Raw genomic sequence first — 43,169 nt, forward strand, 5'->3', positions numbered from 1 at the left:
GGCAATGGGTATTCCGCCGTTACGTTACAATTGTTACAAATAACAATTATCAAAAACTGAAGTTCAAGGCGTAGAAATTAAGAATTATAGTAGAACAAAATTGGTTTGCGAAAAAATCTTAATGTATTGTCATCCTGTATTGTCATCCTGTTTTCTATGACCTGTGCAAGCATTTCATGTTTTTTAATATCCACAGTCATGCGGCATGTGTTTTTGTTTTGCCGCATGGCTGTTGTGTTTGATATTCGTTTACATATGCCCAATCGAAGGCTTTCCTGTTCCGTATGACCGCAAACAGCCTGTGAATGATCTTATTCCGTATGTTGTTGACGATGAACCCGTGCGGCTTCCCTTCTTTCCGCTTTTTCTGCGCATACTCCCGAGTCTGTGGGTTATGCGTGATAAGTGAGTTTGCCCCTTGTGTGAGCAGGGAGTTCACATATCTGTTTGAAGCCTTGCTCACCCTTGGCTTGCGGTGCACGCTTGTTCCGGAGTCGTGTTCGTGCGGCACGCAACCTGTGTGGTTGGCGTATTGCCGTGCCGTGCTGAAACGGCTAAAGTTCCTCGTATCAAGAATAATGGCAGAAGCCGTAACCCATGAGATGCCGGGTACGGTAAGAGCCAGCGAGGCGTTTTCCATGAATTCCGGCTCGTGCATAAGTTGTTCGCGTATTTTCTTTTCAAGCGTACGTATGGCTTCTTTTATACTCTCCATGACCTTGCGCAAAGCTTTTACCGCCGGCAAGGAGTCTTTCGACAGGCTTCCGGAAAAGTTCTTTAGTGCAATCTCACAGTCTTTCAGCTTCCTCCTTGTCAGATGAAGTTCGCGGAGCTTTTTCAGCCCTTCACTGCTTGCCGAAAACCGCCCGGCCTTATCCTGGTGCCTGTAAGCGTATTCGGCTATCATACGGGCATCCAGCGTGTCAGTCTTGCTACGGCGTATCCCGCTGCTCAGTTTAAGTTGGAGCGGGTTCTCTAGCCAGACAAAGTACTTGCGGGCCGTTAGGCATTCCGCCACCTCTATACTGTATATACCGGTATTCTCGCCGCAGAACAGTAAGTCACAAGAACGGAGGCCATTCCGCAAACTACGGAGCCTCCCGGTCATTTCTCCGCAACCTTGCCGGCTGTTTTCCACTTCGCCTTCAATCAGGACAGACATGTCTTGCGCATCCATGCAACAAAAATTCATTTTCTCCTTGCTGAAATCAATTCCGATAATTAACTTTGCCATATCTTTTAATTTTTAATGGGGTCAGCTACAACAGCCGTGAGCCATCTCCCTTAACAATCTAAAGGATAAAGTTTTCTATGTGGCTTTTTGACTGTTAACTGCGAGGTCCAAAACAGGGTATGGAGTATATCCAGAGCGTGTATGGTTTACCTTGCAGTTGGCTGGCCTGTTTCTTTCACACAACAAAAGTAAACATTCCAGCTGTATTTCCTTTCACTGCGCAAATCTAAGGGAACGAACGTGAAGGATCTCGTAGACATCCACGTGGGTGCATCCGAGATGCTTCACTTCGTTACCAGTATGACAAATGTTTTTCGCATTTTATTTCTGATTGACTATAAGAAGATAAAAGAATGTTGAATTTTATTTTGAGACATCCTCTTTTTACGAACTATGGATGCTTTCGGGCGGGCTACCCTCATCCAAATATTGGTTATGCGGAATTCTTATCTTGATAGTCACTATTTTTCTCCATATAGCCATTCAAAAAGCAAAGATAAGACAAAACGTCCTTTTCTTTATTTGTGCAAGCATGTATAGATTTGTATATTTGAACAAATCAAAAAGAAATGCTTATGAAAAAACTTTATTCTGTATTTTTAATGGCCTTACCTTTTATGGTAGGTGCGTGTAGCAACAATGAAGGCGAAGAAGACCCAAATTTACCGCAAGTAGAAAACAAAGTCCATTTCAATGCAAACATCAGCCCTTTAGCAAGAGCAACTGACACACACTTCGATGCAGGTGATGCGATCAGTGTATTCGGTGTTCTGTCGAATGGAAACGATGAAAAAGGAGTAATTGTTTCTTTAGGGAACTATGCCGACAATGTGCAATACGTCTATGATGGAGCCCAATTCACATCGACAAACGGCATTGAGCAACCTCAAGGAGGAGCAAAAGTATATTATCATGCAGTATATCCTTATTCGAGCAATGTCCGAAACCAGTTTACATTTACGGTACAGACAGACCAACAAGGAGCAGGATATACACAAAGCGATCTGCTGACGGCAAGTACAGAAGCGACAGATGCAGCGGAAGTGTCTCTCAAATTCAGCCACCGGTTATCTAAGCTCATCATACGCCTGCAGGGCGACAACTGGCCGTCGGGGACTCCCACGTTCGAAGTACATAGCCCTCAAACTTCAGTAGACGTAGACTTGAATGCCTTAGCTTTCACAACAAACGGGAACAGACAAAATGTACGTTGTGCTGATGACGGTACATTGGCATTCAAAGCAATCCTCCCTCCGCAAACTTTCGAGGCAGGAAGCGATATCGGCATCCTTTATTTTGGAAGCAATGGTACCTCCGTCAACTTGGCACAAGACGTGACACTAACATCTGGAAAACAAGTGGAATTGATTTTGAGCAGAAACGAAAGCGGGCAAATCGTGACGTTCACAGGCGACATCAACCCTTGGGAAGACGGCACAGAGACAGAAGAGCCTGACAATCCAGGCACAAGTGGTGAAAGTAACGTGGAATCTTGTCGGCTGGTATATGGAAACAATACGGTAGAATATACTTACGCTTATTTTTGTAACTTAGGAGAAGGAAATTATTCCATTGAGTTTTGCGATTACGATTTGTACGCAAACATCATGACACCACCCACTCAATACATCAACTGGTTGGTAATAAGCTTTCATGCAGAAACGGGTTTGGTTTCACCGCTGGAAGGCTCATGGAAATATAGTACAGATAGACCCGGCTGGGACGGAATGGAAGGGTATTTTGTGAACCTATCTATCGAAGACTGGGAAGATACACCAGAGTACCGCAACTTTAACACTACACCATATTTCAATGACCAATATCAACCAGACAATATGAGCATCCGCAAATCAGGAAATAACTGCATCATCGAAATACCTCGTTTAGTTCTTTTTGACGGAGGAGATATATCTGGAATTTCCCCGATGTATGGAGAGTTCTATTTTGAGGGAACGCTTAAATATTTGAGCATGGAATAATCGGTAATCTTCTATTGTAAATAGAGGCAATGGGTATTCCGCCGTTACGTTACAATTGTTACAAATAACAATTATCAAAAACTGAAGTTCAAGGCGTAGAAAATGAAGAATGAAGAATTCCATGCGGGCGAAGCGATTCTTCATTCTTCATTCAAAAAAGATTCTTCATTCTCAAAGTCTGTTCTTGTAAATCTCCGCCATCAGCTTCTGGTACCGGTTCTCCAGCTCGATGTATGCCTGAAGGTTGCGGTAGATGTTGTCTGCCTCGGTATAAAATTCGATGATGGAGAGCTGACCCGCCTTTACGGCTTCGTTGAGCAAAGCCAGGGTGCGGTGCATCAGGACGACATCGTACGCCTGCATCGCCTCGCGCAACTGCTGCATTTCGTTGAAACGGGCATGCACGTCTGCCGCCGCTTGCAGGCGGGCATTGTCCAGCGCCAGGCGGGTACTCTCCACTTGCAAGCGGGCTATTTTCCCTTTTTTCCGGTTGGAAAACAAGGGCAGGCTTCCACCTATCAGGAAACCGTTGCTTTTCTCGTCAAGCGACGTGTTGCGCCTGTAGCCGACCTCTATTTTGGGCAACCAGCTCTGGCGGTTCACCTTCAGCTCCTTCTCGGCGGCACGCGCATCGGCATCTGCCGCCAATAAACCGGCATCGGTAGCCATCACCTCATCGTAAAAGGCATTGCGGTCTTTCAGTTCCTCCACGTGGGGATAGGTGTCTGCTGTAAATTCCAAGGGCATGTTTCCGTTCATTGCCAGCAACTGCTGGAGTGCGGTGCGGTGGGCGGCATTGTTTTGCGCCACTTCGGTCTGCACGCTCATCCGTTCCATTTTGATTTTGTTCACTTCGAGGATGCCCGCATCGCCTTCCTCCAGGCGTTTCTCGAAGAGGGCAAGCAGCTCGCCGGCATTCTTCGCCCGCTCCTCCAGCAAGGCGTGTTGCTGGTTGAGCATTATCAGGTCGAGGCAAAGGTTCTTGGCACTGAGCAGGATATCGCGGCGTGCCGCCTGTTGCCTGCGGTCGAGAGCCGCCTGCTTCCACTTGCCCGACTGGCGGCGTGCACCGTAAAGCGTAGGGAAATCGAAGCCTTGTGTCACGACCAGTTCGGAACTGGACATGCCGGTGATGCCCCGGGTGTAGAACGGGCTGTATTCCACCGAAGGGTCTTCGAGGTTGTTTTCTGCCTGCACTTCGAGTTTCGAGGCGAGCGTGCTTTGCCGTTGTGCCTGAAGCTCCTTGTTGTTCTGCTCCACCTGCCGGAGCACTTCGTCTATGGTTTGTGCCTGCATCGGCGTTATCGCAAGGCAGGCTATGGCTAATGTAATGTATTTCATTTGATTTATTTCTTATGGATTGATGTTTTTGAAACGCAGATTCACGCAGATTTCCACAAATTATTTTTATTGACTATTGGATTATTTACAATTTACTATTTTGCCCTAAATCGTACTTTGTCAATCGAAAAATTGTAAATAAAATAATCTGCGTCAATCTGTGTGAATCTGCGTTTCAACCTTTCATTTTTCATTCTTCATTTCTTTCCGGTGCATCAGTTCGTACACGATGGGGACGATGAAGGCATTGAGGAAGGTCGATGTGAGCAAGCCCCCCAAGATGACTTTCGCCATCGGACTCTGTATCTCGTTGCCCGGCAAATCGCCGCGCAAGGCAAGCGGAATCAATGCCAATGCCGATGACAAGGCGGTCATCAGAATCGGATTCAAGCGGTCCAGCGAGCCGTGGACAATGCACTCGCGCAAGCCCATGCCCTGCTCTTCGCGCAACAAGTTGTAATGGCTGATAAGCAACATACCGTTGCGGGTGGCAATGCCGAAGAGCGAGATGAACCCGATGATGGCCGGGATACTCAGCTCGCCCGTGGTGCAAAGCAGCACGAACACGCCTCCTATCAATGCCAGCGGCAGGTTGAGCAGGATAATGGCACTCTGCACCCCGTTCTTGAACTGGACATAGAGCAGCAGGAATATCACCACAATGCTCATCAACGAAGCAAGCAATAAGGTGCGGCTGGCGGCTTGCTCGCTTTCGAACTGCCCGCCATACTCGATATGATACCCTTCGGGCAGGCGGATTTCATCGTCTACCCGCTTGCGGATATCGTCTACCACACTGCGCAGGTCGCGCCCGCTGGTATTGGCGGAGATGACAATTTTACGTTTCACGTTCTCCCGGTTGATGGTGTTGGGTCCCATTGACGACACCACATCCGCCACATAGCTCAAGGGCACTTTCCGTCCTTCGGCATCGTCTATTATCAGGTCACGGATGCGCTCGATAGAGCCACGGTTGTCTTCGCTGGCACGCACCACAAGATTGAATGCCTTGCCGTTATCGTACACTTGCGACACGGTCTCGCCCGCCATATTCACCGTGACAAACTCATTGAACTGTGCCAGCGAGATGCCGTACTTCGCCAACATTTCACGCCGGGGGACGATTTTCAGCTCCGGACGCTCAATCTGTTGCTCCACGTTCAGGTCGGCAATGCCCTCTACGTCTTTCACGGCATCCTTAATCTGATTTCCCAAAGCGAACATACGGTTCAGGTCATCCCCGAAGAGCTTGATGGCGATGCTCGCCTGCGTGCCGCTCAGCATGGCATCGATGCGGTGGCTGATGGGCTGGCCTATCTCGATATTGGCTCCGGTAATGACCGAAAGCTTGCGGCGTACCTCGTCGAGCAATTCCCGGTGCGAGCGGTCTTTCAGTTCGAAGGGAGCTTCCAGCTCGGAGACATTTACGCCCAGCGCATGCTCGTCCAGCTCGGCACGCCCCGTCTTGCGTGCCACGGTCTGTATTTCGGGAATGGAAAGCAGGATTTCCTCTGCCTGCCGCCCTATCTTGTCGGACTCTTCAAGCGAAATGCCCGGCAAGGAACTGACATTGATGGTGAACGAACCTTCGTTGAACGAGGGCAGAAAGCTGTGTCCCAAGGTAAAGAACAAGCCCAGTGCCACCACAAAAAGAGCCACGGTACCCGTCAGTACGCTCCGCTTGTGAGCCAATGCCCACTCCAGTGCCCGTGCGTAATACGTACGGAGCCACACGGCAAGGAAAGCTTCGCGAGGCAATCCTTCCTTCTTTCCGCCTCCCAGCAAATAACTGCAAAGTACCGGCGTAAGGGTAAGTGCCACCACCGTAGAAGCAAACAAGGCTACGATGAAAGCGATGCCCAACGGCACCAGCATCCGCCCCTCCATGCCACTCAGGAAGAACAGGGGCACGAAGCTCACAATGATAATCAACGTAGAGTTGAGGATGGGCATACGAACCTCGCGCGAGGCGTTGAACACCACTTCCCGCACCGGGCGGCGTTCGCCTGCCGGGAGCATCCGGTTCTGGCGCAAATGCTTCCATACATTCTCCACGTCTACGATGGCATCGTCTACCAGCGAACCGATGGCTATCGCCATACCGCCCAGACTCATGGTGTTGATGCTCAGCCCCATGTAATGCAACACCAAAACAGCTACCACCAAAGACAAGGGAAGCGTAACGAGCGAAATCACCGTGGTGCGCACATTGGCAAGGAAAAGGAAGAGCACGATAACTACGAATATCGCCCCTTCGTAGAGCGAATGCTGCACGTTGCTGATGGAACTTTCGATAAAGCGCGACTGGCGGAACGTATCGGTGGATACACGCACATCGGGCGGAAGGTTCTTCTGCAGGTCTTTCAGGGCGGCTTCCAGCTTTTCGGTCAGTTCGATGGTGCCCGTATTGGGTTGCTTGGTCACGGTAATCAGTACGGCAGGTTTCCCTTTCTCCGATGCCAGTCCCAGCTTGGGCTGCTGGGCACCGATGCGCACATCCGCCACATCTTCCAGCACAATGGGAACGCCTCCTGCGGTCTTAATCACCGCACGTGCCATTTCCTGTACATCTTCGGTAGACACCACTCCGCGCACAATATACTCGTTGCCATATTCATAAATGACGCCTCCGTTGGTATTCTGGTTCATCCCGCGGGTCACTTCCATCACCTCGCCCAGCGTAACGCCGTAATGTTTCATCCGCTCGGGATGAAGCAGAATCTGGTATTCTTTGATATCGCCTCCCAATACCGCCACCTGTGCCACGCCTCCGGTAGAGAGCAGGCGCGGGCGGATGGTCCAGTCGGCAAGCGTACGCAGGTCGAGCATCGAAGTGCTGTCGGCGGTAAGCCCTACAATCAGCAGTTCACCCAGAATGGACGACTGGGGACCCAGTGTAGGATTGCCCACATTCTCAGGCAGGCTCTCGCCCACCGTAGCAAGTTTTTCGGATACAATCTGGCGGGCAAGGTAGATATCGGTATCCCAGTCGAACTCTACCCATACCACCGAGAAACCGGTGGTAGAAGAAGAGCGCACCCGGCGTACACCCGTAGCACCGTTCACCGCGGTCTCGATGGGGAAGGTGACGAGTTGTTCCACTTCTTCCGCCGCCATTCCCCCGGCTTCGGTCATCACCACCACCGTGGGCGCGTTCAAGTCGGGGAACACATCCACCTCGGTATGGAAAGCGGTGTAGGTTCCCCCTATGAGCAGAAGCACCGATGCCACTAATACCAGCAAGCGGTTCTGCAATGAAAAATGAATGATTTTGTTCAGCATAAAAAAATTTGTTATGTTTTTAGCCTCACCACAGATTACACAGATTCACTATTAATTATTAATTGTTAATTAAAATCTGTGTAATCTGTGGTAGTAAAAATAAAATCAATGATTGTGCGTATGTGCGGGGATGGCATTGCTTGCCGAAGCCAGTTTCACATGAATGGCACCTTCAGTCACCAGCCGGTCGCCTTCTTTCAGCCCCGAAAGGATTTCTACATGCGTGCCGTCGTCCAGCCCCGTCTTTACCTCCTGTTTCCGATAGCACTCGTCATCCATCTGCACGTAAACGAACTTTACGCCCTGTTCTTCGGTAAGTGCCGAAAGAGGGACACTAATCACCCCTTCACGCCCGTCCGACAATAGCCAGACTTCGACAAAGGCTCCGGGAAGCATCTCGCCACGGTTGTCAAACTCGAACGTGACGGGGATATAATAAGAAGTGTCGCCGGTGGACTTGCCATACGAAAGCAGACGTCCGCCCAGCGAATCGAGCCGATAGACACGCTCATCATACGAAGTGCGGAAATTGGCGGAAGACACCTTGCGCAATGCCGGATAATAACGCTCCGATACATCGGCACGCAACCTCAACCGGCGTGTCTGGGTAATCGTCAGCAAGGGCTGGCCTACGGTCACATAATCCCCCTCTTTCACCAGGCAAGACTTCACATAGCCCGAAATGGGTGCCTGCACCGATACGCCCTTTCCGTCATGGCTGGGCGAAAGAGCTTCGTAAGCAACACGGGCATTTTCATAAGCTTCTTTCAGCACATTAAAGTCTTTTCTCGAAACTATCTGGCTATCTACCAGTTTAGAGGCACGTTCGTATTCGTCCTTGGCGGTTTCGTAAGCGATGCGTGCACGGTTGACGGCATCCCCGTCCTGAATACGACTTCCCGACACGTTCAGCACGGCATTTCCGGCTGCTATACGCATGCCTTCCGTAAGCGGGCGCACAAACGAGACGACTCCCGCCGTACTTGCCACTACCGCCGCCTCATCGCCCTGCACGGCAAGTATCTGTCCGCTGGCAGGGATAACTTGGCGGAACGTGCCTGCCTTTACGGTTTCTACTTTCACTCCTGCCGCCTTCGCTTTCTCCGGAGCCAATACAATCTCTCCCGAAGCTCCGTGTGCGGCTTCTTCCTGATGTGTTTCTTCCTCGTGTCCGTGGGCGTGCTTCTCTCCTCCCCCACACGAAGCCAGTGCCAGCAAGGCAAAGGCTCCCATCCATAAACTTTTTGTTCTGTTCATATCTGTTTCTGATTTTATCCGTTTGTTTTTACGCGGCAAAGATACCGCATCCCTAAGGCAACTAAGTTGCATTTGTTCTAGTATAATAAAATCAGCAAACAGGGGGAGCACGCAAGCCCGTATTGCAGGCTACATCCTGCGTGTGCAGGTTCTCGATGTACATCCCGTCGGAAAGCAAAGCCGCTTCGGGCATGTACACCAAGTGCAACAAGTAAGCAAATGTATAAAGAAAGGAATAAAATGTATAGTCGGGAGCCACTGTATCCTGATGATGTCCGGTCGTGGCACACTGGAAATGCGTAACACATCCCACCGTACATGTATGGCGGTCACCATCGCCTTCGTGGTGCATGCCAGCCGTATTACAATCCTCACCCGCACAAGTAGCCAGGTCGGCATGCAAGCAAAAAAGCTCCGAATGGTGATGATGAGGGAAAACGGAAGCTATCTGCATCACCATGCAGACTAACAAAAACCAATGTGTTATGTATTTCCGTTTCCTTTTCATCTTCTTTTTCACCACAGATAATATACAACTGGAAAATATTTTTCTTGTATTTCTTCTCTGCCCCGATTATGATTATTTATTTTGTGTACCCTGTGGTGAGACCGTAACCAGCACTTTGTCAATGCGTGCACCGTCCATATCCACAATTTCAAGATGGAAGCCGTTCCATTGCAACGTTTCGCCACTGGTAGGAATATGTTGCAACTGCTGGAGAATCAATCCGCCCAGCGTATGATATTCGGCATTCTCAAACAAGTCCTGACGGTCGAAATAACACAAAAAGTCATACAATGCACATTGTCCGTCAACCAGCCATCCATCACCTGATACACGTTTTATAATATCCGGTTCCTCACCCGGAGCATCCATCGTCCCTACCAGACCTTCCAGAATATCGCGCAAGGTAATGATACCTGTGCACACACCGAACTCGTCACACACCAGCGCACGGCTGATTTTCCGTGCTTTCATCTGCTCAAGTGCCTTGTATACATTCATACTTTCGTGGAAAAAAACAGCCTCGTGAATAAGCGCTTCCAACTTAAAATCAGGCTCGTAAAGGTGCAATACCAAGTCCTTCAGGTTTACTATGCCTTTCACGTGATCCAGGTCGCCTTCGGCTATCGGATAAAATTCGTACAGCTTCTGGCTCAGCAACTTCTTCACCTCATCGGCTCCCATATCAGTATCCAACCATACGATATCACTCTTGTGCGTCATAATCGAACTTACTTTCAGGTCGCCCAACAAGAACACACGTTGCATGATATCCTGTTCCACCGGCTGCACCTCACCATCTTCAGTTCCCTCCTGAATGATGGATTTTATCTCTTCCTCGGTCACCTTGTTGTCTGCTTCCTTAATACCCGACAGGTTAAATATCAGTTCCGTACTTTTCGAAAGAAGCCATACAAAAGGCAATGCCAGCGTAGAAAGCAAATTCATCGGACGCGAAACAGTCTTTGCAGCCTGTTCGGCAATGCTTAACCCAATGCGCTTAGGAACCAGCTCACCAAAAATAATGGTCAGATACGTGACAATCACTACAATGATTCCCTGCGCCAAAGTAGCAGAATAGTTCACAGGTATACCCCACGAAACCAAAATATCCGAAAAATCGCTCGCTATTTTATTACCCGAATAAATACCAGTAAGAATACCGATGAGGGTGATGCCGATTTGTACCGTCGAAAGGAAACGGTCGGGGTCGTTTGCCAGCTTGAGCGCTACACCGGCAGCCTTGCTTCCCTTTTTCGCATCTGTAGAAAGCCGAGTTTTTCGGGCTGATATTAATGCCACCTCGGACATGGAAAAAATACCGTTAAGTACTATCAACCCGACAATTATAAGAATTTCGTCCATAAAAATATAAAAGTGTTTCCGGGCGGCAAATATAGTGGAATGTTCAATGATAGAGAAAGAGAAACCAAAGTATTAAATAGTTTTAACAAAAGCACCAACAAATACAAACTCCTATCCTGAAAACTACTTTGAATTTACCGTGTGCTGATTTAGAATGAGCTTTTGAAGCGTTTTAGCTGGTGTGGTGAAGAAAATAGCGGATTATCTGACGAAAAGCAGAAGCGAAGATGACCCAAAATTAGCCCACAAAAAACACATTCATAAAACCAATATCCCCAAAAGTAGGTAAAAACAAACGCAAATTACAAAGGCGGAATACCTACTTTTGGGGATTGCAGCACAAAAGCAGACTCCGTACCTTTGCAGCGTAATTAGAATCATTAAAAATAACAATAAAAAAAATGACAAAACACTGCGTCCTCACATTAATTTGCTTATTAATGTGTTCTCTCACTGTTTCGGCACAAAAACGAGCCATGCTGTCGGGAAAAATCATTTCGGCAGAAGATAAAAGCATCATCGACTTCGCCACCGTTTATCTGAAAGGCACCAGTTATGGATGTACCACCAACGAACGGGGCATCTATCATCTGAAAGCTCCCGCAGGTACCTATACATTGGTAGTTTCCGCCATCGGATTTGAGACATTCGAAGAACAAATCACCTTGAAAAATGAAGAGCGTACCCGGCAGACCATCGTGCTAAAGACTGCTACACACCAACTGGATGAAGTGGTAGTAGTATCCAACGGGGTGAGCCGTGTGCAGAAATCGGCATTCAACGCCGTAGCACTGGACACACGGGAGCTACACAACTCCACCAAAAGCCTGAGCGATGCCCTGACCCAACTGCCCGGACTGAAACTGCGCGAATCGGGAGGCGTAGGCTCAGACATGCAACTGATGCTGGACGGTTTCTCAGGCAAGCATGTAAAAATATTCATCGACGGAGTGCCTCAGGAGGGTGCTGGTACAGCATTCGACATCAACAACATACCGGTAAACTTTGCCGAACGTATTGAAGTATATAAAGGTGTGGTCCCCGTAGGCTTCGGTACCGATGCTTTGGGAGGAGTCATCAATATTGTGACCAACAAGCGTCGCCGTAGCTGGCATCTGGACGCTTCGTACTCGTATGGATCATTCAATACGCACAAATCATACATCAACTTCGGACAAACCTTCCGCAACGGACTGATGTATGAAATAAACGCTTTCCAAAACTTCTCGGACAACGATTATTACATCGACAACTATATTACCGAATTCGGCGATGATGGCATAACAGAAAATACCGACCGCAATAAAATCTATCACGTACGCCGCTTCAACGACCAGTTTCATAACGAAGCCATCATCGGGAAAGTGGGTCTTGTAGACAAAAAATGGGCAGACCGCCTGATGCTGGGTTTCACCTTCTCTAATTTCTACAAAGAAATACAGACAGGTGTATACCAGTATATCGTCTTTGGTGAGAAACACCGCAAGGGACACTCGTTCGTTCTTTCACTGGAATACAGCAAACGCAATCTCTTCACCAAAGGACTGGATGTGATGCTGACCGCCAACTATAATCATAACATTACAAATAACATCGACACCGCCACATATAAATACAACTGGCTGGGAGACCGCAAGTTCACCGGAAGTCATGGCGAACAGTCGTATCAAGACAACGAATCAAAGAATACCAACTGGAACGGAACCTTTACCGCCAACTACCGCATCGGAACGGCACATACATTTACGTTGAATCACGTCTTGAGCACCTTCCGGCGCACCACCCGTTCGTATGTAGACGGGAGTTCGAAGATTTCCGACTTCAGCATACCTAAAATCACACGCAAGAATATCACGGGCCTCTCATACCGCCTGATGCCTACAGAAAAATGGAACTTTTCAGCTTTCGGGAAATATTACAACCAGTATAACCAAGGTCCGGTATCGCAAAGCGAAGACGGTGTAGGCAATTACATCGACATGCACAGGCATACCAGCGCATTCGGATACGGAGCCGCCGGCACATACTTCATCATCAAAGGGCTCCAGGCAAAGCTTTCGTATGAAAAAGCATACCGTCTGCCTACCACCGATGAGCTATTCGGCGATGAAGACCTGGAAGCCGGTAAAACCGATCTGCGTCCCGAAAAAAGTGACAACGTGAACTTCAACCTCAGCTATAACCGCCAGTTCGGCAAGCACGGCATCTATGTGGAAGGTACGCTGATTTACCGCGACACAAAAGATTATATCCAACGCGGACTGAGCACCGTAAGTGGAATGAGTTACGGCATCTACGAAAATCACGGACGGGTGAAGACGAAAGGTTTCAACATATCGGCACGTTACAATTACTCCCGCTGGTTCTCATTGGGAGGCACATACAACAACATCAACGTACGTGATGATGAACGTTACACTGCGGAAAATACCCAGCAGCAAAGTGCCACGTACGGCCAACGTATGCCGAACCTCCCATATGTTTTTGCCAACTTCGATGCCACCTTCACATGGCACGACCTTTTCGCCGAAGGCAATGTACTTACCATATCGTACGACGGATACTACCAACACGAATTCCCTTTATATTGGGAACGCTTTGGCGACCCTTCTACCAAGAGTCGAGTACCCGAACAGCTCTCACATAACCTGAGCATCGGCTATTCGATAAAAAACGGACGGTACAACCTCTCACTGGAATGCCGGAACCTGACGGACGAAAAACTTTACGATAACTTCAGCCTCCAAAAAGCCGGCCGTGCCTTTTACGGCAAATTCCGCGTATACTTCGGAGGATAATGACTGGAACAGAAATTATTAAACTTAAATACAAACAAGGATGAAGAAAAAACATTTCTCATGGGCACTGATGGCTGCCCTCTCTTTCGGCTGTATCTGTACTACAGCTTGCAGTGATGACGAAACCGTACAAACCGAAGAACCGGATCCTACACCCGACCCTAATCCCGATACCCCTACAGACGAAACCCTCAGCCGTTTCGTAATTGTGGCAGAAGCAGGTCAAGGCTCCAACACAGCAACTTACCTCGTAACGTCCGAATCGCTGGACGAAGGTCAAGTGACGGCTTTGGGCAATGGATACGAGACCGAAACAGCCTCCAACTGGATATTCTATCGCGAAAACTACCTGTTCAGCTTCCAATACAACGATGGAAATAACGGAACCGGTTTCTCCTTTAAGCTGAACGATGCCGGCAATGTAGTGGAAGACCGCCAGTACACATTCAACCGTACGACAACATATGGCACGTGGGGAGACAATGTAATAACCGCCTCTACCAATGCCGGCACCGCCGAACAAGACAACGAAGGCAATTATGCCTATTATCTGCAATTCAATTACCTGAGCGTACTGGACGGAAGTACCGTTACCGGAAGCCGTATTGCCGAAAACTTCCTGGGTAATGGTGAACGGGTAAGTTTTGCTGGCTTTGTAGAAGCAAACAACCGCCTTTACACATCAGTAGTTCCCATGGGGATGAGCCACTATGGCGTAAATACCTATCCCGAATATATCGTAGACCCATCGTATGTGGCAAATGGAAGCGGAGGAAGCGGTTCGGGACAATATACCGCTGGAATGATTCCCACAACCCAGTATCCGGACAGTGCTTTCGTCGCCATTTATAGTGGAGACGATTTCAACGAGACTCCTGTCATTGCCCGTACCGGTAAAATCGGTTTTGCCAGCGGACGTATGCGCTCTCAATACTACCAGACAATTTGGGCAGCAGACAATGGCGACCTCTATGTATTCTCACCGGGTTACGGACGTACTACCACCACACCGGTAACCAATAACGACGGTACCCAGTTCAACCGCGTGCAAGGTCAGCTGCCTTCGGGAGTAGTGCGTATCAAAGCAGGCGAAACCGTATTCGATGATAACTATTACGTAAATCTGGAAATGCTGGGAAACAAAAACCCAATGTTCCGTTGCTGGCACATCACAGACGATTATTTCCTGCTTCAAATGTATAGCGAAGGAGCCGAAAATATGAGTGGAACCAGTGCTCCACGCAATGAATTGGCTGTATTCAAAGGTGAAGAAGGCACACTGACCGTAGTAACCGGCTTACCCGATGCCAATACACTTTCCAGCATCGGCACCCCGTGTAGCGACAATGGATACGCCTATATCCCCATCGTAACGACCAGTTCCGAAAACAGCCAGACCATTTACCGCATCGACCCCACTACAGGCGTGGCTACAACCGGCCTGCAAGTAAATGATGTCATATCTGTATCGGCATTAGGAAAACTCTCAAAATAACGGAATAAACCTTTTCACCACAGAGGAGACACAGAGTAACACAAAAAAAATGAAAAGCTCTGTGCGCCTCTGTGATTAAGATAAGTGATACGACTGACTTACTTATGTGAAACGCCCGAGTCACTTATGTGAAACGCCCGAGTCACTTATGTGAAACGCCCAAGTCACTTATGTGAAACGGCCAACGCACTTATGTTCATCAAAACGCATGCTTGAACCAACTCTCTATTCTATTATGATGACATCTACAATAGGCACATTGTAATTCATCCCTGTAGCGATCTAAACATCTGTACACAATGAGAAAACTTTTTGCAAAACTCCACCTTTGGCTCTCGCTCCCTTTAGGCATCATCATCAGTATCATTTGTTTATCGGGAGCAGCCTTGGTATTCGAACGGGATATTACCCAGGCACTTCAACGTTCGCTTTATACCGTTGTTCCTCCTTCAGAAGATGCCCAGCCTCTCTCTCCTTCCCAACTGGCAACGCACATCCAAGCACAAGTGTCCGACTCGCTCCACCTTTCTTCACTTCTGCTTTCAGCCAATCCGCACGAAACAGCTTTTGCCTCATTCCGCGAAACAGGCCGGAAACAGCTTAGTGTCAATCCCTATACAGGGGAAGTACTGGGCTGGACCCAATCGTATCCCTTCTTCCAGACCATGCGTAAACTACACCGTTGGCTGCTGGACCCACCTGCCTCGAAAGGCGAAAAGTCAGTAGGAAAAATCATTGTAGGAATCACCACACTAGTGATGGTATTTATCCTGATAAGCGGACTCATCATCTGGATACCTCGCACACGCAAGGCACTGAAAAACCGCCTCAGCGTGTCGTGCACCAAAGGTTGGCGCCGTTTCTGGTACGATAGTCATGTGGCAATAGGATTTTATAGCACTCTTTTCCTGCTTGTAATGGCACTCACCGGACTCACGTGGTCTTTCGGCTGGTACCGCACGGCTGCTTATTCGCTCTTCGGCGAAACGCCCTCTTCCACACAAGTACGTCACACAGACAAAGGCAAAGACAGGTCCCGCAAAGACGAAGTGAAAATCACTTGGAAAGATGCAAACGCCTCCGCCCCACAAAGCCTGAAAGGATGGTTTTATGCCTTCCATACCGGAAGCTGGGGAGGAATAACCACCAAAATACTTTATTTTCTTGCCGCGCTCTTTGGAGGTATCCTCCCTTTAAGCGGATATTATTTATGGTGGAAACGGACACGCCGGCGAGAAAAATCCCAAATCCGCAGAGATTAACATCGCAGACCGAATCATATTTCCAAGATGTATCCGGTATCTCATTTTTTTATCTTATCTTTGTCGCCGGAACAACAACACACATCGTATGAAGCGAATCATTTTAACTTCCCCCGACAAGATATACGGCAACATCACGTTGCCTTCCTCGAAAAGCATCTGCAACCGTGCACTCATTATCAACGCACTGGCACAAGCTTTCTCGAAACCGGAAAACCTTTCTGATTGCGATGACACACGCGTGATGATACATGCCCTGCAAGAAATGCCTCCGGTTATCGATATCGGGGCTGCAGGCACTGCCATGCGCTTCCTGACCGCTTTCCTGTCTGTACATCCGGGTACACACATACTGACCGGAACCCAACGTATGCAGCAACGACCCATCGGCTTACTGGTCAATGCCTTACGTACACTGGGAGCAGACGTGGAATATAGCGGGAACGAAGGCTATCCACCTTTGCGCATTACGGGACGCCAACTGATAAACCATGATGTTACGCTACCGGGCAACGTCAGTTCGCAATACATTTCTGCCCTACTGATGATTGGTCCTGCCCTGAAAAACGGACTCACACTCAACCTGACAGGAGAAATCATTTCCCGTCCGTATATTGACCTTACCCTGCACTTGATGAAAAGTTTCGGTGCAAAAGCCGGATGGGCAAATGAAAAACAACTCTATGTCGAACCTCATCCTTACGAAGCACCCTCATCGTATTACGTGGAAAGCGACTGGAGCGCTGCATCATATTGGTATGAAATCTGTGCCCTCGCGCCCGAAGCACAAATAGAACTTCCGGGGCTGTTCCGGCAAAGCCCGCAAGGAGATGCATACGTAGCACACCTTTTCTCGTCGCTGGGTGTCAAGACACAATACCTTGACCACAAAGTAGTGCTACAAAAAGAAGGCAAACCGGTATCGCAGATGACATACAATTTCATCAACCAGCCTGACTTGGCACAGACGTTTGTGGTGACCTGCGCTTTACTGAATATCCCTTTCCGGTTCAGTGGACTGCAAAGCTTGAAAATCAAAGAAACCGACCGTATAGCCGCCCTGATGAAAGAAATGAAGAAACTGGGCTATGTGCTGACCGAAACTGACGGCTGTATCTTGGAATGGAACGGAGAACGGTGCCCTTCCGACACATCCCCCTGCATCGATACATACGAAGACCACCGGATGGCAATGGCTTTTGCTCCTGCCTGCATTCCACTAGGGAAATTATCCATCAACAACCCGCAGGTAGTGAGTAAATCATATCCTCACTTCTGGGACGACCTGCAGGCGACTGGATTCACCATCAACGGGAAAAACTGACTATGGGAATACTCCTTATTATATTGGCAGGCGTCATCCTGTTTGGACTGGTAGCCGGATATTTCTATAACCGGAATCTACACCGGAAAATTGCACGAGGAGAACTGAAAGAAGCCCCACCTGTGGTTACGGTGGATAGCGAATGCTGCGGACAACACGCCGTATGTGAAAAAGAAAGCCTCCTGGCCGCCGTAAGCAGACAAATAGAATATTACGATGACGAAGAGCTGGACCGCTTCAAAGGACGTCCGGCAGACCAATACACGGCAGACGAAACGGACGAGTTTCGCGATATTCTTTACTCAATGCAGGAAGAAGATGTAGCGGGATGGAGCCGTAGCTTGCAATTAAGGGGTATCAATCTACCCGACGAACTGAAAGATGAATTGTTTCTCATTGTGGGAGAAAGAAGAAACAATGCAATAAACAACTAAAATCAAGTACCGGGTTCTTTTGTTTTTGAGTTGGTAAGTTTATAAGCTACAGGTATGCTTCGGCCTAAAGACTCAAAGACTTACGGACGAACAAACTCATTTGCTTATGATGGATTTACTACAATACACTTTTTTCCAACATGCCTTGTTGGGAAGCCTGTTTGCCAGCATTGCCTGCGGTATCATCGGCACCTACATTGTCACACGCCGGCTGGTATTCATCAGCGGAGGTATCACTCACGCTTCGTTCGGAGGCATCGGCATCGGACTTTACACCGGTATCCCGCCCATACTTGCCGCCGCCATTTTCTCAGTACTCTCTGCATTCGGAGTAGAATGGCTCAGCAAGCGAAGCGATATGCGCGAAGATTCTGCCATTGCCGTATTCTGGACATTCGGAATGGCTATCGGCATCATTTTCAGCTTCCTTGCCCCAGGATTCACGCCCGATCTTTCATCGTTTCTTTTCGGGAACATCCTGACCATCACACAAGGAGATATCCTTTTGCTAGGCATACTAAGCAGTGTGCTTACCCTATTTTTCGCCCTTTTCCTGCGCCCCATCGTAGCCATTGCGTTCGATCCTGAATTTGCCCGTTCACAGCGGATGCCCGTCACATGCTTCGAATACATTCTGATGATGTTCATTGCCCTTACCATCGTATCTTGCTTGCGCATGGTGGGCATCGTGCTGGCAATCTCACTCCTCACCTTACCCCAAATGACCGCTAACCTGTTCACATACAGATTCAAGCACATCATTTGGCTTTCCATCGGCATCGGATATATCAGTTGCCTGGGAGGGCTAATCCTCTCCTACCACTATCAGATACCATCGGGAGCATCCATCATTTTTGTGTCCATCTTATTCTATGCACTCGCAAAGTTGAGCCGTATGAGATACAAGCTACGAAAAAATCATTAACTTTGCAAAAAGTTTATCCAACAAGTATATGAAAATAACGATTACAGACCTCGAGCATATCCATGAAGCGGCAAAAGCTTTCATCGCCGCTATGGGTGACAACACTGTGTTTGCTTTCTACGGCAAAATGGGAGCCGGAAAGACCACATTTATCAAAGCTGTTTGCGAAGAACTGGGCGTGACTGATGTCATCAACTCACCCACATTCGCCATCGTAAACGAATACCGTTCGGACACCACAGGCGAACTGATTTACCACTTCGACTTCTACCGTATCAAAAAGCTGGAAGAAGTATACGATATGGGTTATGAAGACTATTTCTACAGCGGTGCCTTGTGTTTCATCGAATGGCCTGAACTGATAGACGACTTGCTCCCGGGTGATGCCGTGAAAGTCCGAATCGACGAATTGGAAGACGGAAGCCGAACGGTCAGCATCGACGCCGAAGCATAATATCGACATCACAATGGCCGTACATTATATCATACAAGCCTTGTTTGTGCTGGTGGGTATGCTCGCCCTGCTGGCAGCATTGTTCAACTGGGATTGGTTCTTCACCGCACACAATACCCGTTTCATCGTGGCCAATGCCGGAAGGAAGCGGGCACGCTTGTTTTATGCCGCTATCGGCCTGTTAATGATAGCTACGGGAATATTTTTCTTTCTGTCAATAAAAGGATGCATCTGATTACAATCACACAAATGCCCTGATTAGAAGATAATCCTCTCCGTCATTGAAGATAATCTGCATAATTTAGAAGCTGTTTTGAATTTATCGTGCGATGATTTGGGATGAGTTTTTGAGGCATTTTTGCTTCTGTGATGAGGAAGATAGCGGGCTATCTGACGAAGAACAGGAGCGAAAAGGACCAAAAAATCGCCCAAAGCACACACGGAAACGGATACATCAAGTCAAGAAAAACTTTTTGGAGAAATTCAAAACAGCTTCTTAGATACATTTGCCCCGATTCTCTTACGGTTTTATTTCCTTATTTCCTTTTTTTTATTTACATTTGCTCTATACATTAACAATAATTCAAACAGAAGCGTTATGAACGAGCATTTTGTAATCAATCTTGGTCGACAATTAGGGAGCGGCGGAAAAGAAATCGGAGAAAAACTGGCAAAAGACCTTGGCATCGCCTTTTACGACAAAGAACTGATAAACCTCGCATCAAAAGAAAGCGGATTATGTAAAGAGTTTTTCGAGAAAGCCGACGAAAAGGCTTCGCAAAGCCTGTTAGGAGGACTGTTCGGAACACGGTTCCCCTTCATTACCGAAGGAGCTTATCCTTATAATTCGTACTTGAGCAATGACTCTCTGTTCAAAATCCAAAGCGATGTCATCCGCCACCTTGCTGAAAAACAATCATGCCTCTTTGTAGGACGATGTGCCGACTATGTATTGCGTGACCATCCGCGATGTGCCAACGTCTTTGTATCAGCCTCCCCCCAAGCACGCATCGAGCGCCTGACCAAACGACTGAACATCAGCGAAGAAAAAGCAGAAGAAATTATGGAAAAAGCCGACAAAAAACGCTCTTCCTACTATAATTATTATAGCTACAACACATGGGGAGCCGCCGCGACATACCACCTTTGCATCGACTCGTCAGTACTGGGAATCGACGGAACAGTCGATTTCATCAGGCAATTCGTCAAGCTGAAACTGCAACTCCCATAAATAACAATGACCACCATCGGACTCTTATCAGACACACACGGCTATTGGGACGGACGTTACCTGAAATATTTCGAACCGTGTGACGAAATATGGCATGCAGGAGACATCGGTTCCCTGGAAATCATACAAAAACTGGAAGCTTTCCGTCCGTTACGTGCCGTGTATGGCAACATCGACGGACAAGACATCCGTCTGCGCTTCCCCGAAATCAACCGGTTTACCATAGATGAAACAGATGTACTCATCAAGCACATCGGAGGATATCCCGGGAAATATGACCCGTCGGTACGGAATATCTTATCAACCCATCCTCCCCGGTTGTTCATCAGCGGCCACTCGCACATCCTGAAAGTGAAATATGATTCCAAGCTGGGACTGCTGCACATCAATCCGGGTGCTGCCGGCAAGTATGGCTTCCATACAGTACGCACTTTGGTACGCTTCCGTATCGATAAAGGTAATTTTTCTGACCTGGAAGTAATAGAATTAAACGAATAATGCTTGCTTGATTGAAAAATCTTTCCGAAATTTGCACCGCTTAAACAAAGTAACATTATGAAAACCTATTTAGTTACAGGAGCAGCCGGATTTATCGGTGCTAATTATATAAAATACATTCTTGCTAAACATGAAGATATACGGGTAGTCGTATTGGATGCTCTGACATACGCCGGCAACTTAGGCACTATTGCCAAAGATATAGACGACGATCGTTGCTATTTCATCAAAGGAAATATCTGCGACCGCAATCTTGCCGACCAGTTGTTTTCTGAATACAAATTTGACTATATCATCAATTTTGCAGCAGAGAGCCACGTGGACCGAAGCATCGAAAACCCACAACTTTTTCTACAGACCAACATTTTAGGAACACAAAACCTACTGGATGCAGCCCGCTGTGCATGGGTGACCGGTAAAGACGAACAAGGCTATCCGACGTGGAGGCGCGATGTACGTTTCCATCAGGTGTCCACCGATGAAGTATATGGTTCATTGGGAGATGAAGGCTTCTTTACCGAAGATACCCCATTATGTCCGCACAGCCCGTATAGTGCATCAAAAGCCAGTGCAGACTTCATCGTCCTTGCCTATCGTGACACTTACAAAATGCCTGTAACCATTACACGATGCTCGAACAACTACGGTCCTTACCAATTTCCAGAAAAACTGATTCCATTGGTAATAAAGAACATACTCGAAGGCAAGAGACTGCCGGTATATGGAAAAGGTACGAATGTACGTGACTGGCTGTATGTAGAAGACCATTGCAAAGCCATTGACCTCGTAGTATGTCACGGGAAAAACGGAGAAATATACAACGTAGGAGGACACAATGAAAAACAAAACATCGAAATTGTCCGATTAATCATTGGCACTATTTACCAGATAATGGAAAAAGAACCCGACTACCGGAAGATGCTGAAGAAAAAAGAAACGAACGAAAACGGACAAATCAAAATTGATTGGATAAACGAATCACTGATTACTTTTGTCAAAGACCGTCTGGGTCATGACCAACGTTACGCCATCGATCCATCAAAAATAACTCATGACTTGGGGTGGGTGCCCGAAACCAAATTTGAAGACGGCATTGTCAAAACCGTGAAATGGTATCTGGACAATCAGGAATGGGTAAAAAACGTAACAAGCGGAGATTACCAGAACTATTACGAAAATATGTACAAAAATAAATAGAATTTTCAAACCGGGGGATTCTACAAATAAATGTCCGCCATTAGCCAATCCGTCTGAGTTGAAAACGCAGTAGTACTGCATCTGCCGATGAAGATATATTCGTAAGCCGATGAAGTATATATTCAACCGCGAATGCAGTATATATGCATTTTTTAAGGATATGCATTGGCTGTTGGCGGACATTTATCCATTTTCTGCAAATTGACTGTATTAAAAAGCTGTTTTGAATTTCTCCAAAAAGTTTTTCTTGGCTTGATGTATCCGTTTTCGTGCGTGCTTTGGGCGATTTTTTGGTCCTTTCCGCTCCTGTTCTTCGTCAGATAGCCCGCTATCTTCCTCATCACAAAAGCGAAAATGCCTCAAAAACTCATCCCAAATCATCGCACGATAAATTCAAAACAGCTTCTAAGGATGAAGAATGAGTGATGTTTCACCTCATTCTTCATCCTTAATTCTTCATTTTTCATTCATCAAGTATGCCTTGAATGAAGCGAAGTCTTTCGGCATCGGGATGCTTTGCTTCGTACCGCGCATAAACGCCTGAAGCTTTTCGGGGATATCCACTTTGGTTCCGATAATGGCTTCCACCGTCTGCAAGAACTTTGCCGGATGGGCTGTTTCGAGGAACACTCCCGTTTCGCCCGGCTTCAAGCCTTCCGCCAGCGCACGATAACCGCACGCCCCGTGAGGGTCGAGCAGGTATCCGGTTTCCTCGTAAGCCTTCTGCACGGTTTCGCGAATCTGCTCATCGGTATAAGTCTCGCCACTGATTTCGCCGGAAATAGCCTCGTGGCTTCCTCCGTATAAGTCGAGGATACGGGCGAAGTTGCTGGGGTCGCCCACATCCATGGCATTGGCAATGGTCGCTACCGAAGGACGTGGCGTATAGACACCCGTCTTCAAGTATTGATAGAAAATATCATTGCGGTTATTGGCGGCGATAAAGCGTTTTACCGGAAGCCCCATCCGCTTGCCGAAAAGCCCTGCCGTAATGTTTCCGAAGTTCCCGCTGGGCACGCAGATGACCAGATTGTCCGCCTTGCCCTGCTTCTTCATCTGGGCATAAGCGTAAAAATAATAGAAAGCCTGAGGCAAGAAGCGCGCCACATTGATGGAATTGGCAGAGGTCAGCTGCATGTGCGCCTTCAGCTCTTCGTCCATAAACGCGTTTTTCACCAGTGCCTGGCAATCGTCGAACGTGCCGTCCACCTCAATGGCGGTGATGTTCTGCCCCAGCGTAGTGAACTGCTTTTCCTGTATCTCGCTCACCTTCCCTTTCGGGTAAAGCACATACACACGAATGCCTTCCACACCCAGGAAACCGTTTGCCACAGCACTTCCCGTATCGCCCGACGTAGCTACCAGTACATTGACCTGCTTCTTTCCTTCCTTGCGGATGAAATAGCCCAAGAGACGTGCCATAAAGCGTCCGCCCACGTCCTTGAACGCCAGCGTAGGCCCGTGGAAGAGTTCCAGCGAATAGATATTGTCTTTCACCTTCATCACCGGCGCATCAAAGCTCAAGGTGTCATATACAATCTGCTTCAAGACATCCGCCGGCACATCTTCTCCGAAGAAAGCGTCCGCCACGCGGTAAGCGATTTCCTGAAACGAAAGGTTTTCTATCTCATCGTAAAACGATGCGGGCAAAGGCTTGATTTCACGGGGCATGTAAAGCCCTTTGTCACCTGCCAGTCCGCGCACTACGGCTTCTTCCAGTGTAGCGTCGGAAGCCTGCTTATTGGTACTGTAATATTTCATAATCTGTGGTGAAAGTTTCAGCTATTCATAAATAAATTCATAAACTCGTCTTTTTCCAACATGCCGTATCCGCCTTCCCGGCACGACACCTCATCGTATGCCTGCACCGCATCCGGCTCAATGCCCGGATAATAAATCAAGAAAGGTATCGGCTCGGCGGTATGCGTACGCAATTCGCACGGGGTCGGATGGTCGGGAAGCACGGCTATCGCCACCGGTTCGTCCCAGTCTTTTACCGCTTCCCAAATGGGTTTAACGGCACGCTGGTCCAGATATTCGATGGTCTTCAACTTCAAGTCCACATCGCCCTCATGTCCTGCCTCATCGCTTGCTTCGATGTGCAGGTAAACGAAATCATCGGTCTTCAGGGCATCGATGGCGGCTTGTGCCTTGCCTTCGTAATTGGTGGTATAAAGCCCCGTGGCACCCTCTACATCGATGCACCGGAGTCCGGCATAGCGTCCGATGCCCCGGATGAGGTCGACCGCCGTAATCACCGAGCCCTTGCGGATGGAGGGGTATTTATTCGCCAACGGCTCCATCTTCGGGCGATAGCCCGGACTCCAGGGCCAGATGCTGTTCGCCGGGTCTTTGCCCTCGCTCATCCGTTTCAGGTTAAGCGGATGCGAAGCCAGCAAGTCTTGCGAAGCCATAATCAGCCCATTCAGCAAATCGGCGGTTTCTTGCGCTTCGGGAACCAACGCCTTCACCAGATTCGGACGGAAGGGCTGCAACGGGATATCGTGCGGAGGCACGCAAGCCACATGTTTGTTTCCGCCTTTCACCACCAGCAAATGCCGGTATTGCACGCCGGTATAGAAATGGATACGGTCGGAGCCTAAGCGTTCTTCCAAGGCACGAATCAGCTCGTCGGCTTCTTCGGTGGTGATGTGCCCTGCCGAATGGTTCTTCAGGATATCCCCCTCTATGCATACCAGGTTGCAGCGCATCGCCATGTCATCCGGCTCCAAATCGACTCCGATGCTGGCGGCTTCCAACACCCCGCGTCCCTCGTACACCGTAGGCAGGTCGTACCCCATTACCGACATGTTCGCCACCTCGCTTCCCGGATGAAACCCGTCGGCTACGGTCTTCAGCATTCCGGTGCGTCCCATGCGTGCCAGCATATCCATGCAGGGCGTATGGGCATATTGCAATAAAGTCTTGTTTCCCAGAGAGGGGACAGCCCAATCCGCCATCCCGTCTCCTAATATAATCAGATGTTTCATTTCGTTTTCTTTTTAGTTGACCGGGTAACTAGGTACTAGTTGACTAGGTACTAGGTTTTAGGTACTTTAAGAATCGGACTATTCAAAACCTAGTCCCTAGTACCTAGTCACCTGGTACCTAAACTTAAATATTCGCAATGCTCATAATATCCGCAAACACTCCGGCGGCGGTCACGCTCGCACCGGCTCCATAGCCTTGGATAAGCATCGGATATTCGTTATAGCGCTCGGTGGTAAGCAAGATGATATTATTGCTTCCCGCCAGTTCGTAGAACGGATGATGGCGGTCTACCTCTACCAGTTCTACCACTCCCTTTCCGCCTTCGAAGCGTGCCACGAACCGCCAGCGCTTGCCTTCACGCTCCAACACCTTGCGGCGTGCCTCGAAATCGGCATCCAGCGAAGGTATCTTGCGCCAGAAGTCATCCAGCGACCCTTCGAAAAAGCTGTCGGGAATGAACAAGTGTTTCTCCACATCTTCCTGATTCAGGCAATATCCCGCCTCACGTGCCAGGATGACCAGCTTGCGCACCACATCGGTCCCGCTCAGGTCGATGCGTGGGTCGGGTTCGGAATACCCCTGCTCCTTCGCGTTCCGGATGGTCTGGCTCAAAGGCACGTCGGCACTGATTTCATTGAAAATGTAATTCAGCGTACCGCTCAATACAGCTTCGATTTTCAATATCTTGTCTCCGCTATTAATCAGGTCATTGATGGTATTGATGACCGGAAGTCCTGCTCCTACATTGGTCTCGAACAAAAACTTCACACCCCGATGGCGGGCTATCCGCTTCAACTCGGCATAAATCTCATAATCCGAAGAAGCCGCAATCTTGTTTGCCGCCACCACCGAGATGTTATGTCCCAAGAAGTCTTTATACAAGGAAGCGATTTCTTCACTTGCGGTACAATCCACGAAGACCGAGTTGAAGATGTTCATCCCGATAATCTCGTCGTGCAGCACTTGCGTGGACGAAGGCATGCCTTTCTCTTCCAGTTCCTCACGATAATTCGTCAGGTCGATTCCCGCACGGGTGAACATTGCTTTGTGTCCGTTGGCGATTCCCACCACTTTCAGGTTCAGCCCCCGCTCCTGTTTCAAGCGTTCCTGCTGGCTGTGTATCTGGTCTATCAGGCTATGCCCCACCGTACCGATGCCGCAAATGAAAAGGTTCAGCACTTGATATTCGGAAAGAAAAAACGAATCGTGGATGACATTCAAGGTCTTGCGGAGCGAACCGCCTTCTACCACAAACGAGATATTGGTTTCCGACGCACCTTGCGCACAGGCTATCACGTTAATGCCGTTCCGCCCCAGCGTACCGAAGAGCTTTCCGGCAATGCCCGGCGTATGCTTCATGTTTTCACCCACAATAGCTACCGTAGCAAGCCCTCCCTCGGCTTTCATCGGGCTGATTTCGCCCATTTCGATTTCCTTGGCGAACTCTTCATCGAGCACCTTGCAGGCAAGTGCCGCATCTTCATTGCGCACGCCGATAGAAGTAGAGTTTTCCGAAGAAGCCTGCGATACGAGAAACACACTGATACCGTTCTCCGCCAGGGTCTTGAAAATGCGGTAGTTCACGCCGATAACGCCTACCATACCCAGTCCGGTCATCGTAATGAGGCACGTGTCGTTGATAGAAGAAATGCCCTTGATGGCTTTCGAAGAATGGTCTGCCTCCTGCTTCACGATAGTGCCCGGAGCGTCGGGATTGAATGTATTCTTTATTAATATAGGTATATTCTTATGGCACACCGGATAGATAGTAGGCGGATAAACCACCTTCGCGCCGAAGTTGCAAAGCTCCATCGCCTCCACATAGCTCAGTTCGGTGATGGGGTAAGCGGTGCTGATGACCCTCGGGTCGGCGGTCATAAACCCGTCCACATCCGTCCATATCTCCAGCACATCGGCATCCAGCGCCGCGGCGATGATAGAAGCGGTATAATCAGAACCGCCCCTGCCCAGATTGGTCACTTCGCCCGTATCCTTATCCGACGAGATAAAGCCCGGCACCAACGATACGCGCGGAATCTCACGGAAGGTCTCGCGCACCAGACGGTTGGTCAGTTCCGAGTCGAGGATATGCTTGTTGTGCTTCTTTTCCGTCTTGATGAACAGACGGGAGTCGAACCATTGTGCCCCGTCGATGAGCGTAGCCACGATGATGGAAGACAAACGCTCGCCATAGCTTACGATGGTCGACGAGGTCTTGGGCGAAAGGTCGCGTATCAGGTAAATGCCTTGAAAGATATCCTTCAATTCGCTCAGCAGCTCATTCACACAATCGAGAAGCAACTCCCGTTTCTCGCCCGCAGGAATCACCGTATAAACCATTTCGATGTGGCGGTTCACGATTTCCTTCATCTCTTTCTCGTATCCCGAATCGCCCGATGCCGCCATGTTCGAAGTCTTTATCAACTTGTCGGTGATGCCTCCCAACGCCGAAACCACTACGATTACCTTATCATCTATCGCCTCAACTATTTTCTTTACATTCAACATGCTGTTGACGGAACCTACCGACGTTCCGCCGAATTTCAATACTTTCATACGATTGTTCGATAAAACTAATTGATGGCACACGATGAACCCTTAAAAAAATCCGTTTCATCTGTGTGCGATGAATTATAAACACTTATTATTGAATCATAAAAATGAAGAAATGCCTGCGTCCACAGGCGTGTATCACGTAGAAACACCATTATACAACCGCTCAACCCCGAGGGGTCATCCCAGTGGCAGATGTATAGAGGGACATACGCCCCGTGGCACACATCAGAATGATATGTAGATTGTTCCGGTTCATGTATAATTGTTTTATCGTTCGCAAATATAGTAACATTTTTCCATAAACAAACATATTCGGCGTTTTTTTTGGAATAATCCGTCAAAGTTCATGCCCGCGAAGCCGAAAACAAGCGTCAAAGGACGGATGATTGCACACTTTCCAGCGAAAATCTTCACAAACTATTGCAAGAGAATAAAAAATCCCCTATTTTTGTTCACATAAACTTATCGACAAAATATTTAAAGCAACAAGAATATGGCAGATTCTAAAACTATCCTCAGCGGCGCTGAAGAGAAAATGGATATGGCAATCATGTATCTGGAAGACGCATTGGCACATATCCGCGCCGGAAAAGCCGATGTACGTCTGCTTGACGGCATCCGTGTAGATTCATATGGAAGCATGGTTCCTATTAATAATGTAGCGGCGGTCACTACCCCCGATGCACGGAGCATCGCCATCAAACCGTGGGACAAGAGCATGTTCCGCATCATCGAAAAAGCGATTATCGACTCCGACCTGGGTATCATGCCCGAAAACAACGGCGAAATCATCCGCATCGGCATCCCTCCACTGACAGAAGAGCGCCGTAAACAACTCGCCAAGCAATGCAAGGCAGAAGGTGAAACGGCAAAAGTAAGCGTACGAAATGCACGCCGCGATGCCATCGACTCCTTGAAGAAAGCTGTAAAAGACGGTATGCCCGAAGACGAGCAGAAGAATTCGGAAGCCAAGCTCCAGAAATCGCATGACAAGTACATCAAGCAAATAGATGACATGCTGGCGGCTAAAGACAAAGAAATCATGACTGTATAATTTTATAGCTGACTAGGTTACAAGGTACTAGTTGACTAGGTTGTAGATACTAGTTGACCAGGTTACTTGATACGACTTGAGTATCTAAGACCTAGTGCCTGGTACCTGGTCAACTAGTCAACTAAATAAAACATTGGAAAAAGGATTAGTCATCAAGAACACCGGAAGCTGGTATGTGGTAAAGACCGAAGACGGAAGGCAGATTGAATGCAAGATAAAAGGGAACTTCCGCCTGAAGGGAATACGCAGCACCAATCCCATTGCGGTAGGCGACCGTGTACAAATCGCCTTGAACCCCGAAGGGACCGCCTTCATCACCGAAATAGAAGACCGCAAGAACTACATCATCCGCCGGGCTTCGAACCTCTCCAAGCAATCGCATATCATTGCAGCCAACCTCGACTTGTGTATGCTGGTAGTGACCGTCAATTATCCCGAAACATCCACCATCTTCATCGACCGCTTCCTTGCCTCTGCCGAAGCCTATCGGGTACCGGTAGCACTGGTATTCAACAAGACCGACCTCTATTCGGAAGACGAATTGCGCTATTTGGAAGGGCTTATTCACCTTTACACCCATATCGGATATCCTTGCTTCCGCATTTCTGCCCTTAATAATGAAGGCATCAATGAAATAAAGGAAGAACTGAAAGGGAAAATCACCCTCTTTTCAGGGCATTCGGGCGTAGGGAAATCAACGCTTATCAATGCCATCCTGCCCGAAGCACACCTGAAAACCGGAGAAATATCCACAGCCCATAACAAAGGCATGCACACCACGACTTTTTCTGAAATGTTCCCCGTAGAAGGCGAAGGATATATCATCGACACACCGGGCATCAAAGGATTCGGCACCTTCGACATGAAAGACGAAGAAGTGAGCCATTACTTCAAAGAGATTTTCGAATTCTCCGCGCATTGCAAGTACGGAAACTGCACCCACCGGCACGAACCGGGCTGCGCCGTACGCGAAGCCGTAGAGAACCATTACATCAGTGAGTCACGTTATGCCTCTTACCTGAATATACTGGAAGACCGTGAAGAAGGCAAATACCGCTCTGCATATTAATTTCTATAAACCCTTATGAAAACACGACCAAACAAGATGACCAACTTCCGCTGGACCATCTGCTTTATGCTTTTTATGGCAACCACCATCAACTACATGGACCGGCAAGTTCTTTCGCTCACATGGAAAGACTTTATCGCACCCGAATTCCATTGGACTGACACCGACTACGGATTCATAGCCGGCGTGTTCGCCATCGTCTATGCCCTTGGAATGCTTTTTGCCGGACGGGTCATCGACTGGATGGGCACACGCAAAGGATATCTTTGGACAATCGGAATCTGGTCATTAGGTGCCTGCCTCCATGCCTTTTGCGGCATCGCTACCGAATGGTGGGTAGGCGTAGATAATGTAGAAGCCCTGAAACAAGCCGAAACCGGTTCGGCATTGGCACTAAGCATCGCCACAGTGAGCGTTTATTTCTTCATTGCCGCACGATGTATTTTAGCCATCGGCGAAGCAGGCAATTTTCCTGTGGCCACCAAGGTCGCCGCCGAGTATTTTCCGAAGAAAGACCGTGCTTTCCCAACCAGTATCTACAATAGTGGAGCTGCAATCGGTGCACTTGTCGCTCCGGTCAGCATCCCTACCCTGGCAAGCTATTTCCGCGATTTAGGTGTAGGAAACGGTTGGGAAATGGCATTCGTCATCATCGGTGCGTTAGGCTTCGTATGGATGGGATTCTGGGTGTTCCTCTACAAACGCCCACGCGAAAGCCGTTGGGTGAACGAAGCCGAACTGGCATACATCGAACAAAATGAAGAAGAAGAAGAAGAGCCACAAGCCTCCTCAGAGGGAGAAAACCTACCCAAGATGTCTTTCCTGCAATGCATCCGCTACAAACAGGCATGGGCATTCGCCGTAGGCAAATTCCTGACCGACGGCATCTGGTGGTTCTTCCTGTTCTGGACTCCCGCTTATTTGAGCGATGTCTACCACCTGCCCTCCAACGCCCCGATGGCACAATTGCTCATCTTCGTCCTCTATGCCATCACAATGCTATCCATCATCGGAGGCTGGCTCCCCACTTACTTCGTAGAGAAAAAAGGAATGAACCCCTATAAGGGACGTATGCGCGCCATGCTTATCTTTGCCTTTTTCCCAATCATCACCTTGCTAGCCCAACCGCTGGGAGCCTATTCATATTGGTACCCGATAATTATTATAGGTATAGCCGGAGCAGCCCACCAGGCATGGTCCTCCAATATTTATTGTACCGTGAGCGACATGTTCCCGCAAAACGCCATCGCCACTATCATCGGCTTCGGAGGCATGGCGGGAGGCATCGGCTCCTCGCTCATCAATATGGGTTCGGGAGTCCTGTTCGATTATGCCGCCAACACCCAGCTCGCCTTTATGGGCTTTACGGGAAAGCCGGCAGGATATTTCATCATCTTCTGCATCTGCTCGGTGGCGTACCTCATCGGATGGATTATCATGAAAGCACTCGTTCCTGAATACAAGCCCATCAAACCATAAAAAACTGTTTTAAATTTATCGGTCTAAATCTGCACACGATAAATTCAAAACTGTTTCTAAAAATGTAAAATAAATAGCATGCATTTCCATGCTCCGATACAAACATTGACAACGGGTTATGCAAATATAAGTATTTTTTCATACCTTTGCCGATATTACAACCATATAAACTATCAACTACAATGAAAAGACTACTTGCATTAAGCTGCCTGCTCGTGGCGTTCGTATGTGCATTCGCACAGCAGAAGGTAACGCTGCAAGACGTGGCTAACGGAACATACCGCCCCCAAAACATTTATGGCATCAAGCCGATGCTGGACGGTGAGCATTACACACAAATCAGTGCCGACCGGAAACGGATTGTGAAGTATTCGTTTAAAACCGGAAAAGAAGTGGAAAGCATATTCGATGTGGAAACCGCGCGCGATTGCCCCATCAAGTCGTTTGATGATTACATCATGTCGCCCGATGAAAAGCTGATTCTCATCCAGACCGAGACAAAGCCTATCTACCGCCGTTCGTTCACGGCAGAATATTACATTTATAATATAAGGAACAATACCATAGAACCGCTTTCGAAGAACGGGCCACAACAAGTACCGCTCTTCTCGCCCGACGGATTCCAAATCGCTTTTGTACGCGACAATAACATCTTCCTTGTCAAATTGCTCTTCGGCAATAGCGAGTCGCAAGTGACAAAGGACGGAGAATATAATAAGATATTAAACGGTATTCCCGATTGGGTATACGAGGAAGAGTTCGGCTTTAACCGTGCTTTCGACTTCAGTGCCGATAGCAAGATGATTGCTTACATCCGCTTTGATGAAAGCCAAGTGCCGATGTTCAGCTTCCCGTGGTACAAAGGCATGGCGCCCGAACGCACGGAGTATGCCACATATCCCGGCACTTATACGTATAAATACCCCAAAGCCGGCGAAGTGAACTCGAAAGTGAGCGTACATACTTTCGATATCAAGAGCCATGTGACCCGTAAAATGGACCTTCCGCTTGATGCGGACGGTTATATTCCCCGCATTAAATTCACGTCAGACCCTGAGAAACTTGCCATTATGACCTTGAACCGCCACCAGAACCGGTTCAACGTGTACATGGCAAATCCCCGGAGTGCCATTTGCAAGAGCATCATCCGCGACGAATCGGAGCAGTACGTTAAGGAACAGGCATACAGCAACATCCGCTTCTATCCCGAAAACATCGTGCTGATGAGTGAGCGCGACGGATACAATCACCTCTATTTATATACAATCGGCGGAAATCTGGTGCGACAGGTGACCAAAGGCGAGTTTGAAGTAAAAGATTTCTTGGGCTGGGACCAGAAGAACGATGTGTTCTATTACACCAGCAACGAGGAAAGCCCGCTCCGGAGTGCCGTTTACAAAATAGACCGCAAAGGAAAGAAAACGAAGCTTTCCACGCGGACGGGGACCAATACCGCTATTTTCAATACAAACTTGACTTATTACATCAATAAATACTCCAGCAGAGACACTCCGACCCTCATTACCATCAATGACAACCGGGGACGGGAACTGACCACCTTGCTTGATAATAGTAAACTGAAGGGGCAGCTTGCCACCCTGAATATGCCCCAGAAAGAATTCTTCACCTTCCGCACTACGGAAGGCGTAGAGCTGAACGGCTGGATGATGAAACCTGCCAGCTTCGACCCGAACAAGAAGTATCCGGTCATCATGCACCAGTACAGCGGTCCCGGCTCGCAACAGGTGTTAGACGAATGGGGCATCGGAAGCTTTAGCGACGGAGGCATGTTCGAAGCCTACATGGCAGACCACGGTTACATCAGCGTATGCGTGGACGGACGCGGTACAGGCGGACGAGGGGCTGCATTCGAGAAATGCACGTATCTTTTCCTCGGTGTAAAGGAATCGCACGACCAAGTAGAAACGGCACGCTATCTCGGCACCTTGCCTTATGTAGACGCCAACCGTATCGGAATCTGGGGCTGGAGCTACGGAGGATATACGACATTGATGTCAATGAGCGAAGGTACGCCGGTCTTCAAGGCTGGTGTGGCAATAGCCGCTCCCAGCGACTGGCATTTTTACGACACGGTATATACCGAACGCTTTATGCGCACTCCGAAAGAGAACGGCGACGGATACCGTGCCGGTTCTGCCATTCTCCGGGCACCGAAGCTTCACGGAAACCTGCTTCTGATACACGGTACGGCAGACGATAACGTGCATTATCAGAATTGTGCCGAATACAGCGAGGCGCTGGTACAGGCGGGCATCCAGTTTGATATGCAAATCTATACCAACCGCAACCACGGCATATCAGGAGGAAACACCCGGACACACCTGATGAACCGCGTAGCGAATTTCTTTATTGAAAACCTGTAATGTGATTTTCACCACAGATTACACAGATAAAAAAGGATTAAGAACTTGCCACAGAGAGAATACAGAGAAAAATATTTTTTAATCTGTGTAATCTGTGGTGAAATAACATATACTATGGAACACGTAAGAAAACCTGAATGGCTCAAGATACAAATCGGTGCCAATGCCCGTTATGCCGATACCAAACGCATCGTAGATACACACAAGCTGCACACCATTTGCTCCAGCGGGCGCTGCCCGAATCTGGGTGAATGTTGGGGAAAAGGAACCGCTACCTTCATGATTGGCGGAGCCATCTGTACACGTTCGTGCAAGTTCTGCAATACCCAAAGCGGAAAGCCGCTTCCGCTCGACCCGGAAGAGCCCCGGCACGTAGCGGAGTCTATCCGTCTGATGAAGCTGGACCATGCAGTCATAACCTCGGTAGACAGAGACGATTTGCCCGACTTGGGAGCCGCACATTGGGCAGAGACCATCCGGTGCATTAAGGAAATGAACCCTGATACCACCCTTGAAACACTTATTCCGGATTTTCAGGGGCGTGCCGAACTTATCCGGCTTGTCATCCATGCGTATCCCGATATCATTTCACACAATCTGGAAACCGTAAGGCGCATCACCCCACTGGTGCGGAGTGTAGCTACATACGAACGGAGCCTGCAAGTGATACGGATGATAGCCGAAAGCGGAATTACGGCAAAGTCGGGCATAATGGTCGGTTTAGGAGAGACACCGGAAGAAGTAGAACAGACGATGGATGACCTGCTTGCATGCGGATGCAAGATTCTGACTATCGGTCAATATCTCCAGCCAAGCCGGAAGCATTATCCCGTAGCGGCATACATCACTCCCGGGCAATTCCAGAAGTATAAAGAGATAGGCGAAGAAAAAGGATTCTCTACCGTAGAGAGCGGTCCGTTGGTCCGCTCCTCGTATCATGCGGAAAAACACATCCGGTTCACTTGATAAACGCAACCGCCTGCGATGGCTGATGCAAGCGGTCGGGATGTCCGATGCAGCCGCTTGCGTAGGGCAATACATACGGATGCGTTCCGCATGCGTTTATCCGTTCCGTCATCCGGGGCGAAAAGCCTCATTTATAAATTAAGAAGATGCAGGGGATTTTAGACAAATCGGGCAAATGTCCCTTCCATTCCCGGATGGTCTTTGTCTTGATGTATTCGCCTTCACACGTGATGTTGGCGGCTATGCAAAGCTTGGTTTGCGGGCGGCAGGTCTTTAAGATATCCTCTGCCATTTTATTATTCCGGTACGGAGTCTCGATGAACAATTGGGTCTGGGATTCGCCGTAAATGCGCTGTTCCAGTTCTTTTATACGTTTTATGCGCTCGGAAGGGTCGATGGGTAAGTAACCGTGGAAAGCAAAGCTTTGTCCGTTGAAGCCCGAGCCCATTACCGACAGGATGATAGAAGAAGGACCTACCAGCGGAACGACCTTTAGGTTCTTGCGCTGGGCAATAGCCACGACATCGGCTCCCGGGTCGGCTACGGCAGGGCATCCTGCTTCTGAAATTACCCCCATCGGATGTCCTTCTTCCAAAGGACGGAGATAGCCCGACACCACTTCCGGAGCGGTGTGCTTGTTCAGCGGATAAAAAGCCAGCCCGTCGATATCGATGTCCCGGTCTACTTTCTTCAGGAAACGCCGTGCCGAACGCACGTCTTCTACAATAAAATGCTTGATTTGTAAAATGATTTCTTTGTTATAGGAAGGAAGAACACGTTCGATGGCCGTGTCACCCAATGTAACCGGCAATAAATATAATGCTGTATCCATACTTTAAAAAACTAATTAGGTAAGGCCGTCCCTTATTCGAGTGTAAGCTCTCTGAAATCTTCACACTCCAGCAAGGCTTCGACAGATACATCCGGATGCTCTTTCATGTACTTATCCGTCAATTGCATCCCCAACCATACTCCTACAATAGGAGGTATAGGCTCTCCTTTTAAAATAATATTAGGGTCAGGATGCGTGTAAGCACGAATTACCATCGGGTCGGTACTCGACAAATGTCCCCGGCGTACCATCCAGTCCCACAGTTTCTTCCCATTCTTCTTACACCAGTCTGTTTCAGCCTTGGTATAACCCAGCATTTCTGCATCCGAAGAATACCCCAGGATTTTTCGCACCAGCCAATTGATTTTTCCTTGATGCATCATCACATCGAAAAGAGTACGATGACCTGTTTCCCATCCAAACGGATACAGACTTACCAAATAAAAAGTAAAACAATCGGGAAGTATACGTTCGGGGGTCATCGAGCGGCGCTGGTATGCATAATAATAACGTTTGTACAAAGGATAATCCTCGCCCATATACTTATCCAGACTGATTCCCAACAAACTGTCCCCTACTACCACCGACTGGTTCAAAGCAGAAATTTGAGCATACACCTGCGGAACCGGAAGCGAAGGAATTTCTTTCTTCAAACGCTTGAACCCCTCGGTCAGCCGTTCCTCTATCGGTGTCATATCACTGAACTTCTCTTCCGCCTCTTCCATCAAACGAAGCAAGACCGAATCGGAATAATAAGTACACAAACGTTCGTTAATGTCTGGTGCATCCACGCTGCCCAACATCAGCACATCTTCAATAAGGATGCGCGTAGCCTGCGGATAATCCATATTCATTTTCTGAATAGCTGAAATGCTATTCATGACGGTCGCCTCATATTGTAAACGGTCATAACGAAAAACTTTTATCCTTCTATCAGACAAAGCGTCACCGCTTTGCATATCTGACTGACAGGATGCAAAGGCAATGACGCTTAATAATATGAATAAAAGTTTTTTCATTCAGAAATGATTATTTATCCGTAAATGATATTTCCATTTTCGTCCTTATATTCATCGAGGCCTTTTTCATAAGTTGCCATTGCACGCAAACTCATGCCTACACTTGAAAAACCTCCGTCGTGATACAGGTTCTGCATGGTCACCTTACGGGTCAGGTCAGAGAACATCACGATGCAATAGTCTGCACATTCGTCTGCCGAAGCGTTGCCCAGCGGAGACATGCGGTTGGCAAAGTCGAACAGTTTGTCCATGCCTTTCACTCCCGAACCTGCGGTAGTCATCGTCGGCGACTGGGAAATCGTATTGATACGTACGTTGTGCTCGCGTCCGTAAATGTATCCGAAGCTGCGTGCGATAGATTCCAGCAATGCCTTTGCGTCTGCCATGTCGTTATAGCCGTAGAATGTGCGTTGTGCAGCTACATAACTCAAGGCTACAATCGAACCGTACTCGTTGATGGCATTCAGTTTTTTCGCGCTCTGAATCATCTTGTGGAACGAAATAGCTGAAATATCCAGCGTCTTGTTCAACATGTCGTAATCCAGATCATCGTATGTACGTTTCTTACGCACGTTGGGCGACATACCGATAGAGTGCAATACAAAGTCTATTTTACCGCCCAATATTTCCATCGAACGCTTGAACACGTTTTCCAAATCTTCCACACTCGTTGCATCAGCCGGTATTACCTCACAATTCAGTTTTTCAGCCAAAGCTGATATTTCTCCCATACGGACTGCTACCGGAGTATTGGACAATGTTATCACAGCCCCTTCCTCTACAGCCTTTTCTGCTACTTTCCATGCGATAGACTGCTCGTTCAAGGCACCGAATACAATACCTCTTTTTCCTTTTAATAAATTATAACTCATACGTCTTAAACTATAAATTCGGGACAAAGATACAAACATTTCCATTAATCGAACTATTTTCAACAAACGAAATAGCAAATATGAACAATTTTACCTGCCAAGTGATTAAATTATCCATTCTCCTACCAATTTTTGCGCATAAAAGTTCCACATCCGCCCATTTTTTTTACCTATTCAGTCAAAATATTCACATGAGTCTAAACGAAAAGCACTACATTTGTGAATATTATCATACCTTGATGCAAAACTCAAAAAAACATAAGAATATGATTAAATTTAACACGTTACGACATTACTTGCTTTCTGTAGGAATAGCAACTTTTATTGGTACTGGAACCACAAAGGCACAGGCAAATACGCCCATTATCCCGGATGATGTGTATAGCAACCTGCCATTCCAAATGACCAAAGTGCAACAACCCGTGTTTCCCGCCTATTCCCGTTCGATAACTGAGTTCGGTGCTACTGCCGACGGGACCACGCTCAACACGGAAGCATTTGCTCAAACCATCGAAGCCGTATCCCGACAAGGAGGAGGTACCGTGATAGTACCGGCAGGTTTGTGGCTTACCGGACCTATCGTACTGAAAAGCAATATCAACCTGCACTTGGAAGAAAATGCTCTGGTGCTCTTTACAGCCGACCACACACAATATCCCATTATCAAGACTTCATTCGAAGGACTGGAGACACGACGGTGCCAATCGCCCATATCTGCCAACGGTGCTGAAAACATAGCCATCACAGGCAAAGGTGTAATAGACGGGAACGGAGACACTTGGCGCCCCGTAAAGAAAAGCAAGATGACTTCATCACAATGGAATAAACTGGTCGCTTCGGGAGGCGTACTCAATGAAAAAGGAGATATATGGTACCCAAGCGAAGGTTCTATTAAAGGAGCCAATGCGTGTAAAGACTTCAATGTGCCCGAAGGTATCGAAACCGATGAGGAATGGGCCAGTATCCGCGACTGGTTACGCCCCGTGCTGCTGAGCCTCATCAAGTGCAAGAAAGTAATGCTCGAAGGAGTAACCTTCAAAAACTCACCCAGCTGGTGTCTGCATCCCCTCTCATGCGAAGACCTGACCATTACAGGAATCAGCGTATCCAATCCCTGGTACTCACAAAACGGAGATGCACTCGACATTGAATCGTGCAATCGTGTACTGGTACTCGGCAGCAGCTTTGACGCGGGAGACGACGGTATCTGCATCAAGTCGGGTAAGGACGAAAGCGGACGCCTGCGCGGCGAACCTTGTCAAAACGTAATTATCCGCAACAACGTGGTACTGCACGGACACGGCGGATTTGTAGTAGGTAGTGAAATGTCTGGAGGAGTAAAAAACATTTATGTAGACAACTGCTCTTTCCTTGGTACCGATGTAGGCTTGCGTTTCAAGAGTACACGCGGCCGTGGCGGGGTAGTGGAAAACATCCACATCAATAACATCAACATGATTAATATCCCGAACGAGGCGCTTATCTTCGACTTGTTCTATGGTGGTAATGCACCGGGTGAAGGAAATGTTTCGGGTGCTCCGAAAGAGGAAGTTGTGCCTCCGGTAACCGAGGAGACTCCGGCATTCCGTGATATCTTCATCAAGAATGTCACCGCAAAGAATGTAGGACGTGCTGTATTGTTCAACGGACTTCCCGAAATGCCTATCAAGAACATTTTCCTGGAGAATGTAACCATTTCCGATGCAAAGGACGGCGTGACATTGAACCGTGCCGAAAACGCGACCCTGAAGAATGTGAAAGTTATCACGACCAAAGGTGGCGATAACCTGAAGATGATGGGGGTAACCAACATTACCGTAGGAGATAAGAAGTACGAAAAAATCGGAAATAAAGCCGAGTCTTATAAATTCTGATTGCATTATCATTAGGTACCGGTTGGCATGCACGTATTAAAAAGCCTCTCCGCGCTTAGTTGCTAGCCAACGGGTACCTAGTTGCCTAAATAAATTGACACTTATGAAAACATTCGCTATTATTGGCTTAGCATGGCTGGCTGGAAGTATCTCTGCTTCCGCACAAGACTCAGAGAAAACATTTCAAGTGGTTGTGGAGAACCCTTGGCAAACAGAAAAAACCGATGAACCTGTCGTGATAGACCTTCATACGTTGAAAACAGGGTTTACAGTAAAATCAGCAGTTGTATCCGACGGAACTTCTGAAATACCCTCCCAGTTGGACGATATGAATGGCGATACCCGTGCCGACGAGCTGGCATTTGTCATCGACGTACCTGCACAAGGCAAAAAGACACTGACCGTCACGCTTTCTCCGAAAAAGAGCGATAAGGTATATCCCGCACGTGTTTTTGCCGAAATGTTGTTCCGTACTTCCAAGAAAAACCAATATGCCAAAGGGTATGCCATTTATGCCGATGGAAACGCTTATACGTATACCATTCAGCAACATCATGGCATCGCTTTCGAAAGCGAGCTGGTAGCATACCGCATTTATTTCAACGAAAAGCAGACCACAGACCTTTATGGCAAATTCCGCAAGGGACTGGAAATCGAGGAAAGCCAGTTTTATCCTACCGATGAGCAATTGAAGCGGGGATTCGGGGATGACGTCATCAAGGTGAACAATAGTTGCGGAGCCGGAACGCTCCGGGGATGGGACGGCACGCAGACTACCATGATTCAGCCCGTTGACATCCGTGGCCAGCGGATTCTTGCCGACGGTCCGGTACGTACCGTAGTAGATGCCGAAGTGAAAGGCTGGCAATATCAGGGTAAAGAACTGAATATGATAAACCGTTACACCCTCTATGCCGGACACCGTGATGCACAGGTGGATGTGATTTTTGATGCTCCGCTGACTGATGAAGTGTTTGCTACCGGTGTGCAAAACATAACCGGACATGCCGCAATGTATTCCGACCATGAAGGACTCGTAGCAAGCTGGGGAACCGATTGGCCCGTAAACGATACGGTGAAGTATAAAAAGGAAACGGTAGGTCTTGCTACGTATATCCCTAAGAAACTGGTCGTAAAAGAAACCGCCGACAAGGAGAACTTCCTTTATACCGTGAGCGCTCCCGGCGAAAGTTCATTCCGTTATTACACGTCGTTTACATCGTGCAAGGAAACTTTTGGATATCCGACCAAAGAAAAATGGTTTGCCTACGTGCAAGAATGGAAGAAGTATTTGGAACAGCCTGTTAAGATACAAGTCATTGAGTAAGCAAAGTTGCGGTGTGCTGCCCATACTCCGGCATTTGACCTAAAGTATAAAGAATCATAAAATATGACCGGCAGGGCAGGTAAACCGCATATCTCAATCGTAATAGGCAAAAAGTGAAATCTAAGAAGCTGTTTTGAATTTATCGTGCGATGATTTGGGATGAGTTTTTGAGGCATTTTCGCTTCTGTGATGAGGAAGATAGCGGGCTATCTGACGAAGAACAGGAGCGAAAAGGACCAAAAAATCGCCCAAAGCACACACGAAAACAGATACATCAAGCCAAGAAAAACTTTTTGGAGAAATTCAAAACAGCTTCTAAATTGTAAACCGTAAATTGTAAATGTACAAGATGAAACAACTTCTACTCTCAATCCTGCTGGGAGGCTGTGCGCTTCCTGCGCTGCACGCCCAAGATAACTATGTTTCGGAAGTATGGGTGGCCGACCAAGGTGACGGAACGTATAAAAATCCGGTTCTTTATGCCGACTATTCCGACCCCGATGTTATCCGTGTGGGCGAAGATTATTACCTCACTTCATCCAGTTTCGGATGTTTGCCCGGACTTCAGGTGCTTCATTCCAAAGACTTGGTGAACTGGAGTTTCGCAGGTGTTGCAGTGCCTCATGCCTTGCCTCCTGTAACCGATACTGCCCCTCAGCACGGAAACCGTGTATGGGCTCCCTGCATCCGTCATCATAACGGAGAGTTTTATATCTTTTGGGGAGACCCCGACCAGGGTATCTTTATGGTGAAAGCCAAGGATGTGAAAGGACCGTGGTGCGAACCGGTATTGGTGAAAGCAGCCAAGGGAATTATTGACACCACTCCGCTTTGGGACGAAGACGGACGTGTGTACCTTGCTCACGCTTACGCCGGAAGCCGTGCCGGACTGAAGAGCGTCATTGCCGTATGCGAATTGAGCGCCGATGCTACCCGCACCATCGGACCCTCACGAATCGTATTCGACGGACACGAAGCGCACGAAACCTGCGAAGGTCCCAAGTTCTACAAACGCAATGGATATTATTACATGTTTTTCCCTGCCGGTGGAGTACCGACGGGCTGGCAGGTAGTAGCACGCTCGAAAAACGTATATGGCCCTTACGAATGGCGTACCGTGATGGCACAAGGCGACAGCCCTGTCAACGGTCCTCACCAAGGCGGATGGGTAGACACACCTACAGGCGAAGACTGGTTCATGCATTTTCAGGATGTAGGCGCAGCCGGACGATTGGTTCACCTTCAGCCGATGAAATGGGTAGATGGCTGGCCCGTTATCGGTGAAGATAAAGACGGAGACGGATGCGGTGACCCTGTATTGACTTGGAAAAAACCGGATGTGGGCAAAACGTATCCGATTTGCACTCCGCAGGAAAGTGATGAATTCAACACCAATATTCTTGGCTTGCAATGGCAATGGAACGCAAATATCAACGATAAGTGGCACTTTTGCGATGAGGAACACGGGTGCCTGCGCCTCTATTCTTATCCAGTAACAGAAAACTACAAGAGCTTGTGGGATGTGCCCAATATGCTGCTCCAGAAGTTCCCTGCACCGAGTTTCAAGGCAACCATGAAACTGAAGTTCGCTCCTATCGCTAAATACAAGGGCGAACGCACCGGACTGGTGGTGATGGGTATGGACTATGCCGGAATCATTCTTGAGAACACGGAAAGCGGACTGGTGCTCTCGCAAGTGGAATGCAAGAAGGCAGACCGTGGAGGAACAGAAACCGTCAATGCCAGTGTGCCTCTGAAAGAAAACGAAATCTACCTGCGTGCCGAAATCATTTCTACCGGTGAAAAGATAAGCAAAAGCGAAGGCGGACACGACCTTGTCGTAATGTGCCAGATGAGTTATAGCACGAATGGAAAGAAATTCCAGAAATTAGGCAAACCTTTCCAAGTAAAAGAAGGCAAATGGATAGGTGCCAAGGTGGGTACTTTCTGCACCCGTCCTGCTATCGTCACCAATGACGGAGGATGGGCAGACATAGACTGGTTCCACATTACGAAAGAATAAGGAACTGTTTTGGATTTCTACAAAATATAGGTCTATCGCTGTAAGATTAATAATCTTCAGGCTGCAAGATTAGAGTTTATGTAATTTAGATTTGTTATATATCGCGCATACGCGTACCTTTGCAACATGAATTACCGCGACC

35 protein-coding genes are annotated in these 43,169 nt (G+C 48.1%); 22 read left to right on the plus strand and 13 right to left on the minus strand.

Annotated elements, in window-relative coordinates; genetic code table 11:
- Positions 1-196 precede the first annotated feature (196 nt).
- Positions 197-1,234, minus strand: coding sequence for an IS110 family RNA-guided transposase (locus H9625_RS07620; protein ID WP_191763750.1), 1,038 nt, complete (start codon positions 1,232-1,234; stop codon positions 197-199).
- A 575-nt stretch (positions 1,235-1,809) separates the two neighbouring features.
- Here H9625_RS07620 and H9625_RS07625 point away from each other — a divergent pair.
- Positions 1,810-3,213: a fimbrillin family protein gene (locus H9625_RS07625; RefSeq protein WP_191763752.1), complete on the plus strand. Its 1,404-nt coding sequence runs from the start codon at positions 1,810-1,812 to the stop codon at positions 3,211-3,213.
- A 171-nt stretch (positions 3,214-3,384) separates the two neighbouring features.
- Here H9625_RS07625 and H9625_RS07630 read toward each other — a convergent pair whose 3' ends face one another.
- The 5 genes from H9625_RS07630 to H9625_RS07650 all read right to left on the minus strand — a co-directional run bounded on the left by H9625_RS07630 (position 3,385) and on the right by H9625_RS07650 (position 10,963).
- A complete protein-coding gene (locus tag H9625_RS07630; RefSeq protein ID WP_191763755.1) occupies positions 3,385-4,554 on the minus strand; it encodes a TolC family protein in 1,170 nt (389 codons plus the stop codon).
- 183 nt (positions 4,555-4,737) lie between these two features.
- The gene (locus H9625_RS07635; protein WP_191763757.1) at positions 4,738-7,836 is read right to left on the minus strand and encodes an efflux RND transporter permease subunit; all 3,099 of its coding nucleotides are present in this window, start codon (positions 7,834-7,836) and stop codon (positions 4,738-4,740) included.
- Positions 7,837-7,941: 105 nt separating this feature from the next.
- A complete protein-coding gene (locus H9625_RS07640; protein ID WP_191763782.1) occupies positions 7,942-9,069 on the minus strand; it encodes an efflux RND transporter periplasmic adaptor subunit in 1,128 nt (375 codons plus the stop codon).
- A 115-nt stretch (positions 9,070-9,184) separates the two neighbouring features.
- Positions 9,185-9,601 carry a DUF6769 family protein gene (locus H9625_RS07645; RefSeq protein ID WP_225226360.1) on the minus strand — a complete coding sequence of 139 codons (417 nt, stop codon included), beginning with the start codon at positions 9,599-9,601 and terminating at the stop codon, positions 9,185-9,187.
- A 72-nt stretch (positions 9,602-9,673) separates the two neighbouring features.
- A complete protein-coding gene (locus tag H9625_RS07650; protein ID WP_022038871.1) occupies positions 9,674-10,963 on the minus strand; it encodes a hemolysin family protein in 1,290 nt (429 codons plus the stop codon).
- A 401-nt stretch (positions 10,964-11,364) separates the two neighbouring features.
- Between H9625_RS07650 and H9625_RS07655 the strand changes: the two genes are divergently transcribed.
- From H9625_RS07655 to rfbB, 12 genes are all read left to right on the plus strand, one after another.
- Positions 11,365-13,761, plus strand: a complete 2,397-nt coding sequence (locus tag H9625_RS07655; protein WP_191763759.1) for a TonB-dependent receptor — start codon at positions 11,365-11,367, stop codon at positions 13,759-13,761.
- 40 nt (positions 13,762-13,801) lie between these two features.
- Positions 13,802-15,256, plus strand: a complete 1,455-nt coding sequence (locus H9625_RS07660; protein WP_087209953.1) for a DUF4374 domain-containing protein — start codon at positions 13,802-13,804, stop codon at positions 15,254-15,256.
- Positions 15,257-15,555: 299 nt separating this feature from the next.
- Complete coding sequence (locus H9625_RS07665; protein ID WP_191763761.1) at positions 15,556-16,518, plus strand: PepSY-associated TM helix domain-containing protein; 963 nt, start codon at positions 15,556-15,558, stop codon at positions 16,516-16,518.
- A gap of 88 nt (positions 16,519-16,606) precedes the next feature.
- On the plus strand, positions 16,607-17,842 hold the full coding sequence (locus H9625_RS07670) for a 3-phosphoshikimate 1-carboxyvinyltransferase (protein ID WP_022038875.1): 1,236 nt from the start codon (positions 16,607-16,609) through the stop codon (positions 17,840-17,842).
- A 2-nt stretch (positions 17,843-17,844) separates the two neighbouring features.
- Positions 17,845-18,276 (plus strand): phospholipase, encoded by a 432-nt coding sequence (locus H9625_RS07675; protein ID WP_087211684.1) that lies wholly within the window; start codon positions 17,845-17,847, stop codon positions 18,274-18,276.
- 109 nt (positions 18,277-18,385) lie between these two features.
- The gene (locus tag H9625_RS07680) at positions 18,386-19,201 is read left to right on the plus strand and encodes a metal ABC transporter permease (RefSeq protein ID WP_087406449.1); all 816 of its coding nucleotides are present in this window, start codon (positions 18,386-18,388) and stop codon (positions 19,199-19,201) included.
- Positions 19,202-19,229: 28 nt separating this feature from the next.
- Entirely contained in the window at positions 19,230-19,655 is a 426-nt protein-coding gene (gene tsaE / locus H9625_RS07685; RefSeq protein WP_022038878.1) for a tRNA (adenosine(37)-N6)-threonylcarbamoyltransferase complex ATPase subunit type 1 TsaE, read from the plus strand.
- Between the two features lie 13 nt (positions 19,656-19,668).
- The gene (locus tag H9625_RS07690; protein ID WP_022038879.1) at positions 19,669-19,890 is read left to right on the plus strand and encodes an immunity 17 family protein; all 222 of its coding nucleotides are present in this window, start codon (positions 19,669-19,671) and stop codon (positions 19,888-19,890) included.
- Positions 19,891-19,984: 94 nt separating this feature from the next.
- On the plus strand, positions 19,985-20,155 hold the full coding sequence (locus tag H9625_RS07695) for a hypothetical protein (protein WP_162614407.1): 171 nt from the start codon (positions 19,985-19,987) through the stop codon (positions 20,153-20,155).
- A 98-nt stretch (positions 20,156-20,253) separates the two neighbouring features.
- A complete protein-coding gene (locus H9625_RS07700; RefSeq protein WP_087211689.1) occupies positions 20,254-20,886 on the plus strand; it encodes a cytidylate kinase-like family protein in 633 nt (210 codons plus the stop codon).
- Between the two features lie 6 nt (positions 20,887-20,892).
- The gene (locus H9625_RS07705; protein WP_022038881.1) at positions 20,893-21,384 is read left to right on the plus strand and encodes a metallophosphoesterase family protein; all 492 of its coding nucleotides are present in this window, start codon (positions 20,893-20,895) and stop codon (positions 21,382-21,384) included.
- Positions 21,385-21,441: 57 nt separating this feature from the next.
- Positions 21,442-22,581, plus strand: a complete 1,140-nt coding sequence (rfbB, locus tag H9625_RS07710; protein WP_022038882.1) for a dTDP-glucose 4,6-dehydratase — start codon at positions 21,442-21,444, stop codon at positions 22,579-22,581.
- A gap of 210 nt (positions 22,582-22,791) precedes the next feature.
- Here rfbB and H9625_RS07715 read toward each other — a convergent pair whose 3' ends face one another.
- From H9625_RS07715 to thrA, 4 genes are all read right to left on the minus strand, one after another.
- Complete coding sequence (locus H9625_RS07715) at positions 22,792-22,962, minus strand: hypothetical protein (RefSeq protein WP_191763763.1); 171 nt, start codon at positions 22,960-22,962, stop codon at positions 22,792-22,794.
- 75 nt (positions 22,963-23,037) lie between these two features.
- A complete protein-coding gene (gene thrC / locus H9625_RS07720; protein ID WP_191763765.1) occupies positions 23,038-24,342 on the minus strand; it encodes a threonine synthase in 1,305 nt (434 codons plus the stop codon).
- A gap of 17 nt (positions 24,343-24,359) precedes the next feature.
- Complete coding sequence (locus H9625_RS07725; protein WP_087396556.1) at positions 24,360-25,571, minus strand: cofactor-independent phosphoglycerate mutase; 1,212 nt, start codon at positions 25,569-25,571, stop codon at positions 24,360-24,362.
- A gap of 124 nt (positions 25,572-25,695) precedes the next feature.
- Positions 25,696-28,128 carry a bifunctional aspartate kinase/homoserine dehydrogenase I gene (gene thrA / locus H9625_RS07730; protein WP_087211698.1) on the minus strand — a complete coding sequence of 811 codons (2,433 nt, stop codon included), beginning with the start codon at positions 28,126-28,128 and terminating at the stop codon, positions 25,696-25,698.
- A 493-nt stretch (positions 28,129-28,621) separates the two neighbouring features.
- Between thrA and frr the strand changes: the two genes are divergently transcribed.
- From frr to lipA, 5 genes are all read left to right on the plus strand, one after another.
- Positions 28,622-29,182 (plus strand): ribosome recycling factor, encoded by a 561-nt coding sequence (gene frr / locus H9625_RS07735; protein ID WP_191763767.1) that lies wholly within the window; start codon positions 28,622-28,624, stop codon positions 29,180-29,182.
- Between the two features lie 133 nt (positions 29,183-29,315).
- Complete coding sequence (rsgA, locus tag H9625_RS07740) at positions 29,316-30,251, plus strand: ribosome small subunit-dependent GTPase A (RefSeq protein ID WP_087211701.1); 936 nt, start codon at positions 29,316-29,318, stop codon at positions 30,249-30,251.
- 15 nt (positions 30,252-30,266) lie between these two features.
- Complete coding sequence (locus H9625_RS07745) at positions 30,267-31,730, plus strand: MFS transporter (RefSeq protein ID WP_191763769.1); 1,464 nt, start codon at positions 30,267-30,269, stop codon at positions 31,728-31,730.
- A 182-nt stretch (positions 31,731-31,912) separates the two neighbouring features.
- Positions 31,913-34,114, plus strand: a complete 2,202-nt coding sequence (locus H9625_RS07750) for a S9 family peptidase (RefSeq protein ID WP_191763771.1) — start codon at positions 31,913-31,915, stop codon at positions 34,112-34,114.
- A 114-nt stretch (positions 34,115-34,228) separates the two neighbouring features.
- Positions 34,229-35,080 (plus strand): lipoyl synthase, encoded by an 852-nt coding sequence (gene lipA, locus H9625_RS07755; protein ID WP_087407069.1) that lies wholly within the window; start codon positions 34,229-34,231, stop codon positions 35,078-35,080.
- Between the two features lie 127 nt (positions 35,081-35,207).
- Here lipA and H9625_RS07760 read toward each other — a convergent pair whose 3' ends face one another.
- From H9625_RS07760 to H9625_RS07770, 3 genes are read right to left on the minus strand one after another with little or no spacing between them, the layout of a single operon-like run.
- Entirely contained in the window at positions 35,208-35,912 is a 705-nt protein-coding gene (locus tag H9625_RS07760; RefSeq protein WP_013617660.1) for an SAM-dependent methyltransferase, read from the minus strand.
- A gap of 32 nt (positions 35,913-35,944) precedes the next feature.
- Entirely contained in the window at positions 35,945-36,931 is a 987-nt protein-coding gene (locus tag H9625_RS07765) for a gliding motility protein GldB-related protein (RefSeq protein ID WP_087209837.1), read from the minus strand.
- 14 nt (positions 36,932-36,945) lie between these two features.
- Complete coding sequence (locus H9625_RS07770) at positions 36,946-37,803, minus strand: enoyl-ACP reductase FabI (protein ID WP_087396550.1); 858 nt, start codon at positions 37,801-37,803, stop codon at positions 36,946-36,948.
- 266 nt (positions 37,804-38,069) lie between these two features.
- Between H9625_RS07770 and H9625_RS07775 the strand changes: the two genes are divergently transcribed.
- The 4 genes from H9625_RS07775 to H9625_RS07790 all read left to right on the plus strand — a co-directional run bounded on the left by H9625_RS07775 (position 38,070) and on the right by H9625_RS07790 (position 43,027).
- Positions 38,070-39,677 (plus strand): glycoside hydrolase family 28 protein, encoded by a 1,608-nt coding sequence (locus tag H9625_RS07775; RefSeq protein ID WP_191763773.1) that lies wholly within the window; start codon positions 38,070-38,072, stop codon positions 39,675-39,677.
- Between the two features lie 103 nt (positions 39,678-39,780).
- Positions 39,781-41,004, plus strand: a complete 1,224-nt coding sequence (locus H9625_RS07780) for a DUF4861 domain-containing protein (RefSeq protein ID WP_191763775.1) — start codon at positions 39,781-39,783, stop codon at positions 41,002-41,004.
- A gap of 149 nt (positions 41,005-41,153) precedes the next feature.
- Complete coding sequence (locus H9625_RS07785; protein WP_191763778.1) at positions 41,154-41,330, plus strand: hypothetical protein; 177 nt, start codon at positions 41,154-41,156, stop codon at positions 41,328-41,330.
- A 23-nt stretch (positions 41,331-41,353) separates the two neighbouring features.
- A complete protein-coding gene (locus H9625_RS07790; protein ID WP_191763780.1) occupies positions 41,354-43,027 on the plus strand; it encodes a glycoside hydrolase family 43 protein in 1,674 nt (557 codons plus the stop codon).
- The last annotated feature ends 142 nt before the right edge of the window (positions 43,028-43,169 follow it).

This window comes from Phocaeicola intestinalis (assembly GCF_014837065.1).
In the GTDB taxonomy this organism is placed as follows: domain Bacteria; phylum Bacteroidota; class Bacteroidia; order Bacteroidales; family Bacteroidaceae; genus Phocaeicola; species Phocaeicola intestinalis.

What these genes read in the sequence shown, in the direction of transcription:
- H9625_RS07620 (WP_191763750.1), bottom strand. Translation starts at nt 1,234, where the DNA reads ATGGCAAAGTTAATTATCGGAATTGATTTCAGCAAGGAGAAAATGAAT.
- H9625_RS07625 (WP_191763752.1), top strand. Translation starts at nt 1,810, where the DNA reads ATGAAAAAACTTTATTCTGTATTTTTAATGGCCTTACCTTTTATGGTA.
- H9625_RS07630 (WP_191763755.1), bottom strand. Translation starts at nt 4,554, where the DNA reads ATGAAATACATTACATTAGCCATAGCCTGCCTTGCGATAACGCCGATG.
- H9625_RS07635 (WP_191763757.1), bottom strand. Translation starts at nt 7,836, where the DNA reads ATGCTGAACAAAATCATTCATTTTTCATTGCAGAACCGCTTGCTGGTA.
- H9625_RS07640 (WP_191763782.1), bottom strand. Translation starts at nt 9,069, where the DNA reads ATGGGAGCCTTTGCCTTGCTGGCACTGGCTTCGTGTGGGGGAGGAGAG.
- H9625_RS07645 (WP_225226360.1), bottom strand. Translation starts at nt 9,601, where the DNA reads ATGAAAAGGAAACGGAAATACATAACACATTGGTTTTTGTTAGTCTGC.
- H9625_RS07650 (WP_022038871.1), bottom strand. Translation starts at nt 10,963, where the DNA reads ATGGACGAAATTCTTATAATTGTCGGGTTGATAGTACTTAACGGTATT.
- H9625_RS07655 (WP_191763759.1), top strand. Translation starts at nt 11,365, where the DNA reads ATGACAAAACACTGCGTCCTCACATTAATTTGCTTATTAATGTGTTCT.
- H9625_RS07660 (WP_087209953.1), top strand. Translation starts at nt 13,802, where the DNA reads ATGAAGAAAAAACATTTCTCATGGGCACTGATGGCTGCCCTCTCTTTC.
- H9625_RS07665 (WP_191763761.1), top strand. Translation starts at nt 15,556, where the DNA reads ATGAGAAAACTTTTTGCAAAACTCCACCTTTGGCTCTCGCTCCCTTTA.
- H9625_RS07670 (WP_022038875.1), top strand. Translation starts at nt 16,607, where the DNA reads ATGAAGCGAATCATTTTAACTTCCCCCGACAAGATATACGGCAACATC.
- H9625_RS07675 (WP_087211684.1), top strand. Translation starts at nt 17,845, where the DNA reads ATGGGAATACTCCTTATTATATTGGCAGGCGTCATCCTGTTTGGACTG.
- H9625_RS07680 (WP_087406449.1), top strand. Translation starts at nt 18,386, where the DNA reads ATGGATTTACTACAATACACTTTTTTCCAACATGCCTTGTTGGGAAGC.
- tsaE (WP_022038878.1), top strand. Translation starts at nt 19,230, where the DNA reads ATGAAAATAACGATTACAGACCTCGAGCATATCCATGAAGCGGCAAAA.
- H9625_RS07690 (WP_022038879.1), top strand. Translation starts at nt 19,669, where the DNA reads ATGGCCGTACATTATATCATACAAGCCTTGTTTGTGCTGGTGGGTATG.
- H9625_RS07695 (WP_162614407.1), top strand. Translation starts at nt 19,985, where the DNA reads ATGATTTGGGATGAGTTTTTGAGGCATTTTTGCTTCTGTGATGAGGAA.
- H9625_RS07700 (WP_087211689.1), top strand. Translation starts at nt 20,254, where the DNA reads ATGAACGAGCATTTTGTAATCAATCTTGGTCGACAATTAGGGAGCGGC.
- H9625_RS07705 (WP_022038881.1), top strand. Translation starts at nt 20,893, where the DNA reads ATGACCACCATCGGACTCTTATCAGACACACACGGCTATTGGGACGGA.
- rfbB (WP_022038882.1), top strand. Translation starts at nt 21,442, where the DNA reads ATGAAAACCTATTTAGTTACAGGAGCAGCCGGATTTATCGGTGCTAAT.
- H9625_RS07715 (WP_191763763.1), bottom strand. Translation starts at nt 22,962, where the DNA reads ATGATTTGGGATGAGTTTTTGAGGCATTTTCGCTTTTGTGATGAGGAA.
- thrC (WP_191763765.1), bottom strand. Translation starts at nt 24,342, where the DNA reads ATGAAATATTACAGTACCAATAAGCAGGCTTCCGACGCTACACTGGAA.
- H9625_RS07725 (WP_087396556.1), bottom strand. Translation starts at nt 25,571, where the DNA reads ATGAAACATCTGATTATATTAGGAGACGGGATGGCGGATTGGGCTGTC.
- thrA (WP_087211698.1), bottom strand. Translation starts at nt 28,128, where the DNA reads ATGAAAGTATTGAAATTCGGCGGAACGTCGGTAGGTTCCGTCAACAGC.
- frr (WP_191763767.1), top strand. Translation starts at nt 28,622, where the DNA reads ATGGCAGATTCTAAAACTATCCTCAGCGGCGCTGAAGAGAAAATGGAT.
- H9625_RS07745 (WP_191763769.1), top strand. Translation starts at nt 30,267, where the DNA reads ATGAAAACACGACCAAACAAGATGACCAACTTCCGCTGGACCATCTGC.
- H9625_RS07750 (WP_191763771.1), top strand. Translation starts at nt 31,913, where the DNA reads ATGAAAAGACTACTTGCATTAAGCTGCCTGCTCGTGGCGTTCGTATGT.
- lipA (WP_087407069.1), top strand. Translation starts at nt 34,229, where the DNA reads ATGGAACACGTAAGAAAACCTGAATGGCTCAAGATACAAATCGGTGCC.
- H9625_RS07760 (WP_013617660.1), bottom strand. Translation starts at nt 35,912, where the DNA reads ATGGATACAGCATTATATTTATTGCCGGTTACATTGGGTGACACGGCC.
- H9625_RS07765 (WP_087209837.1), bottom strand. Translation starts at nt 36,931, where the DNA reads ATGAAAAAACTTTTATTCATATTATTAAGCGTCATTGCCTTTGCATCC.
- H9625_RS07770 (WP_087396550.1), bottom strand. Translation starts at nt 37,803, where the DNA reads ATGAGTTATAATTTATTAAAAGGAAAAAGAGGTATTGTATTCGGTGCC.
- H9625_RS07775 (WP_191763773.1), top strand. Translation starts at nt 38,070, where the DNA reads ATGATTAAATTTAACACGTTACGACATTACTTGCTTTCTGTAGGAATA.
- H9625_RS07780 (WP_191763775.1), top strand. Translation starts at nt 39,781, where the DNA reads ATGAAAACATTCGCTATTATTGGCTTAGCATGGCTGGCTGGAAGTATC.
- H9625_RS07785 (WP_191763778.1), top strand. Translation starts at nt 41,154, where the DNA reads ATGATTTGGGATGAGTTTTTGAGGCATTTTCGCTTCTGTGATGAGGAA.
- H9625_RS07790 (WP_191763780.1), top strand. Translation starts at nt 41,354, where the DNA reads ATGAAACAACTTCTACTCTCAATCCTGCTGGGAGGCTGTGCGCTTCCT.